52 protein-coding genes and 1 tRNA gene (1 of these 53 only partly in view) are annotated in these 57252 nt (G+C 64.3%); 13 read left to right on the plus strand and 40 right to left on the minus strand.

Going from position 1 to position 57252, the window contains the following annotated elements:
- The 3 genes from ABEA12_RS03435 to soxR form a co-directional block, all read right to left on the minus strand.
- A partial coding sequence (locus ABEA12_RS03435; protein ID WP_425571724.1) for a superoxide dismutase occupies positions 1–339 on the minus strand: 339 nt, incomplete at its 3' end.
- Between the two features lie 58 nt (positions 340–397).
- On the minus strand, positions 398–916 hold the full coding sequence (locus ABEA12_RS03440; protein WP_210101002.1) for a flavin reductase family protein: 519 nt from the start codon (positions 914–916) through the stop codon (positions 398–400).
- Positions 917–1014: 98 nt separating this feature from the next.
- Positions 1015–1473, minus strand: a complete 459-nt coding sequence (gene soxR / locus ABEA12_RS03445; RefSeq protein WP_210101003.1) for a redox-sensitive transcriptional activator SoxR — start codon at positions 1471–1473, stop codon at positions 1015–1017.
- A gap of 678 nt (positions 1474–2151) precedes the next feature.
- On the opposite strand from soxR, the gene ABEA12_RS03450 reads away from it, so the two are divergent.
- The gene (locus ABEA12_RS03450; RefSeq protein WP_345466417.1) at positions 2152–2538 is read left to right on the plus strand and encodes an AI-2E family transporter; all 387 of its coding nucleotides are present in this window, start codon (positions 2152–2154) and stop codon (positions 2536–2538) included.
- A 127-nt stretch (positions 2539–2665) separates the two neighbouring features.
- Here the strand turns inward: ABEA12_RS03450 and whiA are convergent, their stop codons facing one another.
- The 8 genes from whiA to ABEA12_RS03490 all read right to left on the minus strand — a co-directional run bounded on the left by whiA (position 2666) and on the right by ABEA12_RS03490 (position 12407).
- Complete coding sequence (gene whiA, locus ABEA12_RS03455; protein WP_210101028.1) at positions 2666–3646, minus strand: DNA-binding protein WhiA; 981 nt, start codon at positions 3644–3646, stop codon at positions 2666–2668.
- Positions 3647–3656: 10 nt separating this feature from the next.
- Positions 3657–4697, minus strand: a complete 1041-nt coding sequence (locus tag ABEA12_RS03460; RefSeq protein ID WP_210101029.1) for a gluconeogenesis factor YvcK family protein — start codon at positions 4695–4697, stop codon at positions 3657–3659.
- A gap of 6 nt (positions 4698–4703) precedes the next feature.
- Positions 4704–5597 (minus strand): RNase adapter RapZ, encoded by an 894-nt coding sequence (gene rapZ / locus ABEA12_RS03465; RefSeq protein ID WP_210101030.1) that lies wholly within the window; start codon positions 5595–5597, stop codon positions 4704–4706.
- A 36-nt stretch (positions 5598–5633) separates the two neighbouring features.
- On the minus strand, positions 5634–7595 hold the full coding sequence (uvrC, locus tag ABEA12_RS03470) for an excinuclease ABC subunit UvrC (RefSeq protein ID WP_210101031.1): 1962 nt from the start codon (positions 7593–7595) through the stop codon (positions 5634–5636).
- 15 nt (positions 7596–7610) lie between these two features.
- A complete protein-coding gene (locus tag ABEA12_RS03475) occupies positions 7611–8279 on the minus strand; it encodes a lysophospholipid acyltransferase family protein (protein ID WP_210101032.1) in 669 nt (222 codons plus the stop codon).
- Positions 8280–8999, minus strand: coding sequence for an HAD hydrolase-like protein (locus ABEA12_RS03480; protein ID WP_210101033.1), 720 nt, complete (start codon positions 8997–8999; stop codon positions 8280–8282). It lies immediately after the preceding gene.
- Positions 9000–9078: 79 nt separating this feature from the next.
- Complete coding sequence (gene uvrA, locus ABEA12_RS03485) at positions 9079–11961, minus strand: excinuclease ABC subunit UvrA (RefSeq protein ID WP_210101034.1); 2883 nt, start codon at positions 11959–11961, stop codon at positions 9079–9081.
- A 62-nt stretch (positions 11962–12023) separates the two neighbouring features.
- A complete protein-coding gene (locus ABEA12_RS03490) occupies positions 12024–12407 on the minus strand; it encodes a GntR family transcriptional regulator (RefSeq protein WP_210101035.1) in 384 nt (127 codons plus the stop codon).
- Between the two features lie 85 nt (positions 12408–12492).
- On the opposite strand from ABEA12_RS03490, the gene ABEA12_RS03495 reads away from it, so the two are divergent.
- Positions 12493–13155, plus strand: coding sequence for an MBL fold metallo-hydrolase (locus ABEA12_RS03495; RefSeq protein WP_210101036.1), 663 nt, complete (start codon positions 12493–12495; stop codon positions 13153–13155).
- Here the strand turns inward: ABEA12_RS03495 and ABEA12_RS03500 are convergent.
- The 3 genes from ABEA12_RS03500 to ABEA12_RS03510 all read right to left on the minus strand — a co-directional run bounded on the left by ABEA12_RS03500 (position 13142) and on the right by ABEA12_RS03510 (position 15864).
- The gene (locus ABEA12_RS03500; protein ID WP_345466424.1) at positions 13142–14410 is read right to left on the minus strand and encodes an HNH endonuclease; all 1269 of its coding nucleotides are present in this window, start codon (positions 14408–14410) and stop codon (positions 13142–13144) included. The genes ABEA12_RS03495 and ABEA12_RS03500 overlap by 14 nt on opposite strands.
- A 316-nt stretch (positions 14411–14726) precedes the next feature.
- The gene (locus tag ABEA12_RS03505; RefSeq protein WP_210101038.1) at positions 14727–15017 is read right to left on the minus strand and encodes a hypothetical protein; all 291 of its coding nucleotides are present in this window, start codon (positions 15015–15017) and stop codon (positions 14727–14729) included.
- A gap of 58 nt (positions 15018–15075) precedes the next feature.
- Positions 15076–15864, minus strand: a complete 789-nt coding sequence (locus tag ABEA12_RS03510) for a trans-aconitate 2-methyltransferase (protein WP_210101039.1) — start codon at positions 15862–15864, stop codon at positions 15076–15078.
- Positions 15865–15916: 52 nt separating this feature from the next.
- Here ABEA12_RS03510 and ABEA12_RS03515 point away from each other — a divergent pair, with 52 nt between their 5' ends.
- Positions 15917–18448 carry a DEAD/DEAH box helicase gene (locus ABEA12_RS03515; RefSeq protein WP_210101040.1) on the plus strand — a complete coding sequence of 844 codons (2532 nt, stop codon included), beginning with the start codon at positions 15917–15919 and terminating at the stop codon, positions 18446–18448.
- On the opposite strand, the gene ABEA12_RS03520 is transcribed toward ABEA12_RS03515, so the two are convergent.
- Positions 18445–19299, minus strand: a complete 855-nt coding sequence (locus ABEA12_RS03520) for a metal-dependent hydrolase (RefSeq protein ID WP_210101041.1) — start codon at positions 19297–19299, stop codon at positions 18445–18447. The two genes, ABEA12_RS03515 and ABEA12_RS03520, sit on opposite strands and share 4 nt — an antisense overlap.
- Positions 19300–19420: 121 nt before the next feature.
- Between ABEA12_RS03520 and ABEA12_RS03525 the strand changes: the two genes are divergently transcribed.
- Both ABEA12_RS03525 and ABEA12_RS03530 read left to right on the plus strand, forming a co-directional pair.
- Positions 19421–19900, plus strand: a complete 480-nt coding sequence (locus ABEA12_RS03525) for a GNAT family N-acetyltransferase (protein WP_210101042.1) — start codon at positions 19421–19423, stop codon at positions 19898–19900.
- Positions 19897–21180: an alpha/beta fold hydrolase gene (locus ABEA12_RS03530; protein WP_210101043.1), complete on the plus strand. Its 1284-nt coding sequence runs from the start codon at positions 19897–19899 to the stop codon at positions 21178–21180. The genes ABEA12_RS03525 and ABEA12_RS03530 overlap by 4 nt, the downstream gene beginning before the upstream one ends.
- 12 nt (positions 21181–21192) lie before the next feature.
- On the opposite strand, the gene ABEA12_RS03535 is transcribed toward ABEA12_RS03530, so the two are convergent.
- The 8 genes from ABEA12_RS03535 to coaE all read right to left on the minus strand — a co-directional run bounded on the left by ABEA12_RS03535 (position 21193) and on the right by coaE (position 28008).
- The gene (locus tag ABEA12_RS03535; RefSeq protein WP_210101044.1) at positions 21193–21513 is read right to left on the minus strand and encodes a DMT family transporter; all 321 of its coding nucleotides are present in this window, start codon (positions 21511–21513) and stop codon (positions 21193–21195) included.
- The gene (locus ABEA12_RS03540; RefSeq protein ID WP_210101045.1) at positions 21510–21872 is read right to left on the minus strand and encodes a DMT family transporter; all 363 of its coding nucleotides are present in this window, start codon (positions 21870–21872) and stop codon (positions 21510–21512) included. Before ABEA12_RS03540 ends, ABEA12_RS03535 begins: the two co-directional genes overlap by 4 nt.
- Positions 21869–23182 (minus strand): MFS transporter, encoded by a 1314-nt coding sequence (locus ABEA12_RS03545; protein WP_345466435.1) that lies wholly within the window; start codon positions 23180–23182, stop codon positions 21869–21871. Before ABEA12_RS03545 ends, ABEA12_RS03540 begins: the two co-directional genes overlap by 4 nt.
- Positions 23183–23270: 88 nt before the next feature.
- A complete protein-coding gene (locus ABEA12_RS03550) occupies positions 23271–24278 on the minus strand; it encodes a TerC family protein (protein ID WP_210102576.1) in 1008 nt (335 codons plus the stop codon).
- 197 nt (positions 24279–24475) lie between these two features.
- On the minus strand, positions 24476–26578 hold the full coding sequence (gene uvrB / locus ABEA12_RS03555) for an excinuclease ABC subunit UvrB (protein WP_210101047.1): 2103 nt from the start codon (positions 26576–26578) through the stop codon (positions 24476–24478).
- The gene (locus ABEA12_RS03560; RefSeq protein ID WP_210101048.1) at positions 26575–27087 is read right to left on the minus strand and encodes a hypothetical protein; all 513 of its coding nucleotides are present in this window, start codon (positions 27085–27087) and stop codon (positions 26575–26577) included. Before ABEA12_RS03560 ends, uvrB begins: the two co-directional genes overlap by 4 nt.
- Positions 27084–27428, minus strand: a complete 345-nt coding sequence (locus tag ABEA12_RS03565; RefSeq protein WP_210101049.1) for a hypothetical protein — start codon at positions 27426–27428, stop codon at positions 27084–27086. Before ABEA12_RS03565 ends, ABEA12_RS03560 begins: the two co-directional genes overlap by 4 nt.
- Complete coding sequence (gene coaE / locus ABEA12_RS03570; protein WP_210101050.1) at positions 27400–28008, minus strand: dephospho-CoA kinase; 609 nt, start codon at positions 28006–28008, stop codon at positions 27400–27402. Before coaE ends, ABEA12_RS03565 begins: the two co-directional genes overlap by 29 nt.
- A 63-nt stretch (positions 28009–28071) precedes the next feature.
- Here coaE and ABEA12_RS03575 point away from each other — a divergent pair, with 63 nt between their 5' ends.
- Together ABEA12_RS03575 and ABEA12_RS03580 are read left to right on the plus strand one after the other, a co-directional pair.
- Positions 28072–28746: a YigZ family protein gene (locus tag ABEA12_RS03575; RefSeq protein ID WP_210101051.1), complete on the plus strand. Its 675-nt coding sequence runs from the start codon at positions 28072–28074 to the stop codon at positions 28744–28746.
- A complete protein-coding gene (locus ABEA12_RS03580; protein ID WP_345466444.1) occupies positions 28743–29882 on the plus strand; it encodes a class I SAM-dependent methyltransferase in 1140 nt (379 codons plus the stop codon). The genes ABEA12_RS03575 and ABEA12_RS03580 overlap by 4 nt, the downstream gene beginning before the upstream one ends.
- On the opposite strand, the gene ABEA12_RS03585 is transcribed toward ABEA12_RS03580, so the two are convergent.
- Positions 29854–30186 (minus strand): hypothetical protein, encoded by a 333-nt coding sequence (locus ABEA12_RS03585; RefSeq protein ID WP_210101053.1) that lies wholly within the window; start codon positions 30184–30186, stop codon positions 29854–29856. The two genes, ABEA12_RS03580 and ABEA12_RS03585, sit on opposite strands and share 29 nt — an antisense overlap.
- The gene (locus tag ABEA12_RS03590) at positions 30149–31033 is read right to left on the minus strand and encodes a hypothetical protein (protein ID WP_210101054.1); all 885 of its coding nucleotides are present in this window, start codon (positions 31031–31033) and stop codon (positions 30149–30151) included. Before ABEA12_RS03590 ends, ABEA12_RS03585 begins: the two co-directional genes overlap by 38 nt.
- A gap of 280 nt (positions 31034–31313) precedes the next feature.
- Between ABEA12_RS03590 and ABEA12_RS03595 the strand changes: the two genes are divergently transcribed.
- The 3 genes from ABEA12_RS03595 (at position 31314) to ABEA12_RS03605 (ending at position 33504) form a co-directional block, all read left to right on the plus strand.
- A complete protein-coding gene (locus tag ABEA12_RS03595) occupies positions 31314–31883 on the plus strand; it encodes an isochorismatase family protein (protein ID WP_210101055.1) in 570 nt (189 codons plus the stop codon).
- Positions 31884–32021: 138 nt separating this feature from the next.
- Positions 32022–33245, plus strand: a complete 1224-nt coding sequence (locus ABEA12_RS03600; RefSeq protein WP_210101056.1) for a S8 family serine peptidase — start codon at positions 32022–32024, stop codon at positions 33243–33245.
- On the plus strand, positions 33238–33504 hold the full coding sequence (locus ABEA12_RS03605; protein WP_210101057.1) for a hypothetical protein: 267 nt from the start codon (positions 33238–33240) through the stop codon (positions 33502–33504). Before ABEA12_RS03600 ends, ABEA12_RS03605 begins: the two co-directional genes overlap by 8 nt.
- Positions 33505–33646: 142 nt before the next feature.
- On the opposite strand, the gene rpsA is transcribed toward ABEA12_RS03605, so the two are convergent.
- The 5 genes from rpsA to polA all read right to left on the minus strand — a co-directional run bounded on the left by rpsA (position 33647) and on the right by polA (position 41467).
- Positions 33647–35119 (minus strand): 30S ribosomal protein S1, encoded by a 1473-nt coding sequence (gene rpsA / locus ABEA12_RS03610; protein ID WP_210101058.1) that lies wholly within the window; start codon positions 35117–35119, stop codon positions 33647–33649.
- Between the two features lie 176 nt (positions 35120–35295).
- The gene (locus ABEA12_RS03615) at positions 35296–36213 is read right to left on the minus strand and encodes a polysaccharide deacetylase family protein (protein ID WP_210101059.1); all 918 of its coding nucleotides are present in this window, start codon (positions 36211–36213) and stop codon (positions 35296–35298) included.
- 4 nt (positions 36214–36217) lie between these two features.
- Positions 36218–37513 carry a GNAT family N-acetyltransferase gene (locus ABEA12_RS03620; protein WP_210101060.1) on the minus strand — a complete coding sequence of 432 codons (1296 nt, stop codon included), beginning with the start codon at positions 37511–37513 and terminating at the stop codon, positions 36218–36220.
- A gap of 28 nt (positions 37514–37541) precedes the next feature.
- Entirely contained in the window at positions 37542–38837 is a 1296-nt protein-coding gene (locus ABEA12_RS03625) for a GNAT family N-acetyltransferase (RefSeq protein ID WP_210101061.1), read from the minus strand.
- On the minus strand, positions 38837–41467 hold the full coding sequence (gene polA, locus ABEA12_RS03630; RefSeq protein ID WP_345466481.1) for a DNA polymerase I: 2631 nt from the start codon (positions 41465–41467) through the stop codon (positions 38837–38839). Before polA ends, ABEA12_RS03625 begins: the two co-directional genes overlap by 1 nt.
- An 85-nt stretch (positions 41468–41552) precedes the next feature.
- On the opposite strand from polA, the gene ABEA12_RS03635 reads away from it, so the two are divergent.
- Complete coding sequence (locus tag ABEA12_RS03635; protein ID WP_345466453.1) at positions 41553–42071, plus strand: hotdog fold thioesterase; 519 nt, start codon at positions 41553–41555, stop codon at positions 42069–42071.
- A 563-nt stretch (positions 42072–42634) separates the two neighbouring features.
- Here the strand turns inward: ABEA12_RS03635 and ABEA12_RS03640 are convergent.
- The 5 genes from ABEA12_RS03640 to ABEA12_RS03660 form a co-directional block, all read right to left on the minus strand.
- The gene (locus ABEA12_RS03640; protein WP_210101064.1) at positions 42635–43198 is read right to left on the minus strand and encodes a dihydrofolate reductase family protein; all 564 of its coding nucleotides are present in this window, start codon (positions 43196–43198) and stop codon (positions 42635–42637) included.
- 131 nt (positions 43199–43329) lie between these two features.
- The gene (locus tag ABEA12_RS03645) at positions 43330–43569 is read right to left on the minus strand and encodes a hypothetical protein (RefSeq protein ID WP_210101065.1); all 240 of its coding nucleotides are present in this window, start codon (positions 43567–43569) and stop codon (positions 43330–43332) included.
- The gene (locus tag ABEA12_RS03650; RefSeq protein WP_210101066.1) at positions 43569–44774 is read right to left on the minus strand and encodes an inorganic phosphate transporter; all 1206 of its coding nucleotides are present in this window, start codon (positions 44772–44774) and stop codon (positions 43569–43571) included. Before ABEA12_RS03650 ends, ABEA12_RS03645 begins: the two co-directional genes overlap by 1 nt.
- A gap of 212 nt (positions 44775–44986) precedes the next feature.
- Positions 44987–46480, minus strand: coding sequence for a pyridoxal phosphate-dependent decarboxylase family protein (locus ABEA12_RS03655; RefSeq protein ID WP_210101067.1), 1494 nt, complete (start codon positions 46478–46480; stop codon positions 44987–44989).
- Positions 46481–46490: 10 nt separating this feature from the next.
- Positions 46491–47855: an MFS transporter gene (locus ABEA12_RS03660; protein WP_210101068.1), complete on the minus strand. Its 1365-nt coding sequence runs from the start codon at positions 47853–47855 to the stop codon at positions 46491–46493.
- 118 nt (positions 47856–47973) lie between these two features.
- Between ABEA12_RS03660 and ABEA12_RS03665 the strand changes: the two genes are divergently transcribed.
- Positions 47974–48594, plus strand: coding sequence for an L-threonylcarbamoyladenylate synthase (locus tag ABEA12_RS03665; RefSeq protein ID WP_210101069.1), 621 nt, complete (start codon positions 47974–47976; stop codon positions 48592–48594).
- A 48-nt stretch (positions 48595–48642) separates the two neighbouring features.
- Here ABEA12_RS03665 and ABEA12_RS03670 read toward each other — a convergent pair whose 3' ends face one another.
- Positions 48643–49563, minus strand: coding sequence for an aldose 1-epimerase family protein (locus tag ABEA12_RS03670; protein ID WP_345466460.1), 921 nt, complete (start codon positions 49561–49563; stop codon positions 48643–48645).
- A 167-nt stretch (positions 49564–49730) separates the two neighbouring features.
- Positions 49731–50351, minus strand: coding sequence for an ANTAR domain-containing response regulator (locus tag ABEA12_RS03675; RefSeq protein WP_210101071.1), 621 nt, complete (start codon positions 50349–50351; stop codon positions 49731–49733).
- A gap of 159 nt (positions 50352–50510) precedes the next feature.
- On the opposite strand from ABEA12_RS03675, the gene ABEA12_RS03680 reads away from it, so the two are divergent.
- A tRNA-Leu gene (locus ABEA12_RS03680) sits at positions 50511–50591 on the plus strand.
- Between the two features lie 217 nt (positions 50592–50808).
- On the opposite strand, the gene pyk is transcribed toward ABEA12_RS03680, so the two are convergent.
- From pyk to gltB, 3 genes are all read right to left on the minus strand, one after another.
- On the minus strand, positions 50809–52326 hold the full coding sequence (gene pyk, locus ABEA12_RS03685; RefSeq protein ID WP_210101072.1) for a pyruvate kinase: 1518 nt from the start codon (positions 52324–52326) through the stop codon (positions 50809–50811).
- Positions 52327–52391: 65 nt separating this feature from the next.
- Positions 52392–53849, minus strand: coding sequence for a glutamate synthase subunit beta (locus ABEA12_RS03690; RefSeq protein ID WP_210101073.1), 1458 nt, complete (start codon positions 53847–53849; stop codon positions 52392–52394).
- A protein-coding gene (gltB, locus tag ABEA12_RS03695) for a glutamate synthase large subunit (protein ID WP_210101074.1) crosses the window boundary here: on the minus strand, positions 53842–57252 show its 3' portion. It continues 1194 nt past the right edge of the window; the window shows 3411 of its 4605 coding nt (coding positions 1195–4605); its start codon lies beyond the right edge, outside the window — the gene reads right to left on this strand; the stop codon is at positions 53842–53844. The genes ABEA12_RS03690 and gltB overlap by 8 nt, the downstream gene beginning before the upstream one ends.

The following is a 57252-nucleotide window of genomic DNA, read 5'->3' on the forward strand; positions in this document are numbered from 1 at the left end:
GAAATGACCCCGGAACGCGTCAAAAGACCCGAAAGCATCATCAATCGCCGCAGCCAACTCACCCTCGGGCTTGTCGCCACCCTCAGGAGAAAGATTGTTCCAGAAAATCGAGTGATTCGTGTGGCCACCCAAGTGGAACGCCAGATCCTTGGACAACTTCGAAACGTTCCCGAACTCACCCTTCTCACGAGCCTCGGCCAACTGCTCCAAAGCCGTGTTCGCACCGGCAACATACGTCGCATGGTGCTTGGAGTGGTGCAACTCCATGATCCTCGCCGAAATGTTCGGCTCCAACGCGGCATAATCGTACTGCAGCTCAGGCAAGGTATAAATAGCCAAAACGACTCCTCAATTCTAGTTGTGTTAGTTTCCGAGTTCGCGATGTTCCCGGGCCCGATCATGCGATGAGGCGTGAGTGCTCACCAATACTGTGGTATCCGCGCCGGTGGTAGACCAGCGGCGCGGCTACGGATTCCCCGCCAATGACATCGAGCACAGAGGCAACAACAACTGTCGCGGACCCGGCTGGGACCCGTGATTCGATGGAGCAGCGCATGGCCACCCCGACACCGTGGATTAGTGGTTCCCCCGTGGGGATCTCTTCCCAGCCCGCGAGCTTCGCAAATCGTTCCTCGGTGGGTCCGGCAAACAGCGCAGCCACGTCGGCGTTGCTTGCTGTGAGCAGATGCACAAGGATGGATTCCGATTCCAGGATCGCTTGGGCAGCGCCCGAACGCCTCGCGATGTTGAAAGCCAGGTAGGCGGGATCCGCTGAAACCGAGATGAGCGATGAAGCGGTGATGCCGACCGGCCCACGGGATCCGCTCGCTGTCACAACGGCTACGCCGGCAGGATGGTTGCCAAAGGCGAGGCGAAATTGCTCCGCAATGGCAGAAGCCGGAATTTGGGTTTGCACGGCGGGTGACGGTTCCTCTCATCAGGTGGCGCTCAGAGGTGCTGCACGAGTTGCCTCTTGACCCCAAGGCTAGAACCTCAACCTAGGTTGAGGTCAAGTTACGCCTCTTCCCGCAGCAGCCTGGCCCCGCCCTTGCCATCGGCCAACTGGTCGTTGGGGTTCACGAATCCGCATTCGGCCAACGACAGGCAACCGCATCCAATGCACCCGCCCAGACCATCACGCAACGATTGCAGCTGGTGGATCCGTTCCTGCAAGTCATCGCGCCATAATGCCGAGACCGCCTGCCATTCCTCCTTGCGCGGCGTTTCGTCTGCGGGCAGCCCGGCAAAGAGTTCGGCGATCGAGTTCAGCGGGATTCCTGCCCGCTGTGCAGCCCGAATCACCGCCACACGCCTCAGCACACTGCGGTCGAACCTCCGCTGGTTGCCGGTGGTGCGCCAGGAGGAGATCAGCCCCTCGCGCTCGTAATAGTGCAATGCCGAGACAGCGACGCCCGACCGGGTCGCCACCTGCCCCACGCTGAGGTCCTGCGAAGCGGCGTCACCAGTATCCATGTTTCCATCATGCCCCCTTTGCCAGAGGTGCGCGCCAATGGCCCCAAGACGGGATGATCATCTCAAGCCTACGGTCAGCACGATCTATGACCGCGAACCGGCTGCCACGAGATGCACCCGCAACCGGCACAGAAGGAGCCCCCGCGCCATGAAATCCACTGTGAGGTCGTGGTTCATTGTCACCCTGGGAGTCTTGACCGCCCTGGCGTTGGGTGCCGCCGTCCTGTCGCTGGGGTATGCGCGCACCTTGGTCTTCGTCGCCTTCTTCGTGGCACTGGGACTCGACCCCCGTGGCGTGGTCCGAAGACTCGAAAGGCTCGGCATGGGGCGGGTCCGACGAGCCTTGCGTTGCCGCAGTCATTGTGCTTTTGCCGTACTTCTCCTCAGCCTCACCATACCCTTGCTGGTCAACGAAGCCAGCCGACTGCTGGTGTCGCTGCCCGTCAGGCTCCAAGGTGTGGAAACCCAGGGCTGGTTCATGGATCTCGACGACCCCTTGGGCGGGGCGCTGCTTCGGGGCATCCAATGGCTGGAGCACGCTGTGGCTGTTTGTGGGCAACGATACGCTGAAGGCAGGATTCGCTGTGGCCAACGGTATTTTCGGCGTGCTCTTCGTTTCCATCTTGACGCTGTACTTTGTCGTCAGCCCGGAACGGGTCAAGAACGGGTCCAACAAATTTGTCACCGCGTCGAAGCGGGGAAAGGTACGCGAAATCGGCGAAGGAAATCACCGCTTCCGTGGGCATCCATCTCAGCGGCATGGCGATACTGGCCGCGATGAATGCGACACCCACCTTCATCCTGCTCACAGTGCTTCAAGTGCAGTTGGTAGCGGTGCTCACGGTCCTGGCGCCGCCCATCACGACGATCCCATTGGTGGGTTCGGTGATCAGCATGGGCATCGTCATGATTGTCTCGCTGTTCCACTCCCCCCGTTACCTTTTAACTAGCCCCTTAAACGGACTCATTGAGGAAGAATTGGGGTTGCTGGCCTGTCGGTCTCGGCATGATTCACTCCCCCTGTTCTTTCATGATCCGGGGGGTGCTGTCACCGAGANCGCATAATCGTACTGCAGCTCAGGCAAGGTATAAATAGCCAAAACGACTCCTCATTCTCTTGGGCATCCGGTGACAGCTGGATGCGTTCTTAGTGATTACTGCATCTCCGCGCCAGGCGGAAAACCTGTGGTGCTCAGTGCTCGAGCATATCCAGGGGAACGCTGGCTTCGGTGCCAGGTATTCCCAGTTCGGATGCCCTTTTATCGGCCATCGCCAGCAGCCTGCGGATCCGGCCGGCTATGGCGTCCTTGGTCATCGGCGGCTCGGCCATGCGCCCGAGCTCATCGAGGCTGGCCTGCTTGTGGGCCACGCGCAGCGCACCGGCGTACTTGAGGTGCTCGGGGACTTCCTCGCCGAGGATCTCCAGGGCACGTTCGACCCTGGCACCGGCGGCGACCGCTGCCTGGGCGGAGCGGCGCAGGTTGGCGTCGTCGAAGTTGGCCAGCCTGTTGGCAGTGGCACGGACTTCCTTGCGCATCCGGCGTTCTTCCCAGACCATCAATGCGTCATGGGCTCCCATGCGGGTGAGCAGCTGCGCGATGGCCTCGCCGTCGCGGATCACCACGCGGTCAACGCCGCGGACCTCGCGCGCCTTGGCCACCAGGCCCAGACGGCGGGCAGCACCGACCAGCGCGAGCGCCGACTCGGGCCCGGGGCAGGTGATTTCCAGTGCCGAGGAGCGTCCGGGCTCGGTCAACGAACCGTGCGAAAGGAAAGCCCCGCGCCACACGGCCTCGGCGTCGGCGGTGGAGCCGTTGACGATGACCGAGGGAAGCCCGCGCACCGGGCGCCCGCGCCCGTCGAGCAAACCGGTCTGGCGTGCCAGGGCTTCGCCCTCGCGGACCACACGGACCACGTAGCGGTTGCCGCGGCGCAGTCCGCCTCCGGAGACCACGACGATCTCGGAGGTGTGCCCGTAGACATCGGCGATGGCGGCGCGCAGCCGGCGGGCGGTGGAGGCAAGGTCGACCTCAGCCTCGATGACGATGCGTCCGGAGACGATGTGCAAGCCGCCGCAAAAACGCAGCATGGTCGATACCTCGGCCTTGCGTTCCGAGGACCTGCGGATTTCAAGCCGGGACAGTTCGTCCTTGACGGAAGCCGTCAGTGCCATGGATTGTTTCCTAACTGCTGGGCTCGTCTGTACTGAACGTGGTGAAAACATCATGGTAGGCGGCAGCCAACCTCAAGGGATCGTGGATCGCTCGGCCGGCGCCAACCCCTACTTTACCGAAAAACGTGCGGGCGCCTAGTCGGGCCGCCGCATGGGTGAACGCCTCATGGTCCGAAATCGTCGTCGGATCAGCTAGTACGGCATCCAGCCGCAGGTCCGGGGCGTAGCGGGAAATAACTTCCAGGTGTGCCGCCGCATCCATGCCGCCGGTCTCGGCGGTGTCGGTGGACAGGTTCATGGTCAGCAGCCGGCGTGCCGGGGTTTGCTGCAGGCCCTCGCGCATCTCGGGCAGCAACAGGTGCGGCAGCACCGAGGTGTACCACGACCCGGGGCCCAGCACGATCCAGTCGGCCAGTTCTATGGCGTCAAGGGCCTCGGTGCAGGCCGCTGCATCGGTGGGTTCCAGGCGGACGTTGGAAACCAGGGCGCTCTCCCCGGCCTCGGCGAGGTTCGATTGCCCGCTGATGCGCCGCCGGACCAGTCCGGTCCCTGCATCTTCGAGCAAGACGTCCCCGGTGATGGTCAGCGGCGTGGTGCTCATGGGAAGCACCTGGCCGCGGGCGCCAAGCAACGCGCCGGCCCATCGCAGGCCCGCGACCGGATCATCGAGCAGTTCCCACAGCGCGACGATGAGCAGGTTGCCCACCGCGTGCTGGTCGAGTGCGGCGGCCGATCCCGGCTTGGAGGTGAAGCGGTGCTGCATGACATCGCGCCAGGTCCGGCCCCAGTCGGTGTCGTCGCACAATGCGGCAAGCGCCATGCGCAAATCCCCGGGAGGCAGCACGTCGAGTTCCGCGCGCAGGCGTCCGGAGGATCCGCCGTCGTCGGCCACCGTGACGATGGCTGTCAGGTCGGTGGTGAGGCGGCGCAGCGCCGAAAGCGAGGCTGAGAGACCGTGGCCGCCGCCCAAGGCAACGACGCGCGTCGACGAGCTGTCATCCCCGGCTCGTGCCGGGGGTTGGATGGGGATCGGCCCGGTGAAAAAAGCCATCGCGGACTACTCGCGTCCCAGGTCGCGGTGCGTGACGTTGACTCGCACGCTGGGCAGCTGGGAGAGCCGGCGCCCGATTTCCTCGGCGGTAGCCACCGAGCGGTGCTTTCCGCCGGTGCAGCCGATGGCAATGGTGGCGTAGTGCTTGTTTTCGCGGCGGTAACCCTCGAAGACCGGCTCCAGGGCGGAGATGTAGCGTTCGATGAATTCTGCCGCACCGGTGGCATTCAGCACGTACTCGGAAACCTGTGGGTCCTTGCCGGTGTGCGGGCGCAGCTCCGGGACCCAGTGCGGGTTGGGGATGAAGCGGACGTCGGCGACGTAGTTGGCGTCGGTGGGCACCCCGTACTTGAAGCCGAAGCTCATCACGTTCAGCCGCAGCACGATGGGCCCGGATTCGGAGAAGAGCTCGGTGATGGTGCGGTTCAAGTCGTGCACCGACATCTCGGTGGTGTCCACCACGATCTCGGCGGCTTCCTTGAGTTCGCGCAGGACATCGCGTTCGCGGTTGATGCCGTCGACGATCCGCTCATCTTCCTGCAGCGGGTGCGGGCGACGGCCCTGTTCGAAGCGGCGGACCAAAAGATCGTCAGCGGCTTCCAGGAAGAGCACGCGGTAGGCGATCCCGGCGCCGGTGAGCGCCTGCAGGTTCTCGCGCAACTGCGGGAAGAGCGACTTGGAGCGCACGTCCATCACCACGGCAAGCTTCGGGATCGAACCCCCGGAGTGCGCGACGATCTCGGTGAGCATACCCAGCAGGGTCGGTGGCAGGTTCTCCACGACATACCATCCGTGGTCTTCCAACGCGTGGGCCGCTGTCGTGCGGCCGGCACCCGACATGCCGGTAATCACTAGTAGTTCGGACTGGGGTGGTTTCACTGGGGCAAGCTCGGTGGTCATACCCCCTAGCCTAGTCGCCCGGCGGGCCCGGTCGCGTCAGTCCAGGACTTCACCGGTGGTCATGTTCACTGCCGGCGCACCGGGGGTGGATGCGGCCAGCGCGTCGAACACCGTGGCGGCAAGCACCGGCCCGATGCCCGGCACTGCCATGAGCTCCTCGATGGTTGCTGCACGCATCTTCTTCATCGAACCAAAGTGCTTGCGCATCGCCTCGCGCTTGGTCGGTCCCAGTCCGTCAATGGTGTCCAGCAGCGAGGTGGTCATGGAGACCGAGCGCTTCTTGCGGTGGAAGGTGATGGCAAAGCGGTGCGCCTCGTCGCGGATGCGCTGGACCAGGTACAAGGCGTTCGAGGCCCGCGGCAGGATGACCGGGAATTCGTCGTCCGGCAGCCACAGCTCCTCAAGACGCTTGGCCAACCCCACGACGTAAATGTCGTCGATCCCCAAATCAGTAAGTGCTCGGGTGGCCGCGGAGACCTGGGGCGGACCTCCGTCGACGATGACCAACGAGGGCGGGTAGGCGAACCTGCGCGCCGGCAGCTTCTCGGCGGCGTCGGCGATGTCGATCTCACCGCTGATCACCGGAGCGGTGTCCGCCATCTCTTCCAGGTAGTTCTTGAAGCGCCGGGAGATCACGTCGTACATGGAGGCCGTGTCATCGCGCGCCGCTTCCCCCGTGATGGAGAACTTGCGGTAGTCGGATTTCTTGGGCAGCCCGTCCTCGACAACGACCATCGAAGCCACCACGTTGGTTCCTTGGACGTGGGAGACGTCGTAGCATTCGATGCGCAGCAACGGTACCGGCAGGCCCAACGCATCCTGCAACTCCTGCAGCGAGGCCGAGCGGGTGGTCAGGTCCCCGGAACGCCGGGATTTGTGCAGGCGCAGGGACTGCTCGGCGTTTTCGCGCACGGTTTCTGCAAGCGTCGCCTTGTCCCCTCGCTGCGGCACGCGAAGGGAGACGGCGGATCCGCGGCGCTCATGCAACCAGCGCCCGACCTCCTCGACATTCTCGGGAAGCACCGGGACCAATACCTCGCGCGGGATCCTGTCGTCCCCTGCGGCCTCGCCGTAGACCTGGGTGAGCAGGTGCTCAATGAATTCGGGGGCCGTGACATCCTCGACCTTTTCCACGACCCAGCCGCGTTGGCCGCGGATGCGCCCGTTGCGCACGTGGAACACCTGCACGGAAGCCTCGAGCTCGTCCTCGTGCACGGCGAAGATGTCGGCCTCTGTGTTCTCTGCCAACACCACGGCATTGCGCTCGAAGACACGTCGCAGCGCTGCGACGTCGTCGCGGTAGCGTGCCGCCTGCTCGTACTCGAGCCGCCCGACGGCCTCGACCATCTTGGCTTCGAGCTCCTTGATGAACTTGGTACCCTCCCCGCCCATGAACTGGCACAGGTCGGCAGCGAGCTTCTTGTGGTCATCCTCGGTGATGCGTCCCACGCAGGGGGCGGCGCACTTGTCGATGTAGCCCAGCAAGCAGGGCCGGCCGGAGGACTCGGCGCGCTTGAACACACCCATCGAACAGCTGCGCACCGGGAAGACACGCAACAAGGTATCCAGGGTCTCGCGGATCGCCTTGGCCGGGTAGAACGGGCCGAAGTACTTGGTGTCCTTGCGCTTGTCCCCGCGCATCACTTGGGCCCGCGGGTACTTCTCCCCCATGGTCACCGCAAGGTACGGGTAGGACTTGTCGTCGCGGAAGACGATGTTGAACCGCGGGTGGTACTCCTTGATCCAGGTGTACTCAAGCTGCAGGGCCTCCATCTCCGAGCCCACGACCGTCCATTCCACGGAGGTTGCAGTGTGCACCATGGTATGCGTCTTCGCGTTCAGCCCGGCGGGGTTGGCGAAGTAGGAGTTGAGCCTCGAACGCAGCACCTTGGCCTTGCCGACATAGATGACCCGGCCGACCTCGTCGCGGAAGCGATAGACCCCGGGATTTATCGGGATGTCCCCGGTCGCGGGGCGGTAGCTTCTGGGGTCTGCCACTTCTGCTGCTCCGTATCAGTCGCTGATGGGTGTCTGGTTGTACGCGTTGACGCGTTCCTGGCCCGTAAGCTCCGCGATGGCTTCGACGATCGCATCGGTGGCGGCGCGGCGCTGCGGGAGCGGGTGCTTGCGGCCTAGGTGCTCAAACTGTAGCGGCTTGCCGAAAGCAAGGGTGAAACGGTGCGGCCTGACGGTATTGGTTCCTGCCGGCTGCAGCTGTTCCGTGCCGGTCAAGCCGACGGGGACCACCGGTGCGCCGGTGCTCAGTGCCAGCCAACCCACGCCGGTGCGCCCGCGGTAGAGCTTGCCGTCGCGGGAACGGGTGCCCTCGGGATAGATGCCGATGCCGCCACCGGTCTCCAGGATGTCCACCAGCGATTCCAATGCAGCCACCGAGGCCGCCTGTTCACCGCGCTGGACGGGGATCGAGCCGACGGACTCGAAGAAGGCCTTCATCGCCTTGCCCTTGATGCCCGGGGTGGTGAAGTACTCGGCCTTGGCAAAAAACGCGACGTCGCGCGGGGTCAGCGCCTGGATGATGATCGAATCAAGGAAGGAGAGGTGGTTGGAGGCGATGATGACCGGTCCGGTCAGGGGAACGTTCTCCAGCCCGGTGACGGTGGGGCGGCACATCGTCTTGAGCATCCCGCGGATCGACGAGCGGGTCATGGTGTACAGGCTCATCTAGGCGTTGGCTCCCGTCGTGGTGGCGCCTTGCATGGATTCCCGCAGGGCTTCCACCGCTCCGACACCCAACAGCATTCCTGCCAGTTCGGGCACGTCGGTCGCGTGCGCGCCAGCACCGGCGGCTTCGAGCTCGCCCTCGTCCGCGAACCCCCAGCCGACACCGATGGATGTCACTTTGTTCTCGTGGGCGGCCTCGATGTCGTAGCGGCGGTCTCCCACCATCACGCATCGGGCCGGATCCAGGTTGTGTTCCCGGATTGCCGCCGCAAGGATGTGGGCCTTGGAGGAGGAACGCCCATCCCCCTCGTCGTCGTTTCCGAAGACCCCGTCCAGCAAGCCGGCAAGGCCTTGGACCTCGAGCAGCCTGTCGGCGATCCGTTTCGGCTTGGCGGTGGCGACCAGGACCGTGAGACCGGCGGCCCGCAATGCGGCCAGGATCTCGACGACGCCTGGGTAGGGGCGGGACTGCGCCATGCCGCTGCGCGCGTATTGCGCGCGGTAGGTGGCGATCAGCCCGTCGATGTTTTCCTCGTTCACCCCGTCGATTGTGGCCAGGCCAATGGTCAACGGGGGACCGATGAGGGAAAGCAGTTTTTCTTCACCCGGATCGGGTATCCGTGCCTTCCCCAGCGCATGGCGGATACCGGAGGTGATAGCCCAGGCAGGATCCACGAGGGTTCCATCGAGGTCAAGGAGCACGGCGGAGGGAGCAATCATCACTGTCGTATTCTCGCATGAAGTGGGGCTTGTGCCGTCCATGCATGCCGTGGCAGGCATACATGGACGGCTTTGACGGCTAGCTGAGCAGCGGGGCGAGGAACTGGCCGGTATAGCTGACTTCGTTCTTGGCAACCTGTTCCGGTGTGCCCGTGGCGATGATGTAACCGCCGCCGCTTCCGCCCTCGGGCCCCATGTCGATGACCCAGTCCGCGGACTTGATTACGTCGAGGTTGTGCTCGATGGTGATCACGGTGTTTCCCTTGTCCACCAATCCCTGCAGGACGATCAGCAACTTGCGGATGTCCTCGAAGTGCAAGCCGGTGGTGGGCTCGTCAAGGACGTATACCGAACGGCCGTTGGAACGCTTCTGCAGTTCCGCAGCGAGCTTGACGCGCTGCGCCTCGCCGCCCGAAAGCGTGGTCGAAGCCTGTCCGAGGCGAACGTAGCCTAAGCCAACGTCCACGAGCGTGCGCAGGTGGCGGGCGATCGGGGTGAAGGCCGCGAAGAACTCCGCCCCTTCCTCGATCGGCATGTGCAGGACATCGGAAATGGATTTGCCCTTGTAATGGACTTCCAGGGTCTCGCGGTTATAGCGCGCACCGTGGCAGACCTCACAGGGGACATACACGTCGGGCAGGAAGTTCATCTCGATCTTCAGCGTGCCGTCACCGGAGCATGCCTCGCAGCGTCCGCCCTTGACGTTGAAGGAGAACCGCCCGGGCAGGTAGCCGCGCACCTTGGCCTCGTTGGTCTCGGCGAAGAGCTTGCGGATGTGATCGAAGACCCCGGTGTAGGTGGCCGGGTTCGACCTCGGGGTGCGTCCGATGGGCGACTGGTCGACGTGGATGACCTTGTCCAGGTGCTCAAGACCCTCGACCCTGGTGTGCCGGCCCGGTACCTGCTTGGCACCGTTGAGCCGGTTGGCCAGCACCTTGTAGAGCACGTCGTTGACCAAGGTCGACTTGCCCGAGCCGGAGACCCCGGTGATCGCCGTCAGCACGCCAAGCGGGAAGCGCGCGGTGACGTCGATCAGGTTGTTCTCGCGGGCGCCAACGACGGTGACCTGTCGCTTCTTGTCGATCTTGCGGCGCTTGGCCGGAATCTCGATCTTGCGCCGTCCGGAGAGGTAGTCGCCGGTGATGGAACGGGTGTTTGCCTTGAGGCCCTCCAAGGATCCGGAGTGCACGATTTCGCCACCATGCTCGCCGGCACCGGGACCGATGTCGACGATCCAGTCCGCCTCGGCGATGGTGTCTTCGTCGTGTTCAACGACGATCAGCGTGTTGCCCAGTGAGCGCAGCCGTGTCAGTGTCTCGATGAGCCGGCGGTTGTCGCGCTGGTGCAGGCCGATGGATGGCTCATCCAAGACATAGAGCACCCCGACGAGTCCGGAGCCGATCTGGGTCGCAAGCCTGATGCGCTGGGCTTCGCCTCCCGAAAGGGTTCCTGCTGCCCGTTCCAGGTTCAGGTACTCGAGGCCGACGTCAAGCAGGAAGCGCAGGCGCGCCTGGATTTCCTTGAGCACCTGGTCGGCGATCTGTGCCTCTCGCCCGGTCAGGACGAGGCCGTTCAGGAATACCGAGCATTCGCGCATTGGCATGGCCGAGACCTCGGCAATGGACTTGCCGTTGATCAGCACCGACAGGGATGCGGAATTCAGGCGCGCTCCGTTGCATTCCGGGCACGGGATCTGTCGCATGTACTCTTCGTACCTGTCGCGGGCATGGTCGGATTCTGTTTCCAGGTGCTTGCGGTGGATGTACTGAACCACGCCTTCGAAACCGGTGGAGTACTTGCGTTCCCGCCCGAAGCGGTTCTTGTACTGCACAACGACCTTGTGGTCCTTGCCGTGCAGGATGGCCTCGCGGGCGACGGCCGGCAACTTGTTCCACGGGGTTTCCAGGGTGAAGCCGAGCTCGGCGCCCAGTCCACCGAGCAAGCGGTTCCAGTACTCGGAGGTCGCCACGCCCAATGACCACGGCGCGATGGCACCCTGGCCCAAGGGCATTTCGATGTCGGGGATGATCAGGTCTTCATCGACTTCGAGGCGCGTTCCGATGCCGCTGCAGGCGGGGCATGCGCCAAATGGGTTGTTGAAGGAGAACGACCGCGGTTCGATTTCATCGATCGCCAACGGGTGTTCGTTCGGGCAGGCAAGGTTCTCCGAGAATGTCCGCACCCGACCGGCGTCTTCCGGGTCGAGGTCCACGAAGTCGATCAGGACTCGGCCTTCGGCAAGGTTGAGCGCGGTTTCGATGGAATCCGTCAGCCGCTGCCGCACCGAGTCATTGATGGCCAACCGGTCAACGACAACTTCGATGGTGTGCTTGTACTGCTTGCCGAGCTTTGGCGGATCACTGAGTTGGATGGTCTCGCCATCGACCCTTGCACGCGAGTAACCCTTGGAGCCCAGCTCCTTGAACAGGTCGACGAATTCACCCTTGCGGCCACGCACCACCGGCGCCAGGACCTGGAAGCGTGTCTTGGGTTCGAGCTCGAGCAGCTGGTCAACGATCTGCTGAGGGGTTTGCTTCGTCACGGCTTCGCCGCAGACCGGGCAGTACGGTCGGCCCACGCGCGCCCAAAGCAGCCGCATGTAGTCGTAGATCTCGGTGATGGTGCCGACGGTGGAACGGGGGTTCTTGGACGTCGACTTTTGGTCGATCGACACCGCGGGGGAAAGCCCTTCGATGAAGTCGATGTCCGGTTTGTCGACCTGCCCCAGGAATTGGCGGGCGTATGCGGAGAGGGATTCGACGTAGCGTCGCTGCCCCTCTGCGAAGATGGTGTCGAAGGCCAATGATGATTTCCCGGAGCCGGAAAGGCCGGTGAACACGATCATGGCGTCGCGTGGAAGATCCAGGTCGACGTTGCGTAGGTTGTGCTCGCGTGCGCCCTTGACCACCAAGCGTGTCAAGTCGTGCGGACGGGAGGTTTCTGGGGAGCGGGAAGTAGCCACCAGAACATGCTAATCGAAAACTGGTTCGAATTGCGCGTAGTTGTGAGCAAGAAGACGCTGCTCTATCCGACCTGCGAGGTGAACGCCGCCCGAACGTAGCCCAGAGCCGCTTTTTCGGAGATTCCCCACCGTGTCGCAACGACCGCAAGTTCCGAGGCGGCATCCGCCACGGCGATGGCGCCCTCATCCTCGGTTGCTTGGATTATCGTCCCGTGTCGACCACGGGTCACGACAACTCCCGTGGCTTCAAGCTCCTTGTAGACCTTGGCTGCGGTGTTCACCGCCAGCCCGAGCTGTTCGGCGAGCGCCCGAACAGATGGCAGCTTGGTTCCGGCTTTTAGGCGTCCCTTGGAAATCGCGACAAGGATCTGCTGCCGAACCTGTTGGTAGGGAGCTGTTTTGTCGGCGTTGTCGAGCTCGATAAATGCCAGTGGATTACTGTCCATATGTGCCATCCTTTCGTGGATACCGGGGCAGGGCCCGCGCCCCAGACTACCGCGTGGACTTTGCCTCTCCACGTAAGGTGTTGGTATGAGTGAAACCTTCCTTGATCTCACCGATGCAACAGTACGGTCCGTGAGCGTTTCCGAAATGTCCAACAACATCTACCTAGTGACGTCGAAGATTGACGGTTCCCAGCTCCTAATCGACGCGGCAGACGACGTGGCCTCCATTGACGGACTGTTTTCGTCGGCTTCTTCGGATTCGGAGGCCGCACCGACACTTGCCGGGATCGCGACGACCCACCAGCACTGGGACCATATACGAGCGCTGCACGAATACGTGGAACGCACGGGAACCGTGACATATGCCGGAGTTGATGACGTCGAGGGTATTGCTGCCGGCGCCACGGTCGACATCACTGTTCCGTTGAAGCATGGAGACTTCATAGCAGTAGGATCTGTCGCACTGGAATGCGTTCACCTACGCGGACATACTCCCGGATCCATGGCCTACGTTCTGCGTGATAGCGGGGGCACCACCGTGATCTTTAGCGGTGATTCCTTGTTCCCCGGCGGTGTGGGAAATACCCAGGGTGATCCGCAGCGCTTTACCTCGCTGCTTGACGATGTGTCGTCCCGCCTATTTGACAAGTACCCGGGCGATTCCCTTGTGCTTCCGGGCCATGGGAGCACCACTACGCTTGTTTCCGAACGCCCAAGCCTCGAAGAGTGGCGTATCAGGGGCTGGTAAGTAGAAGGTCATTCGCTGGTCTGGGTGGAGACTCATATGTACCGGGAAGTGGCGGCGCCATCGATCTGTACATCTGCCCACTCGGAGTGGTGATCAGGATTGTGTGCCGCGGCCCCAGGACGACCGCTTCCTCCCATCCCGAGGTTTCTTTGGTTTGGTTGCACCAAACGCAACGGCCATCGGTGTTGGCTTCGGTCGTTTTTCCACCTTTCACCACTTGATATACATGGTCGTAATGGCGGATCGGAGCATCGCAATACGGTGTACGACAATATTGATCCCGCACGGCGATGAGGTCTTTCAATTTCTGCGGCAGGATCCGAGCTTCCGATTCCATGGCAACGAGTTCACCGTTCGTAGGCGTCGTGTATAGGCGCCGAACCCACGTTTCAGCCGTGTTCACCCCGTCAGGCCCAGTCCGGTCGCCGGTAATCAGCCAGCGAGCGTACTCCGCGGAAATGGTGCCGTAACCCTTGATGAGTGCCGGTTCGCTGTCTCCAACCAACAAGGTCCGGTCTGTCATCACCAGATTGATCATCAAGGGTATGCGTGCGGCACGGTCCTGTCCCGTAATGCGTTCGACAACGGTGTCGGCTACGACCTGTGAATCAGTGCGTTCATCATCAACGCGGCGCCGCTTCGCCAACGCCTTGACCAACGCCTCCTTGATAGCGACGCCTTGTATCACCGGCAGTAGTCCGCTGATTCGCATCATTCCGTCTGGCATCATGGTCAGCGATATTCTGCGCTTTTTCATGGCGTCAGCATGGTTGATCATGTCAACAGTGTTGTCGTATGCAAGGACCTCTTTCTTGGCACGAGCCAACAATTCCTTGGTCCCGACGCCTTCTAGCGATCCTCGCTCCCCCGCTATGCCCCGATCAACCAGCTCGCGAACACCTGGGTCTACGTGGTTGGTTACTCGTGCCAGAAGCATGGCACGTTCCTCGTTCAGTTCACCGCGCACCAGTGCATCGTAGGTAAATGGCATGTGCTCGATCACTGACTTTGCGTAGGAAACGAAGCGCGGGCCAAGGTGCTGGGCCTCCATGCGCGCCAGCGCCACTTCCGCACCGGTCCCGCGACTTGGGTTCTCCTTGTAGACGCCCTCGTCTTCGTGTCGCGCAATAATGTCTTGCTCCAGGCCGTAGGCTTCCTTCGCCTGGGCCGCGCAGATTGCAGCCTTGGCTCTTTCCATCGCGGCAATCCGCGCCACCCGGACTTGCTCACCGACAGTCTGGGGCAAGTACGACATGGCCTCCGCCATACTGTTTATGAAATCAACGTATCCGTCGCCTGGCCCCTCGGCCGCAGCCCGTACGCGGGCGGAATCGACCATATCGAAAGGAATGTGACGGTGGCCAAGGAGTAACTCCCCGGCGACCTCCGTTGAGAGCGATCTCGGGTTCGATTGGCACTCTTTGTACTCTTCGAACATATTTACTATTGTACGCCCCAAAAGCACGGATGTGAAGAGGAAACTGAATTCTTTGGATCCTAAAACACCTAGTCAAAGAGCATAAACAAAGTATTCTCAAAAAATATTCGGACCGCGCTGTCGGCTAGCCGCACTAGTTGAATTTGAAGCCCTGTGCTTCACAAGCTTGCTTGAAGGCTTCGCGATCCGTGATCACAGGGATACCTGCCTGATCGGTGCTGACCGCAGCACGAATCTGGTCAGCGGTTGCAGCTTCACCGTGTACTGCAGCCTTGGCCAAATTCGTCCGACCGACGTTGCCCCCATCCTCGTAACCACTACCAAAATGGAGACACGCGGTGTTTCCCTGAGGATCGCTCTGCCGGAACTCGTCCGCGGAAGGCCCAGCGCAGGCAGTGAGCATCAGCGCCCCTGCTGCAACCATGGGTAAAAGTCTTTTCATACCCCCACTTTAGGGTGTAACCACGGCTGGCACCGGAAACCTATAGCGTCCTTCCGACCATGAAGATCCGCCGGAAGGGGAACAGCGTCATCGTTCTACCACTGGAATCTTCGAAGGCCGGGTAAGCGTGTGCCACCAGCTCTGCGTACTGGGATTCGAACACCGCGGCTTCATCGGTGTCCAACGTATCAAGCACCGGTCGCAAGGCAGTGCCCCGGACCCATTTCAGCACGGGCTCCGGTCCGAGCAGGACCTGCCCATAGGTGGTTTCCCAGACCTCTGTTTCGTACCCTGCCGCCAGCAAGAGCCTCAGGTACTCAGCTGGCTCTGCCACCACATCCCGATGGCGCAGTACGCCGGACAATTGCGGGGCCCAACGCTTGGAGTCGGCGAGCTCCCGCATCAACGCGTGGGAGGGTGAACCAAAGTTGCCCGGCACCTGGGCAGCAAACCAGGCCCCGGGAGCCAACGCATTCAACCAGCCCTGCATGAGCACTCGGTGGCCGGGGATCCACTGCATCATTGCGTTGGATACCAGCACATCGGTGTCCGGATCCGGCATCCAGATCGTTGCATCGGCCATCTCAAAGGACAGGTTGGGTGCTTGCTGCTTAGCGCGTGCCTGTTCGATCATCTCCGCCGACGAGTCCAGGCCGATGACACGTGCCGCAGGCCAGCGCTTCGCCAGTGAGTGCGTCTGCGGCCCGGAACCGCAGCCCAGATCCACCACCAGCTGCGGGTCCCCGGCGGTGATCCGAGCCGTCAAGTCATGGAAAGGGCGGTCCCGGTGATCGGAAAATTGTGCGTACTGTTTCGGATCCCATTTCATAACCTCAGGCTAAACGGAAAGACCGACGTAAACCGATAGTCTTGGAGACATCATGAAACTTACCGAGTTGCTGCCCAACACTCCCCCGCGCGGCGCCACAGCCGAATCAGTCTATGAGGCCTTCGTGAAGTGGGTGGAGGACCGTGGCATCGGGTTGTATCCCGCACAGGACGAAGCCGTGATGGAATTCGTGGCCGGCAACAACGTCATCCTTGCCACGCCCACCGGCTCGGGCAAGTCACTGGTTGCCGTCGCAGCACATTTCTATGCCTTGGCCCGCGGGGAACGCAGCTACTACACCGCTCCGATCAAGGCACTGGTCTCGGAGAAATTCTTTGACCTGTGCAAGATCTTCGGGGCGGAGAACGTCGGCATGGTCACCGGGGACTCCTCGGTGAACAAGGACGCCCCGATCATCTGCTGCACCGCCGAGATCCTCGCCAACGTGGCGTTGCGAGAAGGCAAAAACGCGGATCTTGGCCCCGTGGTCATGGACGAGTTCCACTTCTACTCCGACCCCCAGCGCGGTTGGGCCTGGCAGGTGCCTCTATTGGAACTTCCGCAGGCGCAGTTCCTGCTGATGAGCGCCACGCTGGGCGACGTGGGCAGGTTCGAGGACGAGCTCACGCTGCGCACCGGGCGCGAGACCACCACCGTGGCACACGCCGAACGTCCCATCCCGCTGCACTACTACTACTCGCAGGACCCAGTGCAGGAAGCCATCGAGGAATTGCTGGGCACCAAGCAGGTGCCGATCTACGTGGTGCACTTCAGCCAGCTCGAAGCCATCGACAGGGCCAGCGGGCTCATGAGCGTCAATGTCTGCAGCCGGGAGGAAAAGGACCGGATCGCCGAGCTCATCGCCGGATTCAGGTTCGCACCGGGCTTCGGCAAGACCCTGAACCGCCTGGTGCGCCACGGCATCGGCGTGCACCACGCCGGCATGCTGCCCAAGTACCGCCGGCTGGTCGAGCAGCTGGCGCAGGCCGGACTGCTGAAGGTCATCTGCGGCACCGACACCTTAGGCGTGGGCATCAACGTGCCCATCCGCACCGTGCTGATCACCGCGCTGTCCAAATATGACGGAGTGCGCACCCGCATCCTCAACGCCCGCGAATTCCACCAGATCGCCGGCCGCGCCGGACGCGCCGGCTACGACACCGCGGGCACCGTGGTGGTCCAGGCGCCCGAGCACTCCATCGAAAACAAAAAGAACCTGGAAAAGGCACTAGCGAAGTTCGGCGACGACTCCAAGAAGATCCGCCAGGTGGTCAAGAAGAAGCCGCCGCAGGGATTCGTGACCTGGGGTGAGAAGACCTACGAGCGGATCATTGCCGCGACCCCCGAGACACTGAACTCCTCGTTCGCGGTCACGCACTCGATCCTGCTGAACCTGCTGGCCCGCGAGGGCGATTCCTTCGCAGCGGCACGCAGGCTGCTGACCGAAAACCACGAGCCGCCGGTGCGCCAGCGGATCCTGCAGCGCAAGGCGCTGGGCATCCTGCGCGAGCTGCTTGCCACCGGCGTCGTCGAACGCCTCGAACACCCCGACCGCCATGGCAACATGCTGGCGCTCACGGTGCATCTGCAAGAGAATTTCGCCTTGAACCAGCCACTTTCGCCCTTCGCGCTTGCCGCCCTTGAGCTCTTCGACGTCGAGTCCCCCGGCTACGCACTGGACGTGGTCTCGGTGATCGAGGCGACGCTGGAAAAGCCGCGCCAGGTGCTTTCGGCTCAGGAGAAGAAGGCTCGCGGCGAGGCAATTGCCGCGATGAAGGCCGAAGGCATGGAATACAACGACCGCATGGCCGCGCTCGAGGATGTCACCTACCCGCAACCGCTAGCCGAGATCCTGGGCAACGCCTTCGAGCAGTACCGCGCCGGCGCACCGTGGCTCGGCGACTTCGAGGTGGCACCCAAGTCGGTGGTCCGCGACATGTACGAACGCGCCATGAGCTTCAGCGAATACGTGGCGTTCTACTCCCTGGCCCGCTCCGAGGGCGTGCTGCTGCGCTACCTCACCGACGCCTACAAGGCGCTGCGCCAGACCGTCCCGCAGGATGCGCTTCGCGAGGACCTCCAGGACCTTATCGAATGGCTCGGGGAACTGATCCGCCAGATCGACTCATCGCTGCTGGACGAATGGGAGGAACTGGCCAAGGGCGTGCTGCACGAGCCCGACGCCGAGATCATCCCGCCGGCACCCGAGCGCCTGACCTCCAACGAGCGCGCCTTCCGGGTGATGGTGCGCAACGAGATGTTCCGTCGTGTCAAGCTCTTCGCCGACGAGCAGGACGGTGCGCTGGGCGAGCTGGACGGGCACAACGGCTTTGACGCAGGGGCCTGGGCCGATGCCATGGATGCGTACTTCGATGAGCACGAGGACATCGACGACGGTCCCGGCGGGCGCGGACCCAACCTGCTGCTGATCACCCTGGGCAAGGAATCATGGAAGGTGCGCCAGGTCTTCGCAGACCCGGCCAACCACCACGACTGGGGCATCGACGCCACCGTCAACCTGGCCGAATCCGACGAGGCCGGATACCCGGTGATCACGGTGACCGACGTGGGCCGCCAGGACTAGAAGCCGAGCAGTTTGGTCAGTGGCTGCACCTGGTTGTGCGTCAGCAGCACCAGGGGCACCACCAACCCGGCAAGCGCATAGATGGAGACCGGCACACACATCAGCCACTCGCGCACCGAACCTGCCCGCCCCAGCACCGGGACGGCAATGCGTCCGCCGGGCTTCCACACGTCCTTGAGCAAAGGGATGCGGCGTATGAAACGTGGCGGCTTGATCTTGATCGGCCACAACAGGTTGCAGCCACCGACGGTGAGCATGTCCCCGGCCACGTGGATTGCGCACCCCACCGCGACCGCCAGCACCAACCAGTTCTGCTCGTCGGGCGAGAAAACCGCCACGAAGATGCCCGCGGGGACGGAAATGAGCCAGGGCAGCTTCGCCATGGAATCGGGGATGAACTTCAGCGCCTTCAGCGCGAAGGACACCAGCAGCACGGCCAACAACCCGGCACCGGGGTAGACCAGCCCGAGGGACGGCGTCTGCATCGTCCACAGCCCCAGCACCCAGGCCAGCGCCGTGAACGCGGCAATGCCGAGTAGCGAGTGCGTGCCGTTGCGGTGCCCGCCGGAGACCTCGCCGATGCCGGCGCAGATCGCGTTGGACACCGGGGGCAGCGAGTGCGCGATGGTGGCCCGGCGGTGGTCGGCATCGGGCAGCAACGCCGCCCCCGCACACACCATAGCCCCCGCCACACCTGCAAGCGGGGACTGTTCCAGCAGGCCGAAGCCTAGCGGGATGGCCTCTGGAAGCCACCCGATGTGGCCCGAAAGCGCACCGGTGGGAAGACGGAAATTCGTGGTCAGCGCGATCCAGGCTGCTGCGCCCGTGGCTGCGTGGTGGCCGCCCATCATGGTGCTTGGTGCCGTCCTTGGAGTTGTTCGTAAAGGGGGTTCTTGATCGCCCCCAACTGTAGGGGCCGGCTCCCACACGTTGGATTCACGGCACGCAACCAGCCCCGGTAGGCTTGGTCACATGCCTTTGATCCGTCCTGCCCTTCCCGGCGACGCCGCCGACATCCTTGACCTCATCCGTGAACTGGCGATCTACGAACGTGAGCCCGACGCCGTGAAGAACACAGAATCCTCGCTCGTTTCCCACTTGTTCGGGCCCGATCCGCAGGTGTACGCGCTCGTGGTTGAGCACGAGGGCACCGTGCTGGGCTTCGCGCTGTGGTTCCTGACGTATTCAACATGGGAGGGAACCCACGGGATCCACCTGGAGGACCTGTACGTGCGCGAGACCTCCCGCGGAGCCGGACACGGCAAGGCGTTGCTCACCGAGCTGGCCCGACTGGCCGTTGAACGCGGATACCGACGCGTGGAATGGAGCGTGCTGGACTGGAACGCACCGGCCATCGGATTCTACGATTCGATCGGTGCCGGCTCCATGGAGGGCTGGACGGTTCGCCGGCTTGAAGGCGCCGCACTGGCGGAACTGGGGGCCACCGCATGAGCACCACACACGTATTTCGCGAGATGAACACCACCGAGCACTACTTCGCCCTTCCGCTGGACCATGACCGACCGGAAGGTGAGCAGCTCACCGTCTTCGCCCGGGAGGTCTCTTCGACCGCTCATGCCGATCCCACGGACTTGCCATGGCTGCTTTTCCTGCAGGGCGGACCCGGCGGCAAGGCACCGCGCCCGGCATCCTTGACCGGCTGGCTGGCCGAGGCCACCAAGACCTTCAGGGTGCTGCTCCTTGACCAGCGCGGCACCGGGCTGAGCAGTCCGGCGAACAGGCAGTCGCTTCCGCTGCGCGGTGACGCCGCAGCGCAGGCCTCCTACCTCACGCACTTCCGCGCCGACTCGATCGTGCGCGACGCCGAGGCAATCCGCAGTGCACTGGGCATCGGTTCCTGGAGCACCTTGGGACAAAGCTACGGCGGATTCTGCACGCTGACATATCTGTCCATGGCCCCGCACGCACTTGACCGTTGCCTGGTCACCGGCGGGCTTGCCTCGATCACCGCCGATGCGCAGACCGTGTACCGGGCCACCTACGCGCGGATGGCAGAACGCAACCAGGAGTACTTTTCCTGGTACCCGCAGGACCGGGAGACCCTGGGTGGAATCGTCGCGCACTTGGGACGGACCGAGGAGCACCTGCCCAACGGCCGGCGGTTGACCGTCCCGCTGGTGCAGGTTCTCGGCCAGTTCCTGGGCGGCAACTCCCGGGTCCACTCACTGCACCATGTGTTCGAGGGCGCGTTCATCGCAACCCGGGGCGGCAAGCGGCTTTCGGACACCTTCCTGGCGGTGGTGCAGGACCAGGTGGACCGAACCACCAACCCGCTGTACGCGCTGATGCACGAATCCATCTACGCCCAAGGCCCGGCCACCGACTGGGCAGCGGAACGGGTACTGGACGAATTCCCCGCGTTCTCCCCCGAGGCCGAGGTCCCGCTGCTCACCGGCGAAATGGTGTTCCGCTGGTATTTCGATGCCGACCCGGCACTGCGCCCGCTGGAGGAAACAGCACGGATCCTCGCAGAACACCGGGGCTGGGGCCCGCTCTATGACCCGGAGGTGCTCGCCCGGAACACGGTGCCGGTGGCTGCCGCCGTCTACACCCACGACGTGTATGTGGACAGGGACCTCTCCTTGGCCACCGCCGAGGCGGTCAATGGGCTCATGGTCTGGGAAACCGACGATTTCCACCACGACGGGATCGCGGACGAGGGCTCGATGATCTTCGCGAAGCTGCTGGAAATGACAAAACCCGCACAGTAGCACTCCGTGGCTTCAGCCGGCGGCACCGAGTTCCACCAGCAGCACCCCGGCGGCGATCAGAACGATCCCGGCGGCCATGACCGGGGTAAGCGGCTCCTTGAAGATCCACTTGCTCAGGGTCGCGGTGATCGCGACGCCGGCGGCCGCCCAGATACCGTAGGCAACCCCGATGCCCATGCCCGCCCGTAGCGCGAAGGACATCATGCTGAACGCCAGGAGGTAGCCCAGTGCCACGGGAAAACACCATACCTTGGGCCCGGTCACCGCGGCGCGCAGCGACATCGTGGCTGCGACCTCGGCAACGATCGCGACACCGAGGAACGCCCACATCATGACATGCGCTCCGGGTTACCGCGCCCCTGGTTCCGTTGTGCCTGCTGCGAACCGAATTCCACCAGGATGACCCCGGCGATGATGACGCCAAGGCCCAGCAGCATCACCGAGGTGAGCGATTCGTCGAAGAGCAGCATCGCAAACAGCGCAGTCAGCGCGACCCCGAGTGCGCCCCAGATGCCGTAGGCCACCCCGAGGCCCAGGCCCGCACGCATGGCCAGGAACAAAGCGGTGAACGCCCCGGCATAGCCGAGCACAACGCTGAGGTAGAACCACGGTTGGTCAAGGGCCGCCTTGAGCGAGAGCGTCGCGATCACCTCGAGCGTGATCGCGGTGCCCAGCAGGAACCACTTGTTCATTTCTTGAGTTCACGCACGCAGAAGAGGGCAACAACTAGGATGAAGACCAGGCAGAGGTAGCCAAGCCCGGCGAAGCCCAACCAGGCCAGCAGCAGCCCGGAGCCCGCGGCCCCGATGGCGCCGGCAGCACCCATGAACGTGTCCGAGACGCCCTGGACCAGCACGCGGCGCCGGCGTTCCACCCGTTCGGCCAGGAACGCCGAGCCGGAGATCGTGGCCATCGACCAGCCCACGCCCAGCAACACCAGGCCGACGGTCACCGCGGCCCGTGAGTCGGCACCGATCCCGGAGACCAGCACCGCGGCAACCAGCACGCACTGGCCGGCAAGCATCATCCGCGGCTGGCCGATCTTGTCGGCAAACGCCCCGATGAACGGCGAGAGTGCGTACATGCCGGCGATGTGCAGCGAGATCACGAACCCGACGACGACCAGGATGTCGGCGGTGCCGCCGTGCATCGCATGCCCCGGGGTAGCAGCCATGTCCTTGAGGTGCACCGGGGTCATCGACATGACACCGACCATCACCAAATGGGCGACGACGATGGTGGAAATACCCAGCGTTGCCCCGGGCGAGGCACGCACGGCGACCAGCCCGTTGACCAGGGACCCGCGACGGCGCCCGACTTCCGGTGCATTCGGGGCTACGCCGTCGGCCCTGTCCCAGTCCCTGGCCAGGTCGATGGGGTCCGGTCTAAGACCGATGTTCAGCACGATGATCGCCAGCAGCATCCCTGCCACGGAGAAGAGGAACGGCCCGCTCATCGGCGGCAGCCCGAAGCGCTCACCCAACGCCGCGCCGGGGCCAATGAGGTTGGGGCCGGCTACCGCCCCGATGGTGATGGCCCAGACCACGAGACCGAGGTCGCGGCCGCGCGTTGCGTCATCGGCAAGGTCGGTGGCGGCGAAGCGGGCCTGCAGGTTCGCGGCGTTGCCCACGCCCAGCAGAGCCGCGCCCACCAGGAGCACCGCAAAGGAGTTGGCCACCGGAGCAAGCATCATGCCCACGGCACCGAGTGCGGCCAAGAAATACCCGGAGGACAGTGCCACCCGGCGTCCACGTTTTACGGCCAGGGCCGCGAGCGGCAAGGCACTGAGCGCGCCGGCCACCGAGATCGCGGCGGTCGCCGCCCCGGCAAAGACGTTGGACCCGGTCAGTTCAACGGCCATCAGCGAGCCGATGGCCAGCCCTGCACCGTTTCCCACGCCACTGAAGAGCTGGGCCACCGAGAGCGCGGAAACCGTCCTGCTTTGGGCCCGGATCCTCTCGGGTGGGCGTTGCATGGCCGGAAGATGCTCAGAGGTAGTCACACTCTCCAGCTTAGCAATCCAGCAGCCAGTTAACGGTCGCGGGACCCGGCCGGCATTACTGCACCGAACGGGTCCCGCACCAAGGGTGTTACTCGGTGTCCGTCTCGGCTTGCTGCTGGGCCTTGGTGGCGGCGGCGGCACGGCGACCAGCCGGGGAGAGCAGCGAGGCGACGGTGGCGATGACGACTGTGCCCACGATGACCAGCAGCGAAACGGTGATCGAGAAGTCCGGGACCCAGGTGATCGGTTCCCCGCCGTTGATGAACCCCAGCTCGTTGACATGCATAGCGTGGAAGACCAACTTGATGCCGATGAAGGCCAGGATGATCGACAGTGCGTGCTTGAGGTAGACCAGGCGGTCCATCAGCCCGCCGAGCAGGAAGTAGAGCTGGCGCAGGCCCATCAGCGCGAACAGGTTCGCGGTGAAGACGATGAACGGGGACTGGGTCAGCCCGAAGATCGCGGGGATCGAATCGACGGCGAAGAGCAGGTCGGTCATGCCGATGGTGATGAAGACCATGACCATCGGGGTGAACAGGCGCTTGCCGTCAATGGTGGTGCGCAGCTTGTTGCCGTCGAAGTCCTTGGAGATCGGCAGGTTCTTGGTCAACTTGTAGACGATGCCGCTGTTGGCGCCGTCGGAGGCTTCCTCGCCCTTTTCGGTTGCCTGCTTCCAGGCGGTGTAGAGCAGGAAGGCACCGAAGATGTAGAAGACCCACGAGTAGTTCTCGATGACCGCGGCGCCGGCGATGATGAAGATCCCGCGCAGGATCAACGCGATGATGATGCCGAACATCAGCACTTCCTGTTGGTACTTACGTGGTACCGAGAAGCGGGCCATGATGATGATGAACACGAACAGGTTGTCAATGCTCAGCGAATATTCGGTGACCCAGCCGGCGATGAATTGCTGGCCTAGGTCCGGTCCTGCCTGCCACCAGATGACGGCACCGAAGATCAGCGCGAGGGTGACGTAGAAGGCGACCCAGATCCCCGATTCCTTCATCGAGGGCAGGTGTGGCTTCTTCACCACGTAGAGCAGGTCAAGCAGGAGGATGATGCACAATGCCGACAGAGAGATGATCTCGAATTGCAGCGACAAGCCGTGGTTTCCCAAAGTGGGGCCTTTCAAACGGGGTACGTGGAATTACCGCAAGTCTCTCCGCCGTCCACTCAGATTGGAACGACCGCTGCGCCCGGCGAGGCATCGATGCCTCACGTGTTGACGATCACAGCACTACTGGGATACTCCCCTACGCTGAGACCAGTCTAGCGCACCGGCTCGGGGCCGGCCTAAGCGTGGCCCGCGTTTTTCATCTGCCGCAGTTCCTTTTTGAGCTCCGAGACCTCGTCGCGCAACCGGGCGGCGACCTCGAAGTGCAGCTCCGCGGCGGCGGCGTGCATCTGCTCGGTCATCTGGCCGATCATCTCCACCAGGTTCTCCGCCGGGGCCGCCGCCAGCCCGTCGGCGCGCACCGTCTCGTGGGCCTTCTTGGTTCCGGCACTCGAACGCTTGGCGCTCTTGGACAGCCGCTGGTTGCTCAGCAGCTCCTGGGTGTCGGCGTCCTCGCGGGCCAGCGAGTCGGTGATGTCCGCGATCTTCTTGCGCAGCGGTTGCGGGTCAACCCCGTGGTCCTTGTTGTACTTCTGCTGCACCTCGCGGCGCCGGTTGGTCTCATCGATCGCATGCGCCATCGCATCGGTGATCTTGTCCGCATACATGTGGACCTGGCCATCGACGTTACGGGCGGCACGACCGATGGTCTGGATCAACGAGGTCGCCGAGCGCAGGAAGCCCTGTTTGTCCGCATCCAGGATCGCCACGAGCGAGACCTCGGGCAGGTCAAGTCCCTCACGCAGCAGGTTGATGCCCACCAGCACGTCGAACAGGCCCATGCGCAGCTCCCGCAGCAGCTCCACGCGGCGCAGGGTGTCCACGTCCGAGTGCAGGTACTGGACCCGGACCCCGTGCTCGGTGAAGTAGTCGGTGAGGTCCTCGGCCATGCGCTTGGTCAGCGTGGTGACCAGGATGCGCTCGTTGCGCTCGACTCGGGCGCGGATCTCGTCGAGCAGGTCATCGATCTGGCCCTTGGTGGGCTTGACGATGATCTCTGGGTCGATCAGCCCGGTGGGCCGGATGATCTGCTGAACCACACCGTCGGCCTTGCCCAGCTCGTACTTGCCCGGGGTCGCCGAGAGGTAGACGGTCTGTCCGATGCGTTCAAGGAACTCATCCCACTTCAGCGGGCGGTTGTCCATTGCCGATGGAAGCCGGAAGCCGTGCTCGACCAGGGTGCGCTTGCGCGACATGTCACCCTCGTACATCGCGCCGATCTGCGGGACGGTGACGTGGGATTCGTCGATGACCATCAGGAAGTCGTCGGGGAAGTAGTCGATCAGGCAGTGCGGGGCGGTGCCCGAGGCGCGGTCATCAATGTGCCGCGAGTAGTTCTCGATGCCGTTGCAGAACCCCATCTGCTCCATCATTTCCAGATCGTAGGTGGTGCGCATGCGCAGGCGCTGGGCCTCCACCAACTTGTTCTGGCCCTCCAGGGTCTCCAGCCGGTTGCGCAGCTCGTCCTCGATGTCGGTGATCGCGCGGTTCATCCGCTCGGCACCGGCGACGTAGTGGCTGGCCGGGAAGACATACATCTCGTTTTCCTCGCGGATCACGTCCCCGGTGACCGGGTGCAGGGTATGCAGGGACTCGATCTCGTCGCCGAAGAACTCGATGCGCAGCGCCTGCTCCTCATACATCGGGATGATCTCCACGGTGTCCCCGCGCACCCGGAAGGTGCCGCGGTGGAAGTCCATGTCGTTGCGTGCGTATTGCATCGAGACGAACTTGCGCAAAAGGTCGTCGCGGTTCATCTCCATGCCCTTTTCCAGGGTGACCATCCCGGCGACGTACTCCTCGGGGGTGCCCAAGCCGTAGATGCACGAGACGGTGGCCACCACGATCACGTCGCGACGGGTCAGCAGCGCGTTGGTTGCCGAGTGGCGCAGCCGTTCGACCTCCTCGTTGACCGAGGAGTCCTTCTCGATGAAGGTGTCGGTCTGCGGGACGTAGGCTTCGGGCTGGTAGTAGTCGTAGTAGGAGACGAAGTACTCCACCGCGTTGTTGGGCAGCAGCTCGCGGAACTCGTTGGCCAGCTGCGCGGCGAGGGTCTTGTTTTGCACCAGCACCAAGGTGGGGCGCTGCACCTGCTCGATGAGCCAGGCGGTGGTGGCGGACTTGCCCGTGCCGGTGGCGCCAAGCAGCACCACGTCCTTCTCACCGGCGTTGACGCGCTCGGTGAGCTCCTTAATGGCGGCTGGCTGGTCACCGGCTGGCTTGAAGTCGCTGATGACCTCGAAGGGCGCCACGACGCGTTTGATTTGCTGCGCAAGACTCATTCTCCTAGGTTACGCCTTGGCGCCCACGGGTGGGCGGCGCGCTCGCCTTGGGCTGAAATTCCCGCCGCACTTACTTGGCTGCGCAGCTCCGCGATGCGTGGCTGGCAGGTGCCGGCGAAGTGGTGGTAGGCAGCGGCACCGCCCAGGATGGCGTCAATGAGCTCGCCGGTATCCACGATGTGCCGCACTTTCCCGGCGGTGAACTTCGCGATGCCTCCCGTGGTTTGGAGCACGATCTCCGCGTCCAGTCCCGGGTAGCGACCCTGCCCCGTTCCTTCGGCCAGGAATGACTCCACGACATCGAGCAGCGCAGCCCAGATCCCGGGCACCTCGTCGATCAGATCCACGGGCACCAACTGCAAGGAGTGGTAGCGAAGCTGGATGGACCCGCGGGATCCGCCGGCCGCCGCGGCGCGTTCGGGGTCGCGCTGGATGCTGACCAACTGCCCCGTCGCACTCCCGACGGAACCGGACGCGATGAAGGATTCGGCGATCAACGCAGTGTTCACTTGCGCACCTGCCGTTGCACGATGTTCCCCAGTGCCCCGCGCATCAACCGGATCATGAAGAGAACCGTTGCCGCGCCGGCGCTGAGCAGCCCGGTGAGTGCAAGCCACGCCGGAATGAGCACCCGGGAGTCGTAGCCCGAGTTCCGGGAGATGTATTGTTGGCGCCCGCCGACGAATACCCAGAGGATCACCGCAGCGACAAGTGCCACCCCGGCCACCGCCCAGAGGACGTGCACGATGCGCATCTCGGTGCGGGCCCGGGGCATTTCGGCTGCCATCATCACCGCCAGCTCTTCGCTGGCTGCGTCCTTGTCAGCCGGCATGGCCGGTGGATGGATCAATGTGCTTCTCCCAGAACTCGTCGATATGTTGGCGCAGGGCAACAAGCGAGCCCGAATTGACGATCACGGCATCGGCCGCTGCGGCACGCTGCGTATCGGTGGCCTGCGCGGCGATGCGGGCGCGGGCATCGGCCTCGGCCATCCCGCGGTCATCAACCATGCGGCGCACGCGTTCCTCCAGCGGGGCCTCGATGACCACGACGAGGTCGAAGGCCGATTCCTGCCCGGTTTCCACCAAGAGCGGGATGTCCTGGACGATGACCGCGCCCTTGGGTGCCGCCTCGGAGCGCCGTGCGGCCTCGGCGCGCACCAGCGGATGCACTATCGCATTGAGCTTTTCCCGCTCGGCCGCATCGGCGAAGACCAGTGCGCCCAGGGACGTGCGGTCAAGGGACCCGTCGGCGCACAGGATCTCGGGGCCAAAGGCCGCAACGATCGCGGCGAGCCCCTCGGTGCCCGGTTCCACGACCTCGCGGGCGATGGCATCGGCATCGATGAGCACGGCGCCGAGTTCAACCAGGCGCTGGGACACTGCCGATTTTCCCGCGGCGATCCCGCCGGTCAGAGCAACATTGAGCATGTGTCCCAGCATACCGATGCGCAGCGGGCACGCGAAGACGCCAAACACTAGACTGGTGCGGTAATGGAGACAGATTCTGTGGCGACGGCCTATACGACGGTGGACGGAGACTTTGTCCACGCACTGGAGATCAAGCGATCGCGATTCATCACGTACCTGCGCCGGGTCGAGACCGAGGAGCAGGCCCGCGCCCTGGTCGCCGAGCTGCGCAAGAAACACTTCGACGCGCGGCACCATTGCAGCGCGTTCATCCTGGGGGCGGACCGCACCGCCATGCGCAGCAACGACGACGGGGAACCCTCTGGCACCGCAGGCGTCCCGATGCTTGATGCGCTGGCCAAGCGCGAAACCGGATCCGGCACCACCGACCTCTCGGACATCGCCGCGGTGGTGGTGCGCTACTTCGGCGGGATCCTGCTGGGCGCCGGCGGGCTGGTGCGCGCGTACTCTGAGTCCGTCTCCCGCGCGTTGGACGCCGCACCGCTGGTGCGACGGACGCGCCAGCGGATCCTGGGCATCGACGTGGACCACGGCACCGCCGGACGCCTCGAAAACGACCTGCGCGCCGGCGGCGTCCAGGTCCTTGGAACCGCCTACGGTCCGGGCCACGCCACGCTGAAGGTTGCCCTGGGCGACGAGGCCGACATCCTCGCCGCTTTCACCGACCGTTTGGCAACACTCAGTGCCGGCAGCTGCACCGCGAGGGCGTTGGGGACCGAATGGGTGGATGCACCGTGAGCCTTGACCTGGACTTGCTGCGCCGCTTCCCAGACGTGGAGGCGGCAAACTTGCACGCCGTCGATGGTGCCGACAAGCTGCTGCTGGACCTTGCTGCCCAGACCGGTTGGCCCGGCGAACCGGGCAAGGTGGCGATCCTGGGCGACCACTACGGCGCGCTGGTCCTGGGTGCGCTGGATGCCGGGGTCCGCGGGATCCGCGTGCACCAGGATGCGCTCTCTGGGGCCCAGGCCATCGAAGCCAACGCCCAGGAGCTGTTGCCCGCACTGGGAGGGGAATTCCGTCTGTTGCCGCTGGGCGCCGAACTGCTCACGGGTGCCACGCTGGTGCTCATTGCGCTGCCGAGGTTGCTGGACGCGTTGGAGGAAATGTTGTCCTTCGTTGCCGAACATGCGGCGCCGGGCGTCACGGTGATGGCATCCGGGCGCATCAAGCACATGAACCGCACCATGAACGAGCTGTTAGGCCGCTACTTCACCTCCGTCACGGCCTCGCTGGGACGCCAGAAGTCCCGGGTGCTCAGCGCCACCGCACTGCGCCCGGTGGCCTCGCTCCCCGCACCGCGTTTCCCGCTGCACGGTGCACCCCTGGTGGGACTCGAAGCACCGCTGGCGCTGCGTGCCTACGCGCAGACCTTCGGCGGGGCCAAGCTGGATTCCGGGACCCGGTTCCTGCTTGAGAACCTCCAGCTGCCGGCCGAAGCCCTACGGGCGGTGGACCTGGGTTGCGGCAACGGCACCATCGCCGCCTACCTCGCTCTCAAGCATCCGCTGCTCACGCTCTATGCCTGCGACCAGTCGGCCTCCGCGGTGGCATCGACCCTCGCCACCGCCCAGGCCAATGGCGTGGACGGGCGGATCACCGCGGTGCAGGACGATGCCCTGTCCGCGCTGCCCGATGCCTCCGAGTGCTTCGTGGTGCTCAACCCACCCTTCCACATGGGAAACACCGTGCATGCCGGGATCGCGTTGAAGCTCTTCACCGATGCCGGACGCGTGCTGGTATCCGGCGGTGCGCTCTGGTGCGTCTTCAACTCGCACCTGGGCTATCGCGGGCAACTTCAAAAGTTGGTGGGTCCAACCCGCCAGGTCGCCCGGAACCCGAAGTTCACCGTGACGGTGTCGATAAAACGTTAGCTACCACCGCTTGCCGCGGCACTTCACCGGCGACAAGCGGTGCGGGGTTGGCCTCGAAGCGCGGCCGCGCATCTTGCCGGCGGACGGCAAAGCCACCCAACCCCACCGCATCGAGCCGGATGTGGTCAATGGCTTCGTGCTCGGCTTCGGCTTCAGCCAGGAAATTCGGGTCCGAGCCGGTGGTGTCAAGCCAAAGGATGGCCCGGGCGGCTCGCTTGGCCGTTTCCCTCACCCGCCACGGACGGTACCCGGTATGTGTCGGGATCTCAGGGTCCTTGCCCGGGGCTGGTGTCCGCAGAACCATGGGCGTGCTGCCCCAGACGTACAGTCCCACGATGGACAGGCGTTTGTGCGCCGGTACCGGCAGCGTCCTGGCATTCCTGCCCCACACCCAGGGCTCGTTGGCCGCGGCCGCAATGCCATGGCGGGTGCAACTTCCCTCCCTTGGCTCGTGCCTTCTTCCCGCACCGGCAACCCCCAAGGCCAACGTCGGCAAGCTCCACCGCATTGGTTGCCCGCGCGAAGGCGACGGGCCCGATCCTCGGGTCAACGGGCACCTCCAGCACCACGTCGCCGGCGATCCGCTCCAGCCCCCAACGCACCGTGGAGGCCAACAACCAAAACTCCAGGCCGAGTAGCGGGACCATGACGGATGCGGCTTCAAGATCCAGCGTTCGCACCAGGTTTCGCGGGTCGATGGTGGTCACCGACGTCAAGCCGATCCCCAGCTTGATGATGGCGACGACCAGCAAGGTCCCGCCCGGGGAAAAGATCTTGTTGCGCGCTTTGGCAAAGGTCCCGGTGCCCGCCAGCAGTCCGGCGGAAACGGTGAGCGGACCGGCGGATTGTCCCCGCCACCGGCGCACCGTCAGGGTCAGCCTGATCCCGGTCAGGGCTGCCACCAGTGCCAGGGACAGGCACCAACTTGCACCGATGAACAGGGCTCCGGTGAACAGCGTGTCACCTGGCCCGGCCAGGAACAGTCCGCTGAGCCCCACCAGGACAAGCCACGGGGACAACCGGGAGGAAAAGACCGTCAAGAAGCCCCAAAAGGCCAGCGCCCCAAGGAGCACCGGCGGCGACCCAAGACAGATCCATAAGCCCAGGAGCCCGTAGTAGGGCACCAGCGCGCCCCCAGCGAAGCAACGCATCGGGAATCGTGGCCGGCACCGCTGCCCATTCGGCGTCGGAAACCGAGTACCCCGGCAGGGACACCGGTGGCTTGTCGTGGCGTGTACGGCGCATCGGTGTTTCCCCTCGTCGGCTTGTGTTCCTCCAAGGCTATGCAGGGGAACAGACCCGGCGAATCGGCATTTGGGGTGATTCTGCGACGCCGAGAGGATGAGGTCCACCATTCCACGGCAAGACCCGGGGTGAGCGGCGTCACCCAAATGCCGACCAACCGGGGTCCGGAGGTGTCATACTTCTGACATGGACGAACATCGTGATGGATCGAAAACTGCACTGGTCATCGTCAACATGCAACAGGGCGTGATGGATTACTGCGTGCATCCCAAGAAGGTCGTCTCGCGCATCCAGGAGCTGCTGGTGCGCGCCCGTGACACCGGTACCCCCGTTTACTGGGTGCAGGACGAGCGCGAGTTCGAGCGCCATTCCCTGGCGTGGAAGCTAACCGCCGGGCTCGAGCAGCAAGAAGACGAACACCGGATCTTCAAGTCCTACCGCGACGCGTTCACCGGCACCGGCCTGCATGCCTCGCTGATCGCCCAGGACGTCGGCCGCCTGGTGATCTGCGGCGCCCAGTCGGACTACTGCCTGCGAACCGCAGCCGGCCGTGCCGCGGCCATGGGGTACGACGTGACGGTGGTGCGCGACGCACACACCACCGGGGCGGAGACCTTCGAGGGCCAGTCCCTGACCGGGGACCAGATCATCGCGCACACCAACGCATACTTCGCCGGGCTCGACTACCCCAACCAGGATTTCCTGCTCATGCGTGCGGCCGAAGTCACCTTTGCCCCGGTGACAGTGAACGACTGAGGCCCGGGGGGAAGATCCCTACCCAAGACCCCGGTGCCGGCGGTATGGTGCATGGTATTGCTCATCCACGATAACCGGCATCGGTTGCCGTCATGGCCCACCCGTTCCTGACGCCAACACGTACCCCAGGAGGAAGCCATGTTCAGCCCCGACGCGCCGTTCACTTCAGCCAGTGCCATACCCGTCCCGGGCAGGTACGTGGTCGTCTTCGACACCCAGACCCCCGCCGCTACGGGGCGATTCGGTGTCCGCGCCACGTTCCAGGACCAAGTCCCGACGATGCTCCAGTCCCAGGGCTTCTCCCTTGATACCTATTTCGCCCGGCTCGGGGTGGCAGTGGTGGACGGCGAGTCCGCCCAGTTGGCGGAGCTGGGCGAGCGCTGCGCCTCGGCGCGCATGCCGATGCGCGTTGTTCCCGAACTGATCTACCATGTGATGGCCGATGATCCGGCGGCCGCGGACTTCCAAGACACCGACGAGCTCACCTGGGGCTTGCAGGCGGTGCGTGCGGTCGAATCCGGCTACACCGGGGCCGGCATCCGGGTCGCTGTGCTCGACACCGGTTTCGACGTCGGGCACCCTGATTTCGCCGGGCGTGACGTCACCACCAAATCGTTCATCGACGGTGAAGACGTCCAGGACATGCACGGCCACGGAACGCACTGCATCGGCACCTCGTGCGGGCCACGCTCGTTGCCCGAGGGCCGCGGCTACGGTGTCGCCCCCGAAGCCAGCATCTATGCGGGCAAGGTGCTGGGCAACTCGGGCTCCGGCTCGGACACGGGCATCCTGGCGGGCATCGACTGGGCCCTTGAAAACGACTGCCACATCATCTCCATGTCCTTGGGGGCCGATGTGCCCGAGGTGCACCCGCCTTACGTAGCAGCCGGGAACCGTGCCTTGGAACTTGGCACCTTGATCGTCGCCGCCGCAGGGAACAACGCCAAGCGTTCGGCCGGCAACCCCGGCTTTGTCGGCACACCTGCGAACAGCCCCTACGTCATGGCAGTCGGCGCCCTGGATGAGCAACTGCAGATCGCCGATTTCTCCGCCCGTACGTTGCCCGGACGCGGCGGCCAGGTCGATGTATCTGCCCCCGGTGTCAGGGTTTACTCCTCGTGGCCGGCGCCAAAACTCCACAACACCATCAGCGGAACCTCGATGGCGACACCCCACGTCGCCGGCGTTGCCGCCCTGCTCTGCGAGGCAACCGGTTTCCGCGGACGGGAGCTGTGGGCCGAACTTGCCCAGGAAGCACAAAGGTTAGAGCAGTTCTCCATCGATGTCGGCGCAGGACTCGCGCAGTCCCCGCCGCCGGAGGACACCGAGCCGGCCGGCGAGGGGCAGACATGCCATGAATGATGTCCCGGGCCTCCCGCTGCCCGAGCCGGTGACGTTCATCATCACGGTGTCGGGGCCCTACATGGGCCGGATGCAGGAAGTCGCCAAGAACCTCGAGACCGCGGGACTGCAAGTCGACCGGGTGCTCGGGACCTTGGGCCAGGTCCACGGCCATGCCGAAGGCTCGCGGCAGGCGAGCATCGCCGCCGTCGAGGGCGTTTATTCCGTTGACCCGGAGCGGATGTTCCGCATCAATCCCCCGGACAGCGAGATCCAGTAGCGACCCGGCCCCTCTCCAGGTCGCCAGATGGGACTTCCGGAGAGGAAAACTCAAAAGAAGGGCCCCGATCCACCAGTGGTGGATCGGGGCCCTTCTTTCAAGCTACCTCGGGTGGATCAATGATCCGGTCCTGGAGGAAGGCTTAGGCTCCGGTGAGCTTCTCGCGCAGTGCGGCGAGGGCTTCGTCGGATGCCAAGGTGCCTGCATCGGTGGCCGGGGCCTCCGAGGAGTAGGACGAGCCGCCACCGGCGGACTCGGCCGGAGCCGATTCGGCAACAGCGTCGTCGTTGAGGTGCTGGACAACCTGCTTCTTGTGGGCTTCCCAGCGGGTCTGGGCGTCAGCGTACTGCTGCTCCCAAGCTGCACGCTGGGTCTCGAAGCCTTCGAGCCACTCGTTGGTCTCCGAATCGAAGCCCTCCGGGTACTTGTAGTTGCCCTCTTCGTCGTACTCTGCGGCCATGCCGTAGAGAGCCGGATCGAATTCGGCACCTTCGGGATCGACGCCCTCGTTGGCCTGCTTGAGGGACAGCGAGATACGGCGACGCTCGAGATCGATGTCGATGACCTTGACGAACAGCTCGTCGCCGACGGAGACAACCTGCTCTGCAAGCTCCACGTGGCGCACGGCCAGCTCGGAGATGTGAACGAGGCCTTCGATTCCGTCTTCGACGCGAACGAATGCACCGAACGGAACAAGCTTGGTGACCTTACCCGGAACAACCTGACCCAAAGCGTGGGTGCGGGCGAAGGTCTGCCATGGATCTTCCTGGGTGGCCTTGAGCGAGAGCGAAACACGCTCGCGGTCCAGGTCCACTTCGAGAACCTCGACGGTGACTTCCTGGCCAACCTCGACAACCTCGGACGGGTGGTCGATGTGCTTCCAGGAGAGCTCGGAAACGTGGACGAGGCCGTCTACGCCGCCAAGGTCCACGAATGCACCGAAGTTGACGATGGAGGAAACGACGCCCGGACGAACCTGGCCCTTTTCCAGCTTGTTGAGGAACGTGGAGCGTACCTCGGACTGGGTCTGTTCGAGCCATGCACGGCGGGAAAGAACAACGTTGTTGCGGTTCTTGTCCAGCTCGATGATCTTGGCTTCGATTTCCTGGCCGATGTACGGAGCCAGATCGCGCACACGGCGCATTTCGACAAGCGATGCCGGCAGGAAGCCGCGCAGGCCGATGTCGAGGATAAGGCCGCCCTTGACCACCTCGATGACGGTGCCGGTGACGACGCCGTCTTCTTCCTTGATCTTTTCGATGTCGCCCCAAGCACGCTCGTACTGAGCACGCTTCTTGGACAGGATCAAACGACCTTCCTTGTCCTCCTTGGTGAGGACCAGGGCCTCGACGTTGTCGCCGACGGCGACAACGTCGCCCGGGTCAACATCGTGCTTGATGGAAAGTTCGCGGGAAGGAATGACACCTTCGGTCTTGTAACCGATGTCGAGCAAAACTTCGTCGCGGTCAACCTTGACGACGGTGCCTTCGACGAGGTCGCCATCGTTGAAGTACTTGATGGTGGCGTCGACGGCAGCGAGGAAGTCTTCGGCAGAGCCAATGTCGTTGATAGCAACGACCGGGGCACTGGTCTTCTCGTTGGAGGTGATGGTCATGTAGTAGGGACTCCGATGTGGATAGTCTTATATGAGTCGGGCAGCCGGAAGCCCCGGCATTTTCCGAATTGTTCTTGGGTGCGGGCACGGCTATGGCCGCGACGCGCTCAATTAGTCTATTCCCTGGCACCCGGCCGGGTCAAAACGCCGAGGGTACAAGTTGTCAGCCCGACGGGTCAACTTCGCGCCGGAGCGAAGGCCTCGGAGAGCTTGAGCAACGACAGCTTCCTGGACGCGAGGGCTGCCATTAAGCCCGGCAGCGCCCTGGCCACCCCGGCGGAGGTACCCGAGGCAGGACGGTTGAAGTGGCCGATCCCCACGTCACCGGCGCCGAGCAGCATGGCCTGGGCGGTGACGGTGGCCGCTGGGAACGTTGCCCCGGCGTCGAGGTTCACGGTGAAGTTCATCGGGACCAACCCCACGTGCCGGCACAATGCGGCGCCAAGTTCGTCCATGTGCGCGGTGCCGGAGCGGAAGAGCCGTGCCTGGATCCCGAATTCATCGGCCAGGTATTTCTGGTTGTCAATGACCTCGTCATAGGCCGCGCCGATGTTTGCGGTACCAGGTATCCCGTAGGCCACCTGGCCGCGGGTGGCCAACGGAGCGTGGGTGGTGCCGTGGTTGCCGATCTCGAACAAGGGATCGGCTGCCAGTTCACGCACCAGGGACGTATTCGCCTTCGCCCAGCGGCGGTTGATGAACAGCGTTGCCGGCGCCTCGTTCGTGCGAAGCGCCTTGATCAGTGCGGCGTCGTAGCCCTCGCCGCCGTCTCCCCCGCAGGCATCGAAGGAAAGCGCGGCACCGTGGACCTTGGCGGGCACCCCGAGCTCGATGCCCTTGACCTCCAGCCCGAACTCCCCCGCCGGCTTGCCCTTGTAGCGCGAGATGGCCTGGGCACGGGTGGGCACCGGGGATCTCGTGCCCGTGGGGCTCGGTGCGCTGCTTGGTGTGGGGGCGGGAGCTACCTCGGGAGCCGGGGCCGACGCGCGTGTTGTTGGTGATTGAGGGTCCGCAGCACACGAGGCGAGGGCCAGGGAGCCCACTCCGAGCAGGCCTGTCAGGATCCTGCGGCGTCCGGGTTCAAGGGTCGACATGTTTCTAGAACTCCGCCTGGCAGTAAGGAATCACGGTGGTCGCAAACATCGCTTCGATTCTCGCCAACGCGTCTGGTGCGTGGATCCGGAGCACCCCGGCTTCGGCCAGGTGCGCGGCGCTGAATCCTCCAAGGTACAGCGAGGCCAGGTCACGGACGTGAATCGAGGCATCGGGAACCGCGTCCGATGGTGCAGGGCTTGTGGTTCCCACGCCGTGGGCAACCACCAGATCCCAGGTTCCCTCGGCGAGCCCCAGCTCATCGCGCACGCAAAGCCGGATGCGGCCGTCGCAGCGGTAACCGCGGGCGGCCAGTGCGCTTGGGACATCCAGGATACGCAGCCAAAGGTGGTCGCCCATCGCTTCGATGGTGTAGGCCCTGGCATCCTGAAGCGCGGAGGGGAAGGCATCGTCGAGCGGTCCGCGGCCGGTAACTTTTTCGATCAGGTCGTGCGTGCCGAGGTAGGCGATGAGCTCGCGGCGGGCCGCACCGGACGCCGCACACAACTGGCCGATTTCCATGGTCGGCGGTGACGCCTTCCATCCGGAAAACGTGTAGCTCATGAATCCGTCGGGGGTGCCCTCCGGATCCAGGTGCAGGGCCGCGCGTAGGTTGCTTGGCGGCTTGAGCGAATCAAAGTCTTCCCAATGGCCTGCCGCTTGGCCCACCTCGAACTCGGAGACAGCGATGGAGCCGGTCGTGCGTTGGTGGGCGGCGGCGTGGATTCCCGGGGCGAGCGACTTCAGCTCGGACGGTTCTATCGCCACTATGCGGCCTTCGGTTTCAACTCGCATGGCCGGCGCCGGTTCGGTCTTGAGCGAGAAACGGACACGCTGCGTGGCCCGGCCAAAGCCGAACCGGCCGTAGATGGTGGCTTCCGAGGCCGTCAACGCGGCGAAAGCGAAGCCGGATCTGCGCGCGATGGCCAAGTCCTGGGTGATCATCAGGCGCAGCAGCCCGCGGCGGCGGTGGGTGGGGCTGACGGTGACCGAGGTGATCTGGTGCACCGGCACCAGCGTGCCGGCGCCGATGTTCAGCGTCCCACCGAACCCTGCGTAGGTTGCCACAGGTGCCCGGGCATGCAGCGAGGGCACCACCGCGGAGTCGTCGTAGATCGCTGTGAAGGTGGAATTGTCGTTGATCCCGAGCCTGGCCAGGAGCACAAGGTCTTGGGCATCGAGTACCGATTCATGGAAACCACGGCTGACCGCCCGGAGGAATTCATCGATTTTCGAGGGCACCGTGCCATTGAGGAGTTCGGGCTTGAAGCGTTCAAGGCGGATCATCGGGTTTTCTCTCATGGTCAGGAGGCTTTCCGGTGGTGGGGACCTAGAACTCGTTGATGGCGTGGGGCGAGCCCGGGATATCGAGCAAAGCGGCAAGCGTGGCCAGCACCTGCTCCGAGGCCGGGTCCAGCAACCCGGCACCGGCCAGCTCCGCGGTGCCGACGGCACCGAGCAACAACGGGCCCAGGGCCGAGACGTTGCAGGAGACATCGGCTACGGTGTCCTCGGGCAGCTCCGACACCGTGGCACGTCCATCCTCGAGCCCGAATCCGTAGCATCCACCAGTCAGGCCAATCGGGTCCTCGACGCGCAACGTGAAGGAACCGGTGCCGTTGTAGTTGCGGGCGGCGAAGGCGGCCGGAACATCGAGAACCCGCACCCACAAGCAGTGTCCGCGCTGGGCATAGCTCACCCGCGCCGGGTCCTCAAGCGCCCAGGGAAGCGGATCGTCGGCCGCAGCCATCGGATAGGAGACGCGTTCGATAAGGTCGTGCAGGGCCAGGAAGCGGAAGAGTTCCCGTCGGGCCACGGCGGTGGTGGCGACCAGGTCGCGGACCTCGAGGGTGATCGGCTTGGGATCCCAGCCGGTGAAGGCGTAGGTCACGTATCCGTCGATGCGCCCCTCGGTATCAAGGTGGACTGCGGCGCGGTGCGTGGGATCGGGCTCCGGGCCCTCGGGTCCCCAAGCCCCGGTGGCGTAGCGCCAGTAGGCTTCTTGGCGTCCCACGGAGCCCAACTGGTTTTGGTGGAAGCGCTCGAAGATCCCTGGCGCGATCCCCGCGAGCTTGCCCGCATCCAGCACCACCACCCTCCCGGAGGGTGCCGCATGGAAGCGCACGTCCCCGCGCACATCCAGGTGCAACGTCTGCTGCTCGGTCACCTGGCCGAAGCCGAATCGCCCGTAGATGGTTGCCTCGGTGGCGGTCAGCACCGCCACCGGGTTGCCCGCGGCCTTCGCCCGGGCCAGGTCGGTGCCCAGCAGTTCTCGCAGGATGCCTCGCCGGCGGTGCGTGGGCCGCACGGTGATGGAGGTGACCAGGTGGGCCCGAAGCAGCGCCGCCCCGATGTTCAGCGTCTTGGAGAAGGTGGCATAGGTTGCCACCGGCACCAACGGGTCGACCAAAGATCCAGGTGCCGAGTCGTCCCAGACCCCGGTGAGCACACGTGCGTCGGCCAGCTGGGCCGCCAGCAGTTCCTCGAGTTGTTCGGCGGTGGCCGGTTTCTGGTAGAAACCCTCCCTGACGGTGTTCAGCCAGGCGGCATAGGTCGCTGATGGCGCGCCGCTGTCCGCATTGCGGGCAGTGGCGACCTTGCCGATCCGTAGTTGGGGATCGATCATCAGTGCCCGGCGTCCTGCCAGGACTTGCCGATGCCCACGTGGACATCCAGCGGCACTTTCAGCTCGGCCGCGGCACCCATGCGCTCGCGCACGATCTTTTCCACGGTTTCCAGCTCCCCCGGTGCCACTTCGAGCACCAATTCGTCATGGACCTGGAGCAGCATGCGGGATTTCAGCTTCGCCTCGGCGAGGCCTTCCTGGACCCCGAGCATGGCCCGCTTGATGATGTCGGCCGCCGAACCCTGGATCGGGGCGTTCAGCGCGGCGCGTTCGGCGATGTCGCGCAATTGGCGGTTGTCGCTGGTCAGCTCGGGCAGGTAGCGGCGGCGCCCGAAGATGGTTTCGGTGTAGCCGTCCTTGCGGGCTTGGTCGACGACGGCGCGCAGGTAGTCGCGCACCGCACCGAAACGGGAGAAGTAGTCCTTCATCAACGTCCGGGCCTCGTCGACGGAGATCTTCAGCTGCTTGGAAAGCCCGAAGGAGCTCAGCCCGTAGGCCAGCCCGTAGCTCATGGCCTTGACCTTGGAGCGCATCTCGGAGCTGACGTCCTCCGGTTCGACGCCAAAGACGTGCGAGCCGACGAAGCGGTGGAGGTCTTCGCCGTCCATGTAGGCCTGGATCAGGGCCTCGTCCTCGGAGAGGTGCGCCATGATGCGCATTTCTATCTGCGAGTAGTCCGCGGTCAGCAGCGTCTCGTAGCCCTCACCGACGACGAAGACCTCACGGATGCGCCGGCCTTCCTCCGAACGCACCGGGATGTTCTGCAGGTTGGGGTTCAGCGAGGACAGGCGCCCGGTGGCGGCCACCGTCTGGGCGTAGGTGGTGTGGATGCGCCCGTCTGCGGCAACCGCCTTGCGTAGGCCCTCAACGGTCTGGCGCAACTTGGTGGCATCCCGGTAGGCCATCAGCGCAACCAGGAACGGGTGTCCGGTCTTCACCAGCAGGTCAGCCAGCGATTCTGCATCCGTGGTGAAGCCGGTCTTGATCTTCTTGGTCTTGGGCAGGTCGAGCTCCTCGAAGAGCACCACCTGCAATTGCTTCGGTGAGGACAGGTTGACCTCGTGGCCGATCGCCTCGAACGCCTCGGCGGTAGCCTGTGTGATGGTCGAGGTGAAGTCGTCGTAGAGCTCGTCGAGCTTGGCGGTGTCTACGGCGATGCCGGCCATTTCCATGTCAGCCAGGATCAGCGAGAGCGGCATTTCCAGCTCCTTGAGCAGGTTTTCGCCGCCGCGCTCGACAAGCATCCCGGCCAAGTGCTGGCTCAGGGCGCGCACCACGTGCGCCGCACGGACCGCCGGGGTCGCCAGGTCGGGGCCCTCGAAATCCAGTGCCAGCTGCCCGTTAGCCGGGGCATCGGAGGCATCCAGGGAGATGCGCAGGTGCTGCTGGGCGATGTCCGGCAGTTCGTGGCTGCGGCGATCGGGCTGGATCAGGTAGGCGGTGATCATGGTGTCATCGACAATCCCGGCAAGTTCCAGACCACGGTTCTTGAGCAACTTGTAGGTGCTCTTGACGTCGTGGACGGCCTTGGCATAGCTGGTCGAGGAGAGGACCTTGGCCAGTGCCTGCTCGGTGGCCTCGTCGGTTTCCTCCAAGGAAATGTAGGCGGTCGCATCATTGGAGGCGAAGGCCAGGCCGACGACATCGGTGCCACCAGCGCCCCCGACCGTTGCCGCATGCACTCCCAGCAGTTGGGCGCCATGGGCGGTAAACCATGCCTGCAGGGTCTTGGCGTCCTTCAGCAGCTCGTGTTCCGGGACGGCGACTTCTTCGGCGGCGTCCTGCGGATCGTCGCCGAAGAGGTCAAAGAGCCGCTTGCGCAGGGTGTTGAACTGCAGCGCGTCGAAGAGCTCCTCGACGGCTTCGCGGTTCGGGCGCTCCAGGGTCATCGCCTCGAAGCCCACCGGCAGTTCCAAATCGCGCAGCAGGTGGTTCAGGTGCCGGTTGCGCTTGACGTCCTCGACGTGCTCGCGCAGCGAGTCCCCGACCTTGCCCTTGATGGAATCGATGTTCTCCAGGATGCCTGGCAGACCGCCGTAGAGGTTGATCCACTTGGCGGCCGTCTTGGGCCCCACACCGGGCACGCCCGGGAGGTTGTCGGCGGTTTCCCCCACCAGCGCGGCAAGGTCGGAGTACTCCTCGGGCCGCACGAAGTACTTGGCCTCGACGGCGTCCCCGTCCATCGGCGGGATGTCGGAGATCCCCTTCTTGGGGTAAAGCACCAAGGTCTTCTCGGTGATCAGCTGGAAGGCGTCCCGGTCACCGGAGACCACCAGGACATCAAGCCCGGCTGCCTCGCCCTTGGCCGCAAGCGTGGCGATGATGTCATCGGCCTCAAACCCGTCCATGGAAATTGAGGGGATGTTCATGGCTTCCATGACCTTCTGGATCAAGGCGATCTGGCCGTGGAACTCCTCGGGGGTCTTGTTCCTCCCGGCCTTGTATTCGGTGTATTCCAGTGAGCGGAACGTCGGGGTGTCCAGGTCAAAGGCCACCGCCACGTGGGTGGGCTTCTGTTGCCGGATCATCGTCAGCAGCATTGACACGAAACCGTGCACCGCGTTGGTGTACTGCCCGGTGTCGGTCGAAAAGTTTTCCGCCGGCAAGGCATAGAAGGCCCTGAAGGCCATCGAGTGCCCGTCGATGACGAGCAGACGCTGGGGATCGGTTGCCACAAGTTTGGTTGATTCGCTCACACCTGCCAGCCTAGTTGGCATGGGCAACAATTTCATCGAAGACAACGCACTGACCACCGAGATATCTGGCACCTTTGCCTCCAACGCGGCAGCCTCCCCCAACCCGCATGCGCGCCAGCTGGCCGCACACGGGGTTCCCGAGTCGATGTGGCCAATGCTTTCCGCCTATGGCGTGGGCCCCTTGGTGGAGAAGTTGGGGATCGTGTTCTCTGAAATCACCCGCGAGAAGGTGGTCGCCACGATGCCCGTGGAGGGCAACCAACAGGTTGCAGGCATCCTGCATGGAGGAGCCTCCGTCGCTCTGGCCGAGACGCTGGGTTCCTTTGCCGCAGCGGTGCACGGACAAGGAGCGAAGAAGCCGGTGGGCGTGGATATCTCCGCAACGCACCACCGCGCCGGGATCACCGGGCTGGTGACCGGGGTGTGCACGCCGATCCATCTTGGCCGCACGTTGACCACCCACGAAATCGTCATCAGCGACGAGCAGGGGCGACGCCTGTGCACCTCGCGCATCACCAACATGCTGCTCAAAGGCTAGCGAAACCCCTTTGGCCGGCATGCCGGAGCAAATCCTCTGCCTCGGTGTCACCGGCAGCGGCTAGCCGACCGTTGACGGGAAACGCTGCAGTGCCTTCGGGTTGCCCGTGCACTAAATAGGCGAGGATATCGGCTGGCTGCCCGGAGAAGAAATGCGCCGGCCGGCCGAGCAGCAGTCCTTGGCCTTGGGGAATCGCCGCCGCTCACCGATGGGGTCCTTGACTCGGCCTACGGACCATTCCTGGACGAGGTCGTTTCCCGCGCGGAGCTTGTCTTCTGTCTTGACTATCCGCGCTGGATCTTGCTGCACCGGCTGCTTCGCCGGTCCCTGCAATGCATGGTGTTCCGCGATCCGGTGGGCAGCGGGAATCGCGAGACGTGGAACTCATTGCTGGGTCCGGACTCGATCCTGCGCTGGCACCTGAAGGGCTTCGCTTCCCGGCGGCGCCGGAAGCGCACCTTTGAACTGGCACCGGGTCCCGGGCAGGTCAAGCGTTTTTCGCGACCCGCCCAAACACGAAGGTGGCTCGCTTCGATCGAAGCCAGCCACATTGGTTGCGGTTGCTAGTATTCGCGTTGCTGGCCGGGGGCCTTGGCCACCGTGTAGCGGGTTTCGCGTATTCCCCCGGGATAGTCACGGCCAAGGGTCGGTGTCAGCGTGGCGCGTCCCCGCATGGCGAAGAGCGACCGACCGCCACCGAGCAGCACGGGCATGGTGTAGAGAAGTATTTCATCGAGCAGTCCCTCGTCGACGAACTGTCCGGCTACCGAGCCGCCACCGATCACCCAGACGTCCTTGCCGTCGGCGCTGCGTGCAACGTCCGGCGCCCACTCGGTCACGTCCCCGCGCACGAATGTCAGGTCCGCCCCGGGGTATGCCGCCAGTTCGCGGTGCGTGAAGACCCATACGGGAAGCCCCTCGTATGGCCATTGGCCGCGAAGTTCATTCAGCAGCCACGAGTAGGTGTTCGCGCCCATGACGATGGCACCGATCTCCGCCCTGAAAGACTCATGGCTTTCGGCCTGCCCGGCAAAGCCCTCGAAGTCGGTGAGCCAGTCGAGCCGATCGTTCTCATCGGCGATGTACCCATCGGCCGAGGCCGCCACGAAATACCTGAATTGCGTCATCCCACCATCCTATCCACGCATCGCTACCGGGCAACAGCATCGGCATCGGACACGCGGTTCCGTTGGTGAAAACGCTTCTCAGTGCAGGTATTACCGGCGACCCTCTCGAGGGCCGCCGGTTGGCGCGGTGCCTAGGAACCCAGGATCTTGAGACTGAGCGAGGGAATGATCAAGATGATGCCGAAGAGCACCACCACTCCGCACAAGGCGAAACAGCCGTAGGCGGCAAGCTTCGCGGGCATGGCCGAATTCTTGGCGTCCTCGCCCACCGCGAGCATGCGCACGCCCATGGAGTAGGCGGCAACAATGAACAGCGCGGAAACCCAGGTGACAACGGCGACGATGAGGAATGAATCCCATTCAATGCTCATTACTTGGTCTCCTGCTTCGCCTTGGCGCGTGCCATTTTCCGGCGCTGTTTCTTGGTGGGGATATTCACGGCGGCACCGGAGACATCGACGTCGCTGATCGCGTTGCCTTGGCCCACGAGGTCACGGCGCGATAGCACCCAAATCACCAGCAGTGCACCGATCCCCAGAATGCTGACGATGACCAGTCCGCCGTTGCCGAAGTGCGCCAATGCCGCTGCGGCTGCGCCGATGAGTCCGGCGGCGGGCAGCGTGAATAGCCAGCCCAGGGCAATGCGACCGGCGGTGCCCCAACGCACCTCCGCTCCCTTGCGGCCCAGTCCGGAACCGATCACGGATCCGGAGGCAACCTGCGTGGTGGACAGTGCGAACCCCAGGTGCGAGGAGACCAGGATGGCGGCGGCGGTGGAGGTCTCGGCGGCGAAGCCCTGCGCGGGCTTGACCTCGGTCAGGCCCGACCCCATGGTCCGGATGATGCGCCAGCCGCCCATGTAGGTGCCCAAGGCGATGGCCAGTGCACAAGCTGCGATGACCCAGAAGTGCGGTCCCGTGCCGGCGTCCTGCAGACCGGAGGCAACCAACGTCAGGGTGATGACACCCATGGTCTTCTGCGCGTCATTGGTGCCGTGGGCCAGTGCCACGAGCGATGAGGAGAAGATCTGTCCGTAGCGGAATCCACCGCGTTTCGGGGAAGCGAGGCCGGACTGGCGCTTGGTCACCGAGTAGGCGAGCTTGGTGCACAGATACGCGGATGTACCCGCAATGACCGGTGCGACAAGGGCCGGAAGCAGCACCTTGGAGAGCAGAACGGAATAATCGATGGCGCCGAACCCGGCACCCACGATTGCTGCGCCGATGAGCCCGCCGAAGAGCGCATGCGAGGAGCTGGAGGGAAGTCCGAGCAGCCAGGTGAGCATGTTCCAGACGACGGCGCCCATCAGGCCGGCAAAGATCATGGCCGGCATGATTTGCACGCCGGTGTCCCCGCCCTCCTTGATGATGCCGCCGGAAATGGTCTTGGCTACTTCTGTCGAAAGGAATGCACCAACAAGGTTCAGGACTGCGGCCAGTGCGACCGCGGTCTTCGGCTTGATGGCACCGGTGGCGATGGGAGTGGCCATCGCATTGGCGGTGTCGTGGAAGCCATTGGTGAAATCAAAGAACAGGGCAAGTGCTATGACCAGGACGACGATGAGCGTCAGATCCATGTATAAACCAATCGTGGGGTTACGGGCGAGGGCCGATTCGCGTTGGGTGACTCCGATTTTTCCCGCATTGTTTGCCCAATGGTGGGGGTCTGTTCACCTAAGTCGCAAATTCATCATATGGGTTGCTTCCCGCTAGTCAATTCCCGGCCGTTGCCCGGGCATAGCTGCGCCGCGCATGGATGGGCCCGTCGGTGGTGCCAACGTGAGCGACCTCACTCCCCCGGGACGCCCCCGGCCACGCTGCCCGGCGGGGTCGGGGGGATCTGGTTTTCTGGCGCCACGATGCCTGCCAGCAGGTCGATCAGCAACCGCGCAGAGACCTCGCGCGGCAGTGCCTCGACCAGGGCGAGCAAGGGCGCCATGTCCCGGGGCAGCGCACTCTCCCCGCCGGCGGAAACGCCCATGGCCTCGAGCACCCCGCTTGGTCCCTCCTGGACCGCAGGGTCCGCGCCGAGCCCCAGTGCCGCGAGCACCGCCTGCGCGTCCATGCCCTCGATGCCACGGACTTTTTGGGCGCAACCGCTCATCGCGGCACACAGTTGGGGCAGCACGGATTCCGTGACCGGGGTGATGGTCAGATGGGTCGTGCGTACCAGCCAGCTTCCGTCGGGTTGCCCGTAGCCCGGCTGCAGTTGCACGTGCCAGCCGGCCGCAGCCATCGCATCGGCCCACAAGTGCGGGTCGACGCCGTTTTCCGTCCCGGCGGCTGCCTCGCGGCGCACTGCCAGCAGGGGGCCGGCAGGTTCGCCCACCACGGCCAGGCCCTCGATGCCGTTGACATGGGCGATCAGCACCTTGGTGGAGCGCTTGCAGGATTCGGCGAGCGCCGCGTATCCGTCCCTGCCCAGGTACTTGATGATGGCCCACGCCGCTGCCAGCGGTGCCGCCGATTTCGAGCCCAGCAGCGTCGGGTTCACCACCGGATATCCCGGCCAGTTGGTGGTCGCGAAGAACTGGCCGTGCTGCCGTTGCTTGCCCTTGGTCAGGAGCACGGAGATGCCCTTGGGTGAATACCCGTATTTGTGGATGTCCGCAGCGAGGCTGGTGACCCCCGGCACCGAGAGGTCCCAGGGTGCCAATCCCTCCCAGAACGGGAGTATCCAGCCGCCGAAGCAAGCATCGACGTGGCAGTCGATGCCGCGCGATTGCGCTGCGGCGGCAATGGCCATGATCGGGTCCAGTGCCCCGTGCGGGTAGGACGGTGCCGAGAGGACCACCAGGGCCGTGGATTGTCCCATGCGGGAAATCACGGCCTGCGGGTCGACCTGGCCGTCCCCATCCACCGGGACCAGCTCCAGCTCCAGTCCGAGGTATTCGGCGGCCTTGTGGAACGCCGCGTGGACGCTGGCCGGGGCGAGGATCCTGGGTTTGCCCGGGCCGCTGTAATTGGCCCGGGCCGTCTTCACGGCCAACAGGCAGCTCTCGGTTCCACCGCTCGTCGCGGTCCCCACCACGGTGGAATCCCCGCCGAGCAGGTCCTTGGCGAACGTGACGACCTCTCGTTCCATGTGCGCCACGGAGGTGAACATCGTCGGGTCCAGCCCGTTGACCGGTTGCACAAGCTCCATCGCTGCTGCGGCCAGTGCGTCGAGTTCGGCAAGCCCGGAGTCGTATACGTAGGACATGACGTGTCCGCCGTGCGTGGGTGCGTCGCCGGCACGCAGTGCCTTGAGCCGCTCCAAGATTGCTTGCGTGTTTTGTTGCATGTCGCCTTTCCTAGGGTGCTTGAAGTCCGTGGGGCTTGGTAAAATTCGATTCGCGCAATGGGTAGCCTCGGAACGCCAGCAGGCTCAGGGCGATGACCGCTGCGGGGAGCACGCTGAAAGCAAGGATGATCCCGGTGATGGCGGGGGCCTGCTGGGTGACGCTCTGCCCGGCAACCGATTCGACGTAGCCGCTGGCGGCCAGCACCACGGTGAGGATCGTGGCGCCGAAGGCCATCCCCGTGGTTTCCCCCGCGGTCCACACCCCGCCGAAGATCCCGGCATTTCCCTCGCCGTGCACCAGTGCATCGTTGGTGATGACATCGGGAAGCATGGACATGGGCAGCGACTGCATTCCCGCATACCCCGCCCCTGCCAGCGCCACGGGCAAATACACCCAGGGCCCTGGCTCGATGAGCATCCACAGCAGGGCCAGGGCGCCCACCCCGTATAGGACGCTGGCCAGGACGAATCCGCGTTCCTTGCCGACCCTCTTGGCGACAACCCTCCAGAGCGGGGCAAAGAGCAATGCCGGCCCGATCAGGGCGACAAACAGGAAGGTGACCGCTGCTTCGTCGTGCAGCACCCAGGTGGCGACGTACTGCGCTCCGGCAAGCATCGCCCCGGTGGCCAGCCCCTGGAGCCCGAAGGCCAGCAGCAGTGCGCGAAACGGCTGGCTGCGCCGCAGCACCGCCAGTCCACGGAGATAACCCTGGCGCAGCGGCGCCATGGCCTGTGCCCGGGTTTCACCCATGGGAGCCACGTGGGCACTGGCCAGCAGGCTGGCACCGATGACGGTTCCTGCAACGAGGGCCATCAGGAAGTAGCCCAGCCACTCGTTTTGCCCGCCCAGGCTGCGCAGGGCCGGCCCCCCGGCCCCGAAGACCAGGATCGCCAGGGAAAGGACCAGCACGCGCGGGGACAGCAACCGGGTGCGTTGGTCATAGTCGTCGCTCAGCTCGGCCGGCAGCGCCATGTAGGGGACCTGGAAGAGGCTAAACGCGGTGGCCGTGGCGGTGAAGGCCACCAGCACCCAGAGTCCGGCGGCAATCGGCCCGAGGTTGACCGGCACGGCGAAGGTAAGGATGAAGAACAGCGGAAGCAGTGCGCCACCGGCCACCATGAAGCGGCGGCGGGACCCGGTGGCGGCCAGGTCGCGGTCGCTGCGGAAACCGATCACCGGGTCGATGAGCACATCCCAGATCTTGGATACGCCCAGCAGCCCTCCCGCCCAGAGCACGGCGATGCCCAGGGTGTCGGTCATGTAATAGATCAGCACCAAGCCAGGCAGCGTGGAGAAACCACCGGTGCCCATGGACCCCAACGCATAGGTCCCGATCACCCTGCGTGGAAGCGGGAGGTGCCCCAAAGTCGCCATGGCTTGGAGTCTACGCAGGAGAACCGGCCCCGACCAGAACAGACATGTTCCACGGCCGATGACGGGGTTTTATCCGCAACCGGGTGCAAGAACCGGCGCGGAGCCGTAAGCTCGTTGAATGGCCAGATTCTTTGACGTTCACCCGGAAAACCCACAGCCGCGCGCGATCGCCCAGGCAGTGGAGATGCTACGCAACGGCGGGCTCATCGCCTTCCCCACGGATTCCTGCTATGCCTTGGGTGCGCAAATCGGCAACCGCGAGGCCCTGGACCGGATCCGTACCATCCGCCAGGTCGGGGACAAGCACCACTTCACCCTCGTGTGCAAGGACTTTGCGCAACTGGGACAGTACGTGGAAGTCAACAACAAGGTCTTTCGCAACATCAAGGCGGTCACCCCCGGCAGCTATACCTTCATACTGCCGGCGACCAAGGAAGTGCCACGGCGCCTGATGCAGGCCAAGAAAAAGACGATCGGCGTGCGCATCCCCGAGAACGCGGTGGTCCGCGCGCTGCTTGAGGAGCTCGGCGAGCCGATTCTCTCAAGCACCTTGTTGCTTCCCGGCGAGGAGGACCCGATGACCCAGGGCTGGGAAATCAAGGAGGCCCTGGACAACGTGATCGAGGGCGTCATCGATTCCGGGGAGTGCGGCACCGAGCCGACCACGGTGATCGACTATTCCAGCGGCGAGGCAGAAATCACCAGGGTTGGCCGCGGGGATCCCTCGCGTTTCGAATAACATCTGTCGGGGCTCGGTGCCGGGGCCAGCGGGCTTGGCCCCGAGGCTCTATGCCCTCCTGCGGCTGATCCCCCATGAGGTTTCCCAGCTCTCCCCGGGTGCTAGCCAGTGCAGCCCCAACCCGTTGTTGAAGGCGTTGGCCGCCGCGGTCATGGGTTCGATGGCCACGGCGTGCACCGGGCCCCCGGGGCCGGGGAACGCCGGTGTGGTGTAGGCCTGGATGAAACCGTAGTTCCGGTCCATGTGCAATTCCACCCCGCTGCCATCCGGCGCACGGAGGTAGTGCCTTGATCCCCCGTCCGGATCGCGGTCAATTTCGGTCCAGCCGTCATCCAAGGCGACATCACCCAGCATCCTGCCGCCCCGGTAGTCGAGATCGGTCCCGGCGACATCGGACAGTTCCCCGGTGGGGATCATCGAGCCATCAAGCTCCATGTGCCGTTGGGCGTTGATGACCAAGACCAGTTCGCTGACTTCGGTGTCCCCCACCCGCAGGTAGGGGTGGGCTCCCACGGCGACCGGCGCAGAGTTGTCCCCGCGGTTTCGGAGCATGTGGGTCACTTGGACACCGTTCGACAGCAATTCGTAGTGCACCGTGGTTGCCAACTCGAAGGGATACCCCGGTGCCGGGGAGATATCCGCAGCCAGAATCACGCTGCCTTCGGTCCGTGAAACCTGCGAATAGCTGCTGTGGCGCAACAGCCCGTGGATGGCGTTGCCGCGCGCAGGTTCGGTGAGCGCCAATTGCTCCTTGGCGCCATCGTGTTCCCAGACCCCGCCGGCAACCCGGTTGGGCCACGGCATCAGGACCACGCCGGCACAAGAAGGCGCGGCGATTTCCGGCGGGTAGTCCTGCACCAGCTCCACCCCGTCGATGACCAGGCGGCGCAGTGCGGCACCCACCTGGGTCACCACCGCATGCTGCGTGGCGTCCCCAAAGCTTGCGGTGAGTTCGAATTGCTCACCCATCGGTGATTCCTGGTTCTCCACTGCGGGCCTTTCGTCGAAGGGAGCGCTTTGTGCCACGAAGTTTCGAGCCGGCATACCGAGGGCTCTCGGGGCGATGGGGCACCGTTGCCTACCCGGAAAACGCGCCGGTTCCGGCAGCGCCGTGGTGGTCCGTCCTTGCCGGGCGGCTACTTCACCTGGTCTATGACCGTCTCGGCGACTTCGCGCATGGACAGGCGGCGGTCCATTGAGGTCTTCTGGATCCAGCGGAAGGCCTCGGGCTCGGTCAGGCCCATCTTGGTCGTCAGCAGGCTCTTGGCCCGCTCAACGAGCTTGCGGGTGGCGAACTGCTCGGTCAGGTCGCCGACTTCCCTTTCCAAGGCCCGGAGTTCCTCGTGACGGGAAATCGCGATCTCGATCGCCGGGACCAGATCCGCCGGAGTGAAGGGCTTCACGACGTAGGCCATCGCTCCGGCTTCGCGGGCGCGTTCGACCAGTTCCTTCTGGCTGAACGCCGTCAGCAGGACCACAGGTGCAATGCGTTCCTTGACGATGGTTTCCGCAGCGGTGATCCCGTCCATGACCGGCATCTTCACGTCCATGAGCACCAAGTCTGGCTTGTGCTCGCGAGCAAGTTCGACGGCCTTTTCACCATTGTCGGCTTCCGCAACCACGTCGTAGCCCTCTCCGCGAAGGATCTCGACGATATCGAGGCGGATCAGGGTTTCGTCCTCGGCAACGATGACACGTCGAGGCGCCCCGGTATTCGGTTCGGGATCGATTCGTGTCACTTCGGGCAGATCGCTCATGGGTGCTCCTTCATTCCCGGGGTGACCGGGGGTATCATCAAGACTCGGTTTCACGCTTAAGCCTATCTGCATGTACAGTTGTAAACCGCAAGGACGCGAGGATTTCTGCGCAAACCAGTTCTCGATTGGTTTGACTTCTTGCTGCTTTGCGATGTGCCCGCCCGAGTGGCGGAATGGTAGACGCGCTGCACTCAAAATGCAGTATCGAAAGGTGTGTGGGTTCGAGTCCCACCTCGGGCACAGAAGGACCCCGATCCGCTGTTACACAGGGGATCGGGGTCTTTTTCTTTGCATCCCGCGCACTGGTGGAAATCGGTGCGGCGGTGAAGAGGTCAAAGGCAAGTCGCCGTGCCTTAGCCGCCCCCTGGATGCGCCGGGCAACGCAAAGGCCGGACTCCCTGCATGATCTCCCAAGGGAACCACGATGGAAATCCGGCCTTCGCATCACATCCAGGAACTAGATGGTGTGCGCTCCGGTCTCGCGGGTCTTGTCAGAACCCCACGGGCCAACCTTTTCACGGGCCGGCATCGGCTTGCCGTCAACCAGCTGGCCGGCATCTGCAAGGTCGCCGACCTTGTGGATGCGCAGCGAGTTGGTGGACCCGGCTTGGCCTGGAGGGGAACCGGCGGCAATGCAGACAATGTCGTTGATCTCCGCAAGGCCTTCGGCCAGCAATGCGTGGTCGACCTGTGCGGTCATCTTGTCGGTGTGGTCCGCGTACTCCACCAGGCGTGGCTGCACTCCCCACATCAACGTCATGATGTTGTAGGTCTGCGGCAGCGGGGTGAAGCCCAGCACCGGACGCTTCGGGCGCAAGCGGGAGAGGCGTCGTGCCGAGTCGCCGGACTGGGTGAAGGCCACGATGAACTTGGCATCGAGCTGGTCGGCGATTTCCACTGCCGCGCGGGTGATCGCACCGCCACGGGTCTTGGGCTTGGAGCCCAAGCGCGGGATACGGTCCAGTCCGTGCTTCTCCGTCGTGGAGATGATCCGTGCCATCGTCTCAACGGTCTCGATGGGATATTCACCCACCGAGGTCTCGCCCGACAGCATGACTGCGTCGGCACCGTCAAGCACGGCGTTGGCGCAGTCAGAGGCCTCGGCGCGCGTCGGGGTCGGAGCTTCGATCATCGATTCCAGTACCTGGGTGGCAACGATGACCGGCTTGGCCCATCGGCGTGCCAGGTCGATGGCGCGCTTCTGTACCGTCGGGACCTCTTCGAGAGGAAGTTCCACACCGAGGTCGCCACGGGCAACCATGATGGAGTCAAAGGCGTCGATGATTTCCTCGAGGTGGTCAACGGCCTGCGGCTTCTCGATCTTGGCGATCACCGGAAGGCGGCGTCCCTCCTCGTCCATGATTTCGTGCACGCGCTCGATGTCCGAGGCGTTTCGCACGAAGGACAGGGCAACCATGTCGACGCCGGCGCGGATGGCCCAGCGCAGGTCGTCTTCGTCTTTTTCGCTCAATGCGGGAACGTTGACCGCGACGCCGGGGAGGTTGATGCCCTTGTTGTTGGACACTTCCCCGCCGACGACGACCTCGGTGACGACTTTCTCGTCATCGACCGCGGTGGCGCGCAGGGCTACCTTGCCGTCGTTGATCAACAGGACGTCTCCGACGTTGACGTCCTGGGGAAGGCCCTTGAACGTGGTGGAGCAGAAGGTCGCGTCGCCGAGCTCGTCGGCGATCACGATGGTGAAGGTGTCTCCGACCTTGAGCATGTGCTTCGCATCGTCGATGAAACGACCCAGGCGGATCTTCGGTCCCTGGAGGTCCGCGAAGATGCCCACGGGGCGTCCGAGTTCCAGGGCCGCGGCACGCACGTTGCCGAGGTTCTCGGCGTGCATCGAATGGTCGCCGTGGCTCATGTTCAAGCGGGCGACATCAACGCCGGCCTTGAGCACTGCCAATGTCTTGTCGTAGGTACCGATCGCAGGGCCCCAGGTGGCCACGATTTTTGCGCGTCTCATACAGTTAGCCTTTCTGACTTTCCATTTTTCAGGTCGGGACACACCCAATGGGTGGTGCGTCCGTCTCACAACATGCTGATGGCCCGATCCGTCGGTGCAACGGGGGCCGGAAGGCGGGTTTCGCCCATCAGGTATTTGTCCACGGCCGCGGCACAGGATCGTCCCTCGGCTATGGCCCACACGATCAGGGATTGTCCGCGTCCGGCGTCGCCAGCCACAAACACCCCGGGTGTGTTGGTCATGTAGTAACCATCGCGGGCGACGCTGCCCCGGTCATTAAACTCGGTGTTGGCCTGTTCCAGGAGACCAGAGGTCTCGGGTCCGGTGAACCCAAGTGCCAAAAAGACGAGGTCGGCGGGTATGACCCGCTCGGTGCCTGGCTTCGGAAGGCGTTGACCGTCAATAACTTCGGTCATTGCAACCGTAACACCCATCACGCTGCGATGTTCACCTGTGAAGTTGACCGTGGCGGCCAAATAAGAGCGATCCCCGCCCTCTTCATGGGCCGATTGGACCTCAAAAAGCGTTGGTGCCATGGGCCACGGCTGGTGCGACGGGCGCTGCAGAGGAGGCTGGTATCCGATGGCCAGCGTGGTGATGCTGGCCGCTCCCTGGCGGATTGCAGTGCCCAGGCAGTCGGCCCCGGTGTCGCCGCCGCCGAGGATCAACACGTGCTTGCCGGCGGCATTGATCCGCTGGCTCTCACGCTCCCCGGCAACCACTTGGTTGGAATCCACCAGGTAGTCCATGGCGAAGTGGATCCCCTCCAGCTCTCGGCCCGGGACCTGGAGATCACGCGGAACAGTTGCACCGGTGGCCACGATCACCGCGTCATGGAGCCTGCTCAGCGCCTCGAACCCGATGTCCGTGCCCACTGTGACACCGGGGCGGAACACGGTCCCCTCGGCTTCCATTTGCGCCAGCCGGGTCTCAAGTACGTCCTTGCCCATTTTGAAATCAGGGATCCCGTAGCGTAGCAGTCCTCCGATCTTCTTCTCGCGTTCATACACCGCCACGGTGTGCCCGGCACGGGTCAGTTGCTGTGCCGCGGCCAAGCCTGCGGGGCCCGATCCGATGACGGCGATGCGCTTATCGGTGTGGCGAACCGCCAACACTGGCTCGAGTCCGCCGGCGGCAATCAAGGTGTCGGCGATTTCCACCTCAATTTGCTTGATTGTTACGGCAGGCTGGCTGATTCCCAGCACGCAGGAGGACTCGCAGGGCGCCGGGCACAACCGTCCGGTGAACTCCGGGAAATTGTTTGTTGCATGCAACCGCTCGGCTGCTTCCTCCATCCGGTCCTCGGTGACCAGCGAGTTCCATTCCGGGATGAGGTTTCCCAGCGGACAGCCGTTGTGGCAAAACGCGACGCCACAGTCCATGCAGCGTCCGGCCTGCGACGAAAGCACGGTGGCATTCTGGCGCTCGGTCACTTCCTTGTAGTCCATGATGCGCACCGATACCGGGCGCTTGGGTGCGGTCACGCGCTCGCGCACCACCAGGAATCCACGTGGATCAGCCACGGGTCACCTCCAAGATCGTGTTCCAGACTGATGCTGAATCGGGGTCGAATCCTTCATGGGCGGCGGTGGCCCGTGCAGCGGACACCGCGGCATAGTCCCGCGGCAGTACCTTGGTGATGCGTGCAGCGGCAATCGGCCAGTCGTCCAGCAGGCTTGCTCCCAGTGCCGATCCGGTGAGTTTGACGTGTTCTGCGAGCAGCTCCCGGATGAGGGCGCAGTCGGTGTCGTCCAGGCCGCTGAGCAGCAAGTCGTCGTTGGCCACGGCCAACGGGTTCAGCACGCGCGCATCGAGGTCAAGCACGTAGGCCACTCCCCCGGACATGCCGGCGGCGAAGTTGCGGCCCGTTGGGCCAAGGACCAGCGCGGTCCCTCCGGTCATGTATTCGCAGCCGTGGTCTCCGATGCCCTCGACAACCGCGGTGGCACCGGAATTTCTCACGACAAAGCGTTCTCCGACGAGCCCGGCGATGAACAGTTCCCCGCTCGTGGCACCGTAGCCGATGACGTTTCCCGCAATGACGGCATCGGACGGATTGAAGGAGCTGCGCGAATCGGCCCGAACCCAGATCCTTCCCCCGGAGAGCCCCTTGCCGACGTAGTCGTTGGCATCGCCCACCAGTCCCAGCGTGATGCCGGCTGGCAGGAAAGCGCCCAGGGATTGCCCGGCGTGCCCGCGCAGGGTGACCTCGATGGTGCCGGGGGCAAGTTCCTCGATGCCGAAGGCCGCCGTGACATGGTGCCCGAGCATGGTGCCCACCGAGCGGTCGGTGTTCTTGATGGGCACATCAAGGCGCACCTTCTGGCGGCGTTCCAAGGCCGGCGCTGCTGCGGCAATGAGCTGGTTGTCGAAGTGCGCACCCAGGTTGTGGTCCTGGGTGCTGGTGCGAACCCGTGGCGCCCCGGGGGCACCCGAGGCGGTCTCGAAGATCTTTTCAAGGTGCAGCCCGTGGGTTTTCCAATGCCCCACCGCGGCGCCGGCGTCAAGCAGCTCGGCGGCTCCGATGGCTTCCTGCAGCGTGGCAAAGCCCAATGACGCGAGGATCTCGCGGACTTCCTGGGCCAGGAACTCGAAGAAGTTCACCACGTGGTCCACCTGGCCGGTGAACCGCGCCCGCAGCTCGGGATTTTGCGTGGCCACGCCCACCGGACAGGTGTCCAGGTGGCAGACCCGCATCATGATGCAGCCGGCGACCACCAATGGAGCGGTGGCGAAACCGAATTCCTCCGCGCCCAGCAGCGCTGCTATGACTACGTCGCGCCCGGTCTTCAGCTGCCCGTCGACCTGCAAGGTGACGCGCTCACGCAAACCGTTGAGCATCAATGTTTGCTGGGTCTCGGCCAAGCCCAGTTCCCACGGAACCCCGGCATGCTTCAGCGAGTTCAACGGCGAGGCGCCGGTGCCCCCGTCATGTCCGGATACCAGGACCACGTCGGCCTTGGCCTTGGTGACCCCTGCCGCAACGGTGCCGATCCCGACCTCAGAGACCAGTTTTACGTGAACGCGGGCGGCGGGGTTGGAACACTTGGCGTCGTGGATCAGCTGGGCCAGGTCCTCGATGGAGTAGATGTCGTGGTGCGGGGGCGGGGAGATCAGCCCGACCCCTGGCGTTGAGTGGCGCGTGCGGGCTATCCACGGGTAGACCTTGTTCGCCATCAGCTGCCCGCCCTCGCCGGGTTTGGCGCCCTGGGCCATCTTGATCTGCAGGTCGGTGGCGTGGGTGAGATACAAGCTGGTGACCCCGAAACGGCCCGAGGCGATCTGCTTCACCGCCGAACAACGCTCTGGATCCAGCAACCGTTCCACGTCCTCGCCGCCTTCACCGGTGTTGGACTTCCCGCCGAGCCTGTTCATCGCACGGGCCAGGGTCTCGTGGGCTTCGGCGGAGATCGAACCGTAGCTCATGGCCCCGGTGGCGAAACGCTTGACGATGCTCGATACCGGTTCCACGGACCCGATGTCGATGGGCGCACGTACCCCGGATTTGATCTCCAGCAGCCCGCGCAGCGTCATCAGGTTTTTGGCCTGGTCATCGACCCCCTTGGTGTACGCCTTGAAGATGTCATAGCGACGCTCACGGGTGGCATGCTGCAAGCGAAAAATCGTTTCCGGATTGAACAGGTGCGGCTCCCCCTCGCGGCGCCACTGGTATTCGCCCCCGGTCTCCAGCGCCCGGTGCGGATCCGGATTAAGGTCTTCGGGATACGCGCCTTGATGTCGCATCGCGGTTTCGGTGGCGATGACGTCCAGGCCGACCCCGCCGAGCTGCGAGGAGGTGCCAGTGAAGTACTCCTCGACCACGCGCTGGGAGAGGCCCAGGGCCTCGAAGGTTTGCGCGCCGCAATAGGAGGCCACGGTGGAAATGCCCATCTTGGACATGATCTTCAGCAGTCCCTTGCCCAGCGCGGTGATCAGGTTCCTTTGCGCCTGCCCCGGGGTGACGTTGCCCAACTCCCCCTGGCGGGCCATTTCCTCGACCGTTTCCAGGGCAAGGTAGGGATTGACCGCGGAGGCACCGTAGCCGATAAGCACCGCGACGTGGTGTACCTCGCGCACGTCCCCGGCCTCGATGACCAGGGAGGTCTTGGTGCGGTTGGCGCTCTTGAGCAGATGGTGGTGCACCGCGGAGGTGAGCAGCAGCGACGGGATCGGCGCCCACTGGGCGTTGGAGTCCCGATCCGAGAGCACGATGAACTTGACGCCTCGGTTGATGGCTGCCGAGACCTTCTCGCAGATTTCCTGGATGCGCGCACGCAGCTCGGCTTCCCCGCCCTCAGGACGGTAGAGTCCGCGGACCTTCAGCGCGACCTTGGAACCGGAGTCGTCACGGATGTTGGCGATCTTCGCCATCTCGTCGCTGGTGATCACCGGGTAGTCCAGGGATACCTGCACGGCATCGACCTTTCCGGTGGCCAGCAGGTTCCCGTCAGGTCCGATGCTGGTTCCCAACGAGGTGACGAGTTCCTCGCGGATGGAATCCAGCGGCGGGTTGGTCACCTGGGCGAAAGACTGCGTGAAGTAGTCAAAGAGCAGTCGGGAACGTTCGGAGAGCACGGCGACGGGGGTGTCGGTGCCCATGGCCCCGAGGGGTTCGGCGCCTTTCGCTGCCATGGGTGCCAGCAGGATGCGAAGCTCCTCGGTGGTGTAGCCGAAGGTGCGCTGGCGCAGCGCGACGGAGGCCGAGTTGTGCTTGACGTGCTCGAGGTCGGGCATCTCCGTCAGTCGGATCTTGTTCGCGTTGACCCATTGGGCCCACGGCGCGGAGGCCGCGATCTGCGCCTTGATCTCCTCGTCGGAGATGATGCGCCCTGCCGCGGTGTCAACCAGGAACATCTTTCCCGGGGCGACCCTTCCCTTGGCAGCGATCTGCTCGGGAGACAGGTCGATGACGCCGACTTCGCTGGC

Origin of the sequence: Paeniglutamicibacter antarcticus (assembly GCF_039544305.1) — a bacterium.
Taxonomy (GTDB): domain Bacteria; phylum Actinomycetota; class Actinomycetes; order Actinomycetales; family Micrococcaceae; genus Paeniglutamicibacter; species Paeniglutamicibacter antarcticus_C.

Coding starts and splice junctions, on each gene's coding strand:
- rapZ (WP_210101030.1), bottom strand. CDS start 5,597: ATGACCACCGAGCTTGCCCCAGTGAAACCACCCCAGTCCGAACTACTA.
- ABEA12_RS03540 (WP_210101045.1), bottom strand. CDS start 21,872: ATGAACAAGTGGTTCCTGCTGGGCACCGCGATCACGCTCGAGGTGATC.
- uvrB (WP_210101047.1), bottom strand. CDS start 26,578: ATGAGTCTTGCGCAGCAAATCAAACGCGTCGTGGCGCCCTTCGAGGTC.
- ABEA12_RS03600 (WP_210101056.1), top strand. CDS start 32,022: ATGTTCAGCCCCGACGCGCCGTTCACTTCAGCCAGTGCCATACCCGTC.
- ABEA12_RS03625 (WP_210101061.1), bottom strand. CDS start 38,837: ATGATCGATCCCCAACTACGGATCGGCAAGGTCGCCACTGCCCGCAAT.
- ABEA12_RS03475 (WP_210101032.1), bottom strand. CDS start 8,279: ATGAGCCTGTACACCATGACCCGCTCGTCGATCCGCGGGATGCTCAAG.
- ABEA12_RS03640 (WP_210101064.1), bottom strand. CDS start 43,198: ATGACGCAATTCAGGTATTTCGTGGCGGCCTCGGCCGATGGGTACATC.
- polA (WP_345466481.1), bottom strand. CDS start 41,467: ATGGCCTTCAGGGCCTTCTATGCCTTGCCGGCGGAAAACTTTTCGACC.
- coaE (WP_210101050.1), bottom strand. CDS start 28,008: ATGCTCAATGTTGCTCTGACCGGCGGGATCGCCGCGGGAAAATCGGCA.
- ABEA12_RS03595 (WP_210101055.1), top strand. CDS start 31,314: ATGGACGAACATCGTGATGGATCGAAAACTGCACTGGTCATCGTCAAC.
- ABEA12_RS03635 (WP_345466453.1), top strand. CDS start 41,553: ATGGGCAACAATTTCATCGAAGACAACGCACTGACCACCGAGATATCT.
- soxR (WP_210101003.1), bottom strand. CDS start 1,473: ATGGATACTGGTGACGCCGCTTCGCAGGACCTCAGCGTGGGGCAGGTG.
- ABEA12_RS03525 (WP_210101042.1), top strand. CDS start 19,421: ATGCCTTTGATCCGTCCTGCCCTTCCCGGCGACGCCGCCGACATCCTT.
- ABEA12_RS03480 (WP_210101033.1), bottom strand. CDS start 8,999: ATGATTGCTCCCTCCGCCGTGCTCCTTGACCTCGATGGAACCCTCGTG.
- whiA (WP_210101028.1), bottom strand. CDS start 3,646: ATGGCACTGACGGCTTCCGTCAAGGACGAACTGTCCCGGCTTGAAATC.
- ABEA12_RS03535 (WP_210101044.1), bottom strand. CDS start 21,513: ATGATGTGGGCGTTCCTCGGTGTCGCGATCGTTGCCGAGGTCGCAGCC.
- ABEA12_RS03510 (WP_210101039.1), bottom strand. CDS start 15,864: ATGAAATGGGATCCGAAACAGTACGCACAATTTTCCGATCACCGGGAC.
- ABEA12_RS03590 (WP_210101054.1), bottom strand. CDS start 31,033: ATGCGTTGCTTCGCTGGGGGCGCGCTGGTGCCCTACTACGGGCTCCTG.
- ABEA12_RS03585 (WP_210101053.1), bottom strand. CDS start 30,186: ATGGTTCTGCGGACACCAGCCCCGGGCAAGGACCCTGAGATCCCGACA.
- ABEA12_RS03495 (WP_210101036.1), top strand. CDS start 12,493: ATGAGTGAAACCTTCCTTGATCTCACCGATGCAACAGTACGGTCCGTG.
- ABEA12_RS03655 (WP_210101067.1), bottom strand. CDS start 46,480: ATGCAACAAAACACGCAAGCAATCTTGGAGCGGCTCAAGGCACTGCGT.
- rpsA (WP_210101058.1), bottom strand. CDS start 35,119: ATGACCATCACCTCCAACGAGAAGACCAGTGCCCCGGTCGTTGCTATC.
- ABEA12_RS03660 (WP_210101068.1), bottom strand. CDS start 47,855: ATGGCGACTTTGGGGCACCTCCCGCTTCCACGCAGGGTGATCGGGACC.
- ABEA12_RS03490 (WP_210101035.1), bottom strand. CDS start 12,407: ATGGACAGTAATCCACTGGCATTTATCGAGCTCGACAACGCCGACAAA.
- ABEA12_RS03670 (WP_345466460.1), bottom strand. CDS start 49,563: ATGGGTGAGCAATTCGAACTCACCGCAAGCTTTGGGGACGCCACGCAG.
- ABEA12_RS03645 (WP_210101065.1), bottom strand. CDS start 43,569: ATGAGCATTGAATGGGATTCATTCCTCATCGTCGCCGTTGTCACCTGG.
- ABEA12_RS03515 (WP_210101040.1), top strand. CDS start 15,917: ATGAAACTTACCGAGTTGCTGCCCAACACTCCCCCGCGCGGCGCCACA.
- ABEA12_RS03575 (WP_210101051.1), top strand. CDS start 28,072: ATGGAGACAGATTCTGTGGCGACGGCCTATACGACGGTGGACGGAGAC.
- ABEA12_RS03650 (WP_210101066.1), bottom strand. CDS start 44,774: ATGGATCTGACGCTCATCGTCGTCCTGGTCATAGCACTTGCCCTGTTC.
- ABEA12_RS03615 (WP_210101059.1), bottom strand. CDS start 36,213: ATGTCGACCCTTGAACCCGGACGCCGCAGGATCCTGACAGGCCTGCTC.
- ABEA12_RS03665 (WP_210101069.1), top strand. CDS start 47,974: ATGGCCAGATTCTTTGACGTTCACCCGGAAAACCCACAGCCGCGCGCG.
- ABEA12_RS03530 (WP_210101043.1), top strand. CDS start 19,897: ATGAGCACCACACACGTATTTCGCGAGATGAACACCACCGAGCACTAC.
- ABEA12_RS03675 (WP_210101071.1), bottom strand. CDS start 50,351: ATGAGCGATCTGCCCGAAGTGACACGAATCGATCCCGAACCGAATACC.
- ABEA12_RS03505 (WP_210101038.1), bottom strand. CDS start 15,017: ATGGTTGCAGCAGGGGCGCTGATGCTCACTGCCTGCGCTGGGCCTTCC.
- ABEA12_RS03605 (WP_210101057.1), top strand. CDS start 33,238: ATGAATGATGTCCCGGGCCTCCCGCTGCCCGAGCCGGTGACGTTCATC.
- ABEA12_RS03520 (WP_210101041.1), bottom strand. CDS start 19,299: ATGATGGGCGGCCACCACGCAGCCACGGGCGCAGCAGCCTGGATCGCG.
- ABEA12_RS03620 (WP_210101060.1), bottom strand. CDS start 37,513: ATGAGAGAAAACCCGATGATCCGCCTTGAACGCTTCAAGCCCGAACTC.
- pyk (WP_210101072.1), bottom strand. CDS start 52,326: ATGAGACGCGCAAAAATCGTGGCCACCTGGGGCCCTGCGATCGGTACC.
- ABEA12_RS03500 (WP_345466424.1), bottom strand. CDS start 14,410: ATGTCGTACTTGCCCCAGACTGTCGGTGAGCAAGTCCGGGTGGCGCGG.
- ABEA12_RS03460 (WP_210101029.1), bottom strand. CDS start 4,697: ATGGCTTTTTTCACCGGGCCGATCCCCATCCAACCCCCGGCACGAGCC.